This is a genomic window from Puia sp., from assembly GCF_036500295.1.
Lineage (GTDB): Bacteria > Bacteroidota > Bacteroidia > Chitinophagales > Chitinophagaceae > Puia.
Window position 1 is genome coordinate 1 of sequence record NZ_DASYCH010000103.1, and the last position, 57,671, is coordinate 57,671.

Genomic DNA, 57,671 nt, shown 5'->3' on the forward strand with positions numbered 1-57,671 from the left:
GATAAAATCGTTCCCCAGTCGCAAAGCTTCCTCCCTGCTGAACGATATAATCTCCTTTACCTGGGCTGAAAAATTATTATCCATTTTTAAGTTATTGAGCTTTATACAATAATAACGAATATTTTTGACTTCTGTTTCCGCCACTTTATTAACGGCCGTTAATAAACATTAGTGTTTATGCAAGTCAAAATTGATACCAGAGAAAAATTTCATGCCATTACCATCCAGGATCCCGTTCTTGCTGCTAATATGACAGAAGAGCTCGAGCGGTGTTTATTGCCCATTCTGCAAAAAGAAGTTAAAAACGTGGTTCTCATATTAAAAGACACCAGCGAGCTGGATGATGCTGCTGCTGAAAGCCTGGTTCGCATCCAGCAGAGTTTCTACGATGACAGCGCTTCCTTTGTCATTTGTGAGCTTACACCGGAAGTCGAGAAAGGCCTGGAAGACAACGGCCTTTTGGAACTCATGAACGTCACGCCTACGGAGAGCGAAGCCTGGGATATTGTCCATCTGGAAGAGGTCGAGAGAGAACTGCTAAACGGGCCCGATTGATGCCCGGTCCGGGCCACTACATGGACCCTGCAGGCTTGACGCAAACGAATAAGGACAACGGACAGAAAGTCAGCAATACCTCTGGAAATCAAACAGTTTCTTCATGATCACCTCCTCGGAGCCACCGGTCTCCCAGCCGCTGCGGAACTCATCCTGCGGCAGGTAGGTCGAGGCTCCATCAACGCTGCATATCAACTATCTACGAACCATAACAGCAGATGGTTTGCGAAGTTCAACGAAACCCGCAGTTTTCCGCAGTTATTCGTACGGGAGGCTACGGGTCTTGCCTTACTGCAGTGTAAGCGCATCATCCGCATCCCCGAAACCATCGCCTGCCTTTAGGCCGCCTCGAACCCCAGATCCGGTTGGCCGCCGGTCACCCCGTCCTCATCGATCCCGCGGTCTACTACGGTCACCGCTCCATGGACCTCGCCATGACCACCTCTTCGGCGGCTTCGAAAAGCCCTTCCACGAAGCATACCATCACCATTACCCATTTCCCCCGGATTATCGCAGGCAATGGGATATCTGCAATCTCTACCCGCTCCTCAGAACTTCGCCCTTGCCGCCGGCAAGGCCTCGTTCGGGTCCTTCGCTTTAGCTCGGACCCCTCAACCTTTTCGGCCAAACCTACAAGCCACAAATTTTGAACACAATCCGCAACTATTAACCGCGTTTACACCTATATTCGCTACTATGTTGGCCGTAACCATCTTAGGTAATAACTCCGCTCTGCCCGCTTTTGACCGTCACCCCACGGCCCAGGTCGTCACCATGGAAGACCAGATATTCCTCGTGGACTGCGGCGAAGGAACGCAGATGCAGATGGCCAAATACAAGATCCGCCGCAGCAAGATCAACTATGTCTTCATCTCCCATCTCCATGGCGACCACTACTTCGGACTCGTCGGCATGCTGACCAGCATGGGCTTGCTGGGCCGCACCCAGGAACTCCACATCTTCGCACCGTCCCCCCTCGAAGACATCATCGGCCTGCAGTTGAAGGTCGCCGATATCCAGCTCTCCTACCCCTTGCACTTCCATCCCCTGACGGCAGAAGGAGTCATCGTCCATGAATCGAAATTCGAGGTCAGCTGCTTCCCCGTCTACCACCGCATCGAATGCTGGGGGTTCCGTTTCCGGGAGATCCGCCCCTTCCGCCGGGTCAACCCCGAAAAAGCCCGGCAGATGGAAGTCCCCTCCTCCTTCTTCGACCGCCTCAAATGGGGCGAAAGTTACCTCCGCAAGGATGGCTTCCTGGTCGAAAATCTGACCGTGACCGAACCCGCGGCAAAAGCCCGGTCCTATGCCTATGCCGCTGATACGCTGTTCGACGAACGGATCGCGGAGTACGTAAAAGGCGTGGACCTCCTCTATCACGAGACCACCTACCTCAAAGACCTGAACGAACAGGCCGGCAAACGTTTTCACAGTACGACCACCCAGGCCGCCTTGATCGCCCGAATCGCCGGGGTAGGCCGGTTGATCATCGGTCATTTCAGCTCCAAATACGAGAAGCTGCAGGTCTTCGAACAGGAGGCCCGCGAGATCTTCCCCAATACCGACCTGGCTATGGAAGGCGTCACCTATAGGATATAGCCCGGCTAAATCATGGAATGCACCGGCTTCCCCCGGAGCCACCCCCGCTAACCTGGCAGCAGGAACCCGAGCGAAAAACTCGATTTCACCCCCACCAGCAGCGAATGCAATAGATAGTAGGAGAAATAGCGCTCCGGATCCCGCTTATAATTCACCTTGCCTGTCGCCTTTTCTTTATTCTTCGGAATGATAAAATGCTTCAGCGCAAACGACTTGAACTTATCCTCCTTTCCATTCTTCCTCAATTTCTGGACCACGAGCTCGTGGTATCGTCCGTCTACCTGTCCCGTCGCCCACTCCCGGCTCATCTCAAAATGGAAATCCAGCAGGTTCAGCATGCCCGATTCAAGATGCAGCTTCCCGAGGTTCTCCGCCGGGTTGTTCAGCCGTGTTACATCCAGATCGTGAAAAGCCCCGTCCACCCGGTAGGGCTCGTCCTTATGCAGGGGTATCCTCGTGGTCGCCCGGACGGTACCCGAATTCATCAGCGAACCGTCGGTGGTGAGGGTAAGATAGGCGGGGTCTTCCGCCGCGGGGTGATTGATCAGCGGCTGCAGCGTCGCCGTCATCCGGTAGATCTTCAGCGTCCCCTGTTCTCCGCCGTCCTTTGGCAATTCCTCATAGGTAAAATTCGTCGGGCCGATCCGCACGGTGTGTATCCGCAGCGCCACAGGGAGGGCCCTCAAAGACTCCATCGGCAATGGCTTCACGCCGGGCTCCAGCGGCAGCCGCCGGTCACGAAAGACCCGGATGACATTCTTGTGAACCGCTATAGTCTCCGCCGTGACCCGTTGCTCCCGAAGACCCATGATATCCAGTCCATCCACCGCGATCCCCTCGCTGGTCGCTTCCCAGACGTCCATTTGGTGGCCGTTCTTCTTGCCCATCTGTTCCCGGTCCAGAAGAGGGATCAACCTTAGCGTGTCGAGGCGTAAGGTCCGGTTCTTGCTGTCCAGCTCCATATTGACCAGGTGAACGGCTTCATCCGCTTCGGGTATCCGGCATCGTAACCGGCTTATCCGTAGACGCAGTTCACCGAAACCGACCTTCCCCGCGTCCAACGAGGAATCCGCCTTCCCTGCCTCCATGGAATAAACGGAATCCAGTTCCACGCTCCCTTCCAGCGACAGATGCATCTTTTCTTCGGTAGCCTTGATTCCCTCCACCCGTAGTCGTCGCAAGAGCAGCCGGTGTGTTCTCATCAGTTCGAAAAAATGTATACCTTCAAAAGAGACCCGATCCACCACGGCCTCATAGGCATGGCCGTCCCGCATAAGCCTTACGCTTACTCCATCGAGGCTCATGCTGCCGGTAAGGAGACTGGACTGAAGTGCGGTATAGCTGACGCGCAGGGATGGGGGCAGGGCCTGTAAGGCCGCATCCACTTTTTTCCGGATCATTGCGCCCGCTATGAAATAAGCGGCCAGCAGCAAAATCCCGGCCAGCCCCACAATCCATATTACCCGCTTCCTCATTTTTGCAACGGGATGGGTTAGGCCGAAAATAACCCATCCCTTCTGCAAGGTCTATTAAATGGGTGATCTTCAGCGAAGCTGCTTCGTCGCGCTTCCCCTCGGTCGCAACCTTCGCCATTAGGCTCGGTTGTGGCCAGCGGCCCCGTGGTCCGCTTTTGATGAAGAACGGCGGGCTCAAGCGTGCAGTTGCCTTTCCCTAACCTTTAACGTAATGGTGGATCTTTGCCTGCAGCGCATCGCTCACTGGCACAACCGGCAGGCGCAAATGATTCCCCAGCAGCCCCAATTCATACATGGCCGCCTTGACCCCGGCAGGGTTGTTCTCGGCGAAAAGGAGCTCATACCCTCCGATCAGCCGGTCGTTGAGGGCCTTGGCCTCTTTGAAATGATGATTCAGCGAAAGCCGTACCATCTCTGAAAAGGCCTTGGGGAAGCTGTTGGCGGCAACGCTGATGACCCCGTCCATCCCACAGGCGATCTGCGGCAATGCGAGTGCGTCATCGCCGCTTACGACGAGGAAATGTGCGGGCCGGTCGCGCAGGATCTCCATGCATTGTGCCATGTCCCCGCTCGCTTCCTTGATCCCGGCGATATTTTTCACCTCATGGGCGAGACGGAGCGTAGTCGCGGCGCTTAGATTCCGGCCCGTGCGGCCTGGGACATTATACAGGAGGATGGGCTTCGGCGAAGCTGCCGCAAGCGCCTTATAGTGTTGGAAGAGTCCTTCCTGGGAGGGTTTGCTGTAGTAGGGGCTGGCGCTGAGCACGGCCGTTGCTTTGTCAAGCGGGAACCAGCCCAGTTCTTTTTCCAGTTCGGCCGTATTGTTGCCGCCCACGCCGACGACGACCGGCACCCGGCCGGCTACTTTCTCATACGTGAACAGGATGATATCCCTCTTTTCTTCTTTGGAAAGTGTCGGGGTTTCCCCTGTGGTGCCCATGGTGACGATATACTCTACGCCTCCGTCGATGACGTAGTCGATAACCTTTTCCAGAGCGGGATAGTCGATATTAAAATTAGCTGCAAACGGTGTTACAATTGCCACCCCGGTTCCCCGGAGTTGTTGTACGAGAGACATTGCTATGTAGTATTAAGCGGTAATGAATTTGAAAAAGATCATGTCTGCTGGGGTTCGGTCCGGGATCTCCCGTTCCTGCTCCTTCGCATCCATGCTGCTCTTTCAGCCGGTCGGCATCAACCTCATCGGCTCCGGTCGCAGCGATCCGGGTTCGGCCCTTGTCGCTTCGGGAATGGTTTTGTTGGTGTTTGTTTTGCTGAACTTCGCCCTTGCCATCGGCAGCGCCTCGTTCGCAAATTTCGCTACGTTTGTTCGTAGCTTAGGCCGGCACCTCATTCCAGAAGCCCATCTTGCCGAACTTCACGATCCGCTTCTCGATCCTTTCCTCGGGGCTGTATTGCCGCAGCTCTTCGATGGTTTCGATCAGCTTCGGCTTCAGCAGATTTGCCGCCTCCGCATAGTCCCAGTGGGCTCCCCCCAATGGCTCGGGAACGATCGTGTCGATAAGCCCGAACTGGAACATATTGTCGGGCGTCAGCCGCAGTTCTTCGGCCGCTTTCTCTTTCTGATCCCAGCTCCGCCACAGGATCGAGCTGCAATTCTCGGGCGAGATGACCGTATACCAGGAATTCTCCAGCATAAAGACCCGGTCTCCGACCCCGATCCCCAGGGCGCCGCCCGATGCGCCCTCCCCGATGACCACGCAGATCACCGGCACTCTCAGCCGCATCATCTCGTAGATATTGCGGGCAATCGCCTCACCCTGTCCTCTTTCTTCTGCTTCCATGCCGGGATACGCGCCCGGTGTATCGATGAGAGTGATGATCGGCTTGTCGAACTTCTCGGCCATCTTCATCAGCCGCAGTGCCTTCCGGTATCCTTCCGGGTTAGCCATCCCAAAATTCCGCAGCTGCCGCATCTTGGTGTTGGCCCCCTTCTGCTGCCCGATCATCATCACCGTCTGTCCATCCAGCTGCGCAAATCCGCCCACCATCGCTTTGTCGTCCCGCACATTCCGGTCCCCGAAAAGCTCGATGAAGTTGGTGCACATCTTATCGACATACTTCAAGGTATAAGGCCGGTCGGGATGCCGGCTCAGCTGCACCTTTTGCCAGGGCGTCAGATGCTGGGTGATCTCCTTTCGCTTCTCGATAACCTGGTCCTCCAGTTTCCGGATCGAATCGCTCAGATCCACCTTCGTCTTCTCGGCGGTCTGTTTCAACTTTTCGATTTCTTCAAAAAGCTCTTTGATAGGTCTTTCAAAGTCCAGGAACTGGCGGTTTTTTGCTTGAGGCATGTTCTTCACGATGTATTACAATTGCGCCAAAATTAAGGGAACCAAATTTTCCATAAAAGTTTTGTTGGAGAAAATCAAAATTCTCCTATCTTTGCCATCCCGAAAAACGACTGGGTTCCCGGCCTCAACCCCCGGAAAAACCCTCAGAAGTTCGGCGGTTGGATCGGTAGTTCAGTTGGTTAGAATGCCGCCCTGTCACGGCGGAGGTCGCGGGTTCGAGTCCCGTCCGGTCCGCGAAGAAAGGTTCACAGCAATGTGAGCCTTTCTTATTTGCATCCTCCACACACTCACACCTTTGATTTTCAAGTAACTATAACAAAGGGTCACTTTTCCCCATTCTAGATATCTCCACTAAATTGGCGACTAAAAATCGATGCACCATGCGCAAGCTTTGAGAAAAAATCCGGGTAACAAAAAACCGCCCGAAGGCGGTCGATTATCAATAAGATAAATCAATTTTACTTGCTGCGCGGCGGCTTACCCTTACCGGCATCACGAATTTTCGCTACAAATACCACAGAAACTCCCAATAATGAAGCGATCTTTTCGTCGGAAAACTCCGAATTGGCAATCAATTTTTTGACAGACTTTTCACGTTCCGTCTTGACGCCTTTTTTACGCCCATTCTCCTCCGCCCGGCGCTCATTGATTACCCTCACTGCTTGAAGCATATTCATAGTATACCGTTTATTTTTTTGTCTGTCTACGTGATCTCCAAAGATACGATTAGTCGCCGGATTTTTAAACACGATGTAGTTGTTCAAAAACCTCAATAAAGCCCACACTTTCCGCCGCGGCAGATCCTTCATTTCCAGTAGCGCCGTCGCCATTTCTTTTTTCAGTTCCAGCATGTTTCGTTCAGATAGCTTTCCTACAAGCATGGCGCGCCTGGCGATCAACACGACCCGGGCAAACGGATTACTACTGACCGTCAATTCCTCATCTTTATACCCGTCGATCCGCAGCACGTTGTATTTAAAGGACAACTCAGTTCCAAGAAAACTATGTTCATAACTATCCGGCACCCGATGCCCGTCCTTCCCCGTCAGGATTGCCACTGCCGTTATAGGACATTGCCAGCGATCCAGGATCCGATAATAATATTGGAACATGCGCGACGAAAATCCCGGCTCAGCCTTTCCCTGTACTTCCAGGTGAACAAGTAGCCATTCCGAGCCGCCGTCGCGACGAAAGACCCTAACTAATTTATCGACCAGCCGGGTAGTCGAAGGCTTTTGCGGTTCCGGATACAATTGTGCCAGCTCCTTATCCAAAAAAACACATCTTCGGCGAAGATCAAATACCTCGTCGGCAGCCGGGAACACAAATCGTAACAGGTCGTCGAAGACTTCCTCAATAACTCCCTTCCAGAGAATATCTCTATCCGTTCTCATCACTATTCATTTTTCGAATACTCATTATCCGATTCATGACCTGTGAACTACATCGGCTTCAATGCCGGAAAAGAAGACATGAGGGGGAAACATGAAGGAGATCACAAAGATACGACAGCGGTAATAATAGCCAAATTATTTAGTATAAATTCTTAAAACTTTATAGACTATCCATTGCAGAAAGTTTCCTTCTACTTCCAATTATTGTGCGCTACTTTAATGTCGTGCAACATTGACCGGGCCCGTCCGATCCGCGAAGCAAGGTTCACAGCAATGTGAGCCTTTCTTATTTTTACAGCTTCGGCCATTTATTGTATACTGTATCGTAATTATAAATCCTCCGTATGGCAGAACCTGCACAATTTGAAGAAAAGGAATACGAAGAGCCTTTGAATCTCGAATTGCTCGTAGATCCCCGGAATGCCTTTTGGCCTCCGGGCCAGGTCTTGGAAAAACACTTCGGATTTGACGCGACGCTTTTCTCAAGCCATCCCATCCTTTGGCCCTTGTTAGGAAATGCCGCGCCGCTGCCCGGAGTTCCGTTAAACCGGGTAAACTGGGATGCGGTTTGGAAATCCCTCGGTCGCCCCCCCCATGCCTTCTTTTAAAACAAATCTTTTTATCCAGGTCAAGCGCCCGGAACACCGAAAGGGTCCCCATAACGGCTACAGGAAATTAGGAATACCCGGGCATATTGGCAATTTCCCCTCACCCTCCATCAGCAGGCAGCTCTCGAATCCGTCGCCCGTTGCCTTGGAAATCGCGCAGCAGTCTGCTACGCCAGCCCTGCCTTTCGTACTCTTGAGCGATTATTTGAGCATCAGGAAAAGCGCCAGTTAGTCGCAAATTCTAATTTTGTGCAGGTACAGCGCTTGACCGGTCACGAGTGGTGGATTTATGACAAGCCGGGCAGCACCGGCATTGCACACTCCACTCCTCAAAAGATCGAAGATATTCCCTTCGGCCGGCTGCTGGCCGATTTGCGCGAAAACAGCTCCAGGGAAGATGACCCCTTCCGGAACCTGTTATCTCTTCAATATACGCTGGAAGAAGGGATGACCGAATTACCTGGCGACCACCCGATCGCGTTGGAATTCAAACGAAGGAGGGAAACGATCCTCATCAGCAGTGGACTTGGCGATACCGAGAGAAATGCCTTAGCCGCTTCAGCCTGGTTGATTGTTAATACCTTTTGCACCCTTACTAAAACAAATTGGCATATTCTTTCCTGACAGGAGTTCTATCTGCGCTAACCCTTCATCCACCGCTTCCCCACCCGGGAAGCCGAAAACTCAACCACCTCAAACTTCGCCAACCTCCTTTTCAAAAAAGGCTCCTGTTTCATTATCCCCTCTATCGCCGCCCGGTCTTTCCCGGCAGCGATGATCACCCCTCCCTTCCTCGGCACCTGGCGGCCGCTAACCAGAAACACACCCTTTTTATAATGCTTGTCTAAAAAGGCCAGATGTGCCGGCATAGCGGCATCGATCTTTTCCAGCGGCGCCACATACCGAAGCAGGATCACAAAAAGCGAAGGCGCCGACCCTTCATGTCCGTCAGCAACCTTTTCCCGGGCAGCCGCTTTTTCCTGTTCCTTCTCTGCCCTCCGCGCGGCAGCCGCCTGCCGGTGATCCTCAGCAGCCTTTTTCCGGGCAGCCGCCTTTTCCTCTCTGTGTCTCAAGGCAACCGCTTTTTTTGCAATCTCTTCCCGCCTTCTCTGTGCATCAACCACCGTCTTCCGATGTCCAGCCGTCTGTCGGCTGCGTCCACCCCCCACCCTCCGCCGCACCAACTCTCTTCTTTTTACCAGTCTCGCCACAGCAGGATCCACGCCAAACGCAGAAGCCGTTGTCCCACCCAATTTTCGCAGCATCGCCCTGCCGGCGCCGGCAGCCTTCGGATGTTCCTTTAGCCAGCCCGCCTGCGCAACCTTATCCCGCGCCGTATATTCTTCCAGCGCCCCATCGATCACCTGCAGCTCCTTCCGATATTCTTTCATCTTCCGGTAGATGACGAGCAGCCGCGCAACCGCATCAGGGTCGGCCGGGTCCTGCTCAACTATTCTCTGGTAGGTCAAAGCGGCCTCTTCCGGCTGCCCCGCCTGCTCCTGCTGCTTTCCAGTCGCCAGAAGTTGTCCTCGGCCCTTTATTGCTTTCATAATATCCTTTCCACCTAAAACCCCATGCCAAGCTGCTTCATCCCGCCCCAGCCCGTTTGCCGGTATATTCTCTCCCCCGACACAGCTGTATCTCCCTCACCATCTCAAAATATTCGTAGTATGCCAATTTACTGCATTGTAAATGGCTGACGGCCGCGGACACCTATCGAAGGGATTGTTTGGTTCAGCAGAGAAGGACGAGCCGGCTTATAACATCAAGATATACTGAGAATACGGGCGTAATATTCAAATATGACCCGCCCATCCCGATGCCCGGTATGATAACACAAATTTTACTTGCTCCGTGCAATCTTTACCTTTCCGGCATTGCGCAGCCTCTTCACAAAAGCAACCGAAACTCTCATTAGCGAGGCGATCTTTTCATCGGAGAGCCTGGTTTCGGCAATCAGCTTTTTGACAAGCGTCTCCCGCTCTTCTTTACGCCCTTCCTCTCTCGCCCGGCGTTTCTGTACCTCCCTCACCGCTTCAAGCATATTCATAGAATTCCATTTATTTTTTAGTCTCTCAACACGCTCTCCAAAGATACGATTTGTCTCCGGGTTCTTAAACACAAGGTAGTTGTTGAGAAAATTCAATATCGCCCAAACCTTCCTCCTCGGCAGATCTTTCATCGCCAATAGTGCCGTCGCCATCTCTTTTTTTAGTTCCAGCATCCGCCCCTCAGTCATCTTCCCCATCAGCAATGCACGCCTCGCGATCAGCATCACCCGCGCAAACGGATTGGCACTCTTAGCCAGTTCTTCCTCTTTATAAGCCCCAACCCTCAAAACATTGTATTTGAAAGTCAGCTCAGTACCCAGAAACCGATGCTCGTACCGATCCGGCACCCGATGACCGTCAGCCCCGGTCAGGATCGCCACAGCCGTTATTGGACATCGCCAGCGATCCAGGATGCGGTAATAATATTGGAACATCCGCGCAGGAAATCCCGATTCGGCCCTTCCCTGTACTTCCAAATGAACAAGCAACCACTCCGCGCTGCCATCCCGCCGGTAGACCTTAACCAGTTTATCGGCCAGCCGCGTGGCTGATGGCTTTTGTGGCTCCGGGTATAATTGCGCCAACTCCTTATCCAAAAAGATGAACTTCCGCCTCAGATCAAACACCTCATCAGCAGCCGGGAATACAAATCGCAACAGGTCGTCGAAGACTTCCTCAATAATTCCCTTCCACAGAATATCTCTATCTGCTCTCATCACAAAGCCATTTTTCGAATACTCATTATCCGATCCGTGAACTGGGAAATACCTCGACCGTAACGGCCGGCAAAGAAAACTTACGTAGGAAACACGCAAAGGAGAATACAAAAATACAACAACGCAGCAATTAGCCAAATTATTTAGTACGCAGTACCGAAAACAGGTGTTTTTACTCTTCCCTGCTCTTCCCGAATAACCTAACTTCCTGTTCGTAAAACACCCCCGACATGCGCATAGTTCCATCGTCAGCCCTCCTCGGAGCCACGCTATCTCTCATCTCGCTGCTGCCGCTCAAAACAAAAGCCCAGCACGCCATCACCATCAAACACACCTACTATACCAATCTCTTCGACACCCTTCAATGTTCCGAGATCCAGGGTTTCTATGTCCAAACGAAAGAACGCGCTGCCATCTCCCTCGACAAAACAAAAAAGATTAAGCGCCCCTCCTCCTTTACAATCGATCCCGCCACACCTTCCGCTTGTCAATTCAGCTACCCTTCCAACTATACCACCTACAACAAAAAGTTTGAGGCCACCGACCTGAACAACCGCCTCGACAAAGGACATATCAACCCCTACCAGGCCTTCAATTTCGATGACACCGCTTCAAAAGAAAGCATGTACTACACAAATGTCTGCCCCCAGATATCCTGGTTTAACGAACACCAATGGCAAGGCGTCGAGATGTATATCATAAAAACGGTCGCCCCGGAATTCGGCGATGTCAAGGTCTGGACCGGCGTACTCGTCAGTACCGCCCATCCCCGCAAAGCAGGCAAACTATTCATCCCCGATTATTACTGGAAAATTATCGGCTACCAGAAGAACGGTCAGCCCATCCAGGAAGCATGGCTGGGAAAGAACCGGCCCGCCAACACCAGCACCGACCCCGACGCCATCCGCATCGACACCGCCAACCTGAAACGCATCATCCGCCAGTACTATCCCAATTTTTCATTTGACTTCTAGGCCCGCGGCATGATCATTTCAAAACGGTGAAATAATAATATATTCCCGCCATCCCGATCTTGAAGTTCTGGCTTTCTTCCGCGCTGGCATGCGCGGGGAAATAGTATAAAGCCTCCAATTTGTGCCTGCCGCTTTCTATCCCAGCGCCCATGTTGAAGTTGGGCAGGCCGCCTACCAGAGAGGCTAACTTTTCACTTCCTTGTCCATTTTCTGAGATCGGCACCCCGCTATTAAAGCCTACAGTATGAGACGTCCAGTCATTCACGAGGTATACATTTTTTTTGCCTACTCCCATGGAAAGTCCGGCCTTAAGATAAAACTGTACACGACTGCTGGGATTCAGCGTATAGGCTGCATAAAAATTACCCACGATCATGGTATTCGTCACCGACAAATTTTCCGCAACCGTCTCTATATACCAGGCATTGAGATCACGCACGTCTGCTACCGAGTCAGTTTGGTGGCCGGTGCCGGCATAGTGGTCATACGCAATGGAAAGACCAAGCTTAAGACCCCCAAAGCGGCCGCCCGTCACATACTGAAAATTTACCCCACCTGAAAAGGAAGTCGAAGAGCCGATCTTCCCATAGGTAGGGAACTGCCCCTCCGGCTCACCAGAAAAAAAGTGCGCCACGCCACCCCCGAAAAGGTCCATCTGAAAATGACCGGCATCTCTTTTCGTGACTTTCACCACACCGTGCTTTTCATTGAGGATATTCACCAGCGAAGAGATATCCGAACCATAGACTGCAGCATATATTTTTCTCTTGTACCTGTCTAACATCTCTTCCTCCAGAAAGATCCCGGCCAGGAAATTGACATATTGCCGGTCCTCCTTTATTTCACCCTCCTTATTCGAGACCCGGTACACCAGTTCATTCACCACGCCTTTATCCTTTTGGAGAAAATAGTTCTTTCTTTGAGCCAGGTCCAGTTCGTAAAGCCGGTAAGGCCCGTTTACGACCACTTTCAGAAAGACCGTCCTGGTTACCGTACTGTCCATAAATTTTTCCGGCAGTTCGGTACCTTCAGTAGGGTTAATATGGTAGGAAACTGTGGAAGAGGTATAATCGGCATAACCCGGGACTCCAAACCCCTGGATATCGCCCGCGACAAATGTCTTTTTTTCATTCTTGATCTCGACCTCGATGGTTTCGGGATTTTTGTACCAATCTCCATAGTCGATCGAACAAAGAACAGTGTCGCCAGTTTTAGTAATAATATAGCCGGGGAAAAGTTTCGAAGCAGCGTGGATCGTCGAACAAAAAAGGGTTAATAAGGATACGAAGAGGATCCTGTTGACAAAGAACATGATGTGAGTTTAGAGGTTACTAGTTAGGTTGGGTTAAAAATCGCCCCAATATAGAAGAATAAGTTGAGGTTCGCAACAATTCCCCTCTCACTGCAATGCGCTCATCATCTGCATAGCCCCGCAACGCCTCATCTTCAGCATGAACTGGTTCAACTTTTTTGTCCGGGCAGGCGGATAACTTTGCCAGTCTTCCTTTACGTCTTCAAAATCAATATTGCTCATGCAAAACTCCACAAAACAATTGTTCGCCCCCCTTCCCCTCCGCCTCATCATCGGCGCGGGATTCATGGCTCACGGCTGGGCTAAGATAAGCCGCGGTACATCGGGTTTCGAAAAACTCCTGGCGCTCCAGGGCGTCCCCCTCCCGCATATAAATGGTATGGTCGGCCCCTATGTGGAATTGCTCGGAGGCCTGGCGATCCTCCTCGGCGCCTATGTATCGATCACCGCTATCCCACTCATATTTACCATGCTCGTCGCCACGTTCTTCGTTCAGGGCCACTATGGCTTTAGTTCGGTAAAGACCATCGGCCTCACACCTACCGGCCCCCTCTTCGGACCGCCGGGATACGAGATCAATCTGCTGTACATAGCCGGTCTGATCACCCTGATGCTCACCGGTGCCGGCATCTTCTCCATCGACGCGTCGCGGCAGAAAAAGCACCGTGCTACGTAACGGAAAAGCAGCGTGCTACTTATCAAAAAGCCCCGTAAAATTTAAAGGTATTTCAGCCATCTATTCCCGGGATGCATTCTTTTATACTGCTCATACCGGCGGCAGATCAGGTAAAGAATTACTTCCAACCCGATAAACACCCCATAAAGCAACGGTAAATGCCAGCGTAACGCCTCCGGCAGGCCGCAGAAGGGCGCGGTCAGGTAATGACCTTGCAGGCTCTCCCCCGTCCTCACCCAATTCACCAGCAACGCCGTAGAATGGATCAGCAGAATATGCAGGATATAGTAAAACAGCGGCACCCGCCCAAACGTCGTTAGCACATCGGCCAGCCAACCCCTGGCCCTCTCCGCATAAGGCATCAGCGCGATCAGCGGCCCCAGGGTCATCAAAAGAAATAGCAGGGAAGGCGGATATTTTTGCTGGCCCAGCAGCCGGTAAAGAAAGGAAAGAAAAGCCGGTGGGCCCGAGGAAAACTGTCCCGAAACGGGCTGCCCCGAAGAGATCTGTCCCGAAGCCCCTCCCGCCCCATGTCGCGCCGCCACGACACTACCCGCAACCAAAAACGCCCCGATCGCCAGCAGACCGATCCATCGGCACAACCGGTCGCGCCGCGAAGCCTCCATCTTTAGAAAGGCCCCAAACCCATATCCGGCCATCATCACGCCAATCCATGGAACAACAACATACAGCACATTGATCCCACCCGGAGCTTCCTCACTGACCGGATAGATGAAATTCCACCACGTCCAGGTCATCGGCGCCAGCCCAAACACCCACTGGAAGAGGATTATCGCCAGCCCCGCCACCCCGATAACCCGCAACGGCAGCCAGATAACGGCCGCCATCAGCACCATACACCAACCCAGCATCCAAATTACGCCCGCCATCATAAAGCCGGTAAGATGGATATTAAATGCCCAAAACAATCGGATCACCGTCATCTCCAACACCACCAGCCAAAGCCCCCGCGTAAGTAAGTATCGGGCAAGCGTCGCTTTATCTCCAACCCCTAACCCCATTGTGTCTCCATTCTCAACCGTCTTTCTATTTCCAGTGTCTAACCCCGCTCCGTCTCCCTTCACTAACCCCCTTCTGTCCCTCGTCCTCTGCCCATATAAAAACACCGAAACCCCCGCAAAAAAGACAAACCCCGAAACGCAGAAATGCGTCACCCACCGGGTAAAAAAAAACGCCGGATCAGGCCCCCCGGCCGGAATCCCCGCATATACCCGGATATGATCTATCGCCATCAATACCATCACCACCCCGCGAAGCAGGTCGATGGAACGAATACGCGTTGAAAGGCTCATATCCTGAATATAACCCACCCCTTCCCACCAAAAAAAGTTTTTTGACGGACGACCGAACTACCAGGCCATCCGGCGGATATTTCATGATATCGGACTGGATCCCACCCCACCCCCGGGCGCGGAGCCACACCCCGGCCAATAGCCATTCCGACTTGCAGCCGAATTGCTTAGCTTTGGTAATATGGTCAACGGAAAGCAGGCGATATCCTACATCTTCCGCCGACGCTATCTCTTCCACGCGATGGTCTGGCTGATGTATGCCCTCTTCATGCTCATCGATATGCAGAGCTATGTGATCAAACGCGGCTGGCCGTTCATGCTAAGCCCATTCCTGATCTCACTGCTGCTGATGACGGTGCTGGTTTACGGCAATACCCTGCTGCTCATCCCGCGGTTCCTCGAACGGAAGCGCTATCTTCCATACGCCCTCGGCGCCCTTTTCCTCATCGCTTTCAACACGCTGCTGCGCAGCAAAAGCCAGCAGTACTTCGACGCCATCGTCTGGCCCACCGATCTCATGACGATCGACAACTACTTTAAATGGAATCTCTTCTATGCGCTGTGGTTCATCATCATTTCAACCCTGCTGTTCTACTCCCAACGCTGGGCCGAACAACGTGCCCAGGTCAGAAATATCCAGATCAACCAGCTGCAGACCGAACTCAAATACCTGCGGTCCCAGATCAATCCGCATTTTCTGTTCAACGGACTCAACACCATTTATGGCACCATCGATCTCCAGAACAGCCAGGCCCGGAACATGGTCGTCCAATTCTCCGATCTGCTGCGATATAATTTGTACGAAGCGGAAACCGACCAGGTCCATCTCCATCAGGAAGTGGCCTACCTTCAAAACTATGTCGCTTTGCAACGGGCGCGAAGCGACGCCAGCCTCTCCATCGCGCTGGACATCGCCATCAGCAACGGCAACCGCCTCATCGCCCCGCTGCTCTTCGTCGCCTTCGTGGAAAACGCTTTTAAATATACCACCCGCGACGACCACCAGGCCAATAATATCTCCATCAGTTTGAATGAGACGGGTGACCAGCTGATCTTCGTCTGCCGCAATTCGGCCGACACCGAGCCCGGCAGACCAGGCATCGGACTGACCAATGTCCGACGCCGGCTCCAACTGCTCTACCCCGCTCGCCATAGCCTGGATATCGGAACAGACGCAGGCATCTATTCGGTCACCTTAACATTACATCTGTGAAAAAGCTCAACTGCATCATCATAGACGACGAGCCGGTGGCCCGCAAGGTGCTTGGCGAGTTTGCCGCCCAGCTGCCCTATCTCGCCGTCTGCGGCCAGTTCGAGAACACCGGACGGGCGGAGACCCATCTCCACGACCATCCCGTCGACCTCATCCTGCTCGATATCGAGATGCCAAAAGTCTCCGGCCTCGACTGGCTCAAGACCCTTCCCGTAAAGCCGATGGTCATCCTCTGCACCGCCTTCCCGAAATATGCCCTGGAAGGATACGAACTGGATATCATCGACTACCTGCTCAAACCCGTCGCCTTCCACCGTTTCGAAAAAGCCGTTCAGAAAGCCCGCGACTTCGCCCAGCTCAAACCGCACCGCCATACCGACTTTCTTTTCGTACGCTGTGAAAAGCGCATAGAAAAACTGGAATTAGCCGACATCCACTTCATCGAAAGCCTGGGTAACTATGTCCGCATCCATCTGTCAGGTCGCCAGTTGCTCGCCTACCTGACGCTAAAAGGCATCGAAAGTCAGTTACCCGCCACCAGCTTCGTCAAGGTACACCAGTCCTATCTCATCAACTTCTCCAAAATAACGGCCATGGAAGGCAACCGCGTCGTCGTTCAGGATCAGCACCTCCCGGTAGGCCGCAACTTCCGCGAAGACCTCATGCGGCTGATCGACCAGCGAATGCTCAAACGCTAACGCAAAAACACGCCACCGCCGCCTACCACTTCGGATACAACTCCGGCGCCGTATTCAGCATCGGGAACTGCCGCTGATGCCAGTAAGGATACGCAGGCAACACCTCGCTCACCTTGTCAAGCCGCTTCACCTGGTCGATCGTCAAATTCCAACCGACAGCCCCGAGGTTTTGTTTCAGCTGCTCTTCATTCCTTGCTCCAATGATAAGGTTGGCAACCGTTGGCCGCTGCAGGAGCCAGTTCAGGGCAACCTGTGCAATCGTCTTCCCCGTTTCCTGGCTCAATTCATCAAGCACATCCACGATCCTGTGCAATCGCTCATCGTCCGAATCCGCTCCCATCACCGGGCTCCCGCCTTGCGCTACCCGTGCATCGGCCGGCATCGGCTTCCCCCGCCGGTATTTACCCGACAGCTTACCGCTAGACAAAGGACTCCAGACGATGGTGGCTACATCCTGATCGATTCCCAGCGGCATCAGTTCCCATTCGAGATCCCGGTGCAGCAGGGAATAATAGGCCTGGTGCGCCACATACCGCGACCACCCATACCGTTCTGCTATCGAAAGCGACTTCATCAGATGCCATCCCGAAAAATTCGAGCAGGCGATATAGCGCACCTTCCCGCTTTGCACAAGCGTTTCCAGCGCCCGCAACGTCTCCTCCATAGGTGTATTCGCATCGATGCCATGCATATGATAGATATCGATATGGTCGACGCCCAGTCGCTTCAGACTGTCCTCACAGGCCCGTATCAGAAAAAGACGGGAAGAGCCGTATTCATTTATTCCGTCTCCCATCGGAAAGGTCGCCTTCGTCGAGATCATCACCTTATCCCGGCGCCCCTTGATGGCGTGGCCCAGGATCTCTTCCGCCACGCCCCCGCTATAAACATTCGCGGTGTCAAAAAGATTGACCCCCGCCTCCAGGCAGACGTCGATCAGCCGCGTGGCCTCCTTCACATCCGTGCTGCCCCACGCCTTAAAAAATTCATTACTCCCGCCAAATGTTCCTGTTCCAAAGCTTAACACCGGCACCCGGATCCCGGAATGCCCCAGTCTTCTGTATTCCATAAAATTAAATTTTCACAAAGTTACGGATCCTTCATATCTTCCTATCCAAACCTTATCGCTGATGGACCCGCGCCTCTTTCGCACCGATGAAAATCCCAACCACAACTACAACCGGTTCGACCGCTTCGCCTCCCGCACCAGCCTCTTCGCCTGCCGCTGGCTGGAATTTATCGGCTGGTACACCAGCTCCGTCCGGCTTCGCCTGCTCGGCCACTACCGGCTCTTCCAACTCTATAAAAAACGCCGCGGCAACTCCCCCGACGCGCTTCCTTCTATCCAGGGTTACATCCTGCAATACCGCTCCTCCCACTGGATAAAACACTATAGCTATATGCTCCTCTCCCGTATCCCGAACTTCATCAGCCCGGATACCCAGATGGAACTGCATACCATCAATCATATCCTCGTCCATCAACGCTCCTCCGTTCTTTACGAATTCCTTGCAGCCGCCGACGACGACTTCGAAAATGCTTTTATTACGGCCCTTCAAAAGATCCTCGACCCCGAATTCATCAACACAGCCGCCATCACCAAAACACCGCCCCCCGCCAAAGAACTCACGGGAAAAGAAAAAGGCGTCTTCTCAAAAAAACAGGTGCTCATCTTGCTCGACCTGGCCAACGACTCCAGGATCGACCGACTGCCCTTCGATAAGGAAGCAAAACAACCAGCCATCGCCCGCTTCCTCCAGGCCCTCACCGGCAAAAGCACCGATACCTGGCTCGACATCCTGAAGGACTATCAAGACAATGATCTCTACTCCTTTCACACCGATGCCGAACGCAGTAAACTTATCGCCGCCCTATCCAATATCTCGGAGTTCACCTACCAGGCCGGCCTGGGAGCTATTACCTCGGCAGCGGAAAGAAAGATCCGCGACCTGCGAGCCCCAAAATAACCGGCGCAACTCACCGGCCGGGCGTCTTCTTCTCCTGCTGCAACGCATGGATCTTCCCCATTTGCTCATTCACCTGTATCCACTTCGCAAACAACTCCGCCCGCCGTTCCTCCTCCGTAGCCACGTCTTTTCCAAACTGCTCCGGTCCGGCATCATAATCCCGCTTCACCTTGTCCAGCGCCCGCGTCACCGTCGAATCATCCGATAACTTCGCCGCCCGCCACAACACATCGTTTTCTGCGCGCAGGTCCGACTTGCCCCAGGCATTCATCAACAACATCCACTCCAGTCCCATGACAACCAACATTCCCAGGAACACGGCGATCGGCCAACCTAAAAAATGCCGGTGATGCACTTCCTTGGTCGTCGGTCCCCGGAAGAATTCAACATACCGCTCGATGCTGCCCTGCAACCCGGCCATCACATTCAGCGACTTCCCAACCCGTTCTTCAAATACCCCCATCCGTTGATCCAATCCCGCCGCCATTTTTTCCGGACTCAGTTGTCTTATCTGTTTCTGAATTTCCGCGATCGCCGTCCCATTGTCCACCGTCTTGTCTACCAACACCTTCAACACCTCACCATCCAGGGACGTACCCGTTACCTCCCGTTGATTTAAATTTTCATTCATAAAATAGAGTTTAAATGGTTTACAATCCATGCCGCATCCCGCGGCGCAATCCCTGTTCCTGCCTTAGTTCCCGTTCCTGCTGTTGCTGCTGCTCCTGGTCCAATCCCTGCCCCGCCCGCAACGTCTCCCGCAATGTCTGCTCCTCGCGTAACGTCTCCCGCAGCGCCTGCTCCTCCCGCAACGTCTGCTGCAACGCCAGGGTCCGCTCCAATCCCCCAAGAGAAAAGGCCGGGTCGACCCTGCTGCCCTTAAAACTGCCCCCATCCCACCGGAAGCTGATCCCCTGCCGCTCACCCGTCTCGGCATCACACCGATACCGAACGCCTATACCCACCTCCAGTAACCCCTTTTCCAGATCATCCAGCCCGCCACACCGGGGTAACACCTCCCGAATCGCCTCATAGATATGATAGCGCTTCGCGTCAGGCTCATGCAACGCCTCCCGATGCGTCCGATCAAGTCGCTTGCCCGCCTCCCGCCGGAGTCCATATTCCTCCGTCAATTCCCTCGCCGCCTTGATCCCCCGCTCGATGATCAACCCCTTGCCGATCGGCTCACCATCATTATTGACCCTGTTGGCAAGGATATGAACATGCAGATGTTCTTTATCCGTATGCTTGACAAGAACATACTGCGTATCGGCCATCCCCACCTTCTCCAGATACCGCTCCCCCAACTCCGCCAACCGCTCATCCTCCACCCGCTCCCCAGGCGAAAAACTCAGCACACAGTGATACACCGGCTTCTCCTTCTCCGGCATCAGCCCATGCTGCCACTCGAAATCGGCCGCCATCAACTTCACGTCATGCACCCGGACCCCTTCCGCTGTCAAAATAACAGCCCTCGATTGGGTTTGGCAGACATACGCGCAACTCTCTCCAAAACCCTGGGCAGTAAGAAAGGTCTTAGCGATCATGACATAAAGTTTTGATGATGGAATCCATGATGTCCCGATACCTGACAAACAACAGCGCCGCATGCGTCACGCCCTCCTTTCCCGCCGCCTCCACCAACCGGTGAAGGTCCACGGATATCCCGATCAGTTGTCGAACCATCACCCGCTCCTCAGGGGTCCATTTCGCTTTTACCTGCGCATTCACCGCAGCCTGACGCATATAGTCGGAGATATTCACCCCGGCCTTCGCCGCCTTCTGCTGAATAACGAAGTACTGCATCTTAGTCATAAAGAAGCCGATCATCTTCTCCTGCTTCCTGGCCTTCGGTGGCCTGCCAATTTTCTTTGTCATAATTTTTTATTGGCATAGCACAAAAAGGACGCCGGGCCAACGGCCAGACGTCCTGAAAAATTAATCGGCTATAAATCAACGTGAAAAAATCTGCCACTCCGGCAGTCGCCACTCAAAACAGGCTAGTCATCCAGGTCCTCCGCCTCGCGGCTGTCATAAAACTCTTTTTTATTCCCTGCCGTCCGGCTATATTCATTGTACAGCCAATACGGCTCTTCCTTAAATCGCTTCCAATCCTCCACCAGCCGCTTGCGCAGCTCCAGCCATTCGGGATCGGCATTCCCAAACCGGAAGCTCACCCGCAGCAGATTGAAGCAGATCGTCGCCTGACCGGCCGCCAGCAAACTCGGCAAACTCTTCCTTTCCTGGTCCTCCATATCGAACCATAATGTCGTCCCCATCTCCGTGGCAATGTCCACCACCGCGCGCAGTTTGTCGGAAGGTGGGATAAATTCATCCAACAGCTGGCCGGGCCATGCCTCCGTATCATCACCCCACGGCTCACGCCCAAGATCTTTTTTCAGCTGCGCCGCATTCTTTGTCGACAACTGATAGACGGCGGTCATCGCGATATGATCGTTCCACAATCTTCCCGCCTCGATCTTCCCCGGTTTCTCCAACGCATTGTTGGCGTTCACGAGCGACCGGTATACATCCAGCCCCTTTTCCTTGAACAGCATCGTATAGCTAACCCGCCTGATCTTCTTCAGAAAGATCGTCGTCGCCAGCAACACGACGGAGGATCCCCGCGCTGCAAGTATCGCCACCAGGTTTCGCAGCGGCATTTTCAGAAACGCCCCCAGATGTTTCTTGAATACAAGCTCGAACATCCCCTTCGGTTCTCCCCCCGTCGCCGGCGGGAAAACGCTATGCAATACTCCCCTCAGTTTCTTTCGCAGGACCAGGAACAACCCCGCCGGCAACGCCATCGCCGCCAGGCTGAACCCCAGCAACAGCCATCCCAATCCCGGAACCACCCCAAACGCCAGCAAGGCCACCGCAAGCGTAAGCCCTATAAGACAACCCACCCCATACCAAACCCTCCACCGCTTCAGCTGCGCTCCGTAGTCCGTAAGACTTCGCTTCAGCAGCGGCACGTCTTTGATCTTTGGATATCGGAACGGCTTGCTGAGATAGTTACTGCTTACATCACAGGGAATATAAAGATCATAGTCATAGCCTTTTTTCCGGTCATCGGCCAGCGAAAAAGCATAGATGCCCTGGTTGTCATCGATGCCCCCATCCATAAAGCCGATCTCCTGGATCCCATCCTCCACATCCGCCGAACTCTCGTTATATGTATTGTCCGCGACAATCGCAGCCGATAGTTCCTGCTCCGTCAGACTGCCCGCCGCGTTCGTCCAGGTAAAATCACAAGGGAACATCACCGGCTCAAAACCCGCGGTAAAACACGACGAACAGGCGAGGATATCCGCCAGCCGGATCTTTTTGGCCGCCGCCATCCCACTCGCCCTGAAATGCAGAAAGTCGTTCCCAAGCTCACCCTTCGTTCCAAACCGGAAGTTCAGCCCGTTGTTGAATTCCGTCGCATTGACACAGCACTCCTCCACCACAAACCCGCCGTTCGCCGGCTTTTCCCAAAGCACTCCGAAGGTCTGCCCCTTGAACAACTCCCGGTCATAAACCAGGGAAAAGGCATTGATAAAATTTCGGGTCTTATCCGGCCGCTCCACCCAGGCCCGTTCGTCATTCCAGACGGCAAAAACGGCATCCACCAGTTGGCATCCCTGCATCTGCCCGACCAGGTGCTTATACACATCCTCAAAACGCTTCCCCTCCCGCAACATACTGCACAAGACAAGATTGGTAATCGATCCACCCGATGCCGAAGAAATGAATTTTACCCGGTGAAACAGCGGCAGACCCGCATAATGCGTCCGGTTCAGATAGGAAACGCAACCCAGGGTAAACGAAGCAGCCCGGTAGCCGCCGCCGGAAAAACTCAGGGCGATATGCTGAATTCCGTTGGGCAGAACAGGAAGAGATGAAGACATAGAATGGTTTATGTCCGGCAAATTCGGGAATTTGTCGCAATCACCCCCATTAAATGTCGGTCCCGGGTATTTTCCGGCTGCAGCAGTTAGGATAACTTTGATAAAAAAAACGACGACTATGAGCAAGACATTCTTCGACATCGGCCTCTCCCTCGACGGATTCATTGCCGGTGCGAACGGAAGCCCCAAAAATCCCCTCGGCGACCATGGCACCACCATCCACAACTGGATGTTCATCCAAAAAGCATTCTGGGAACACCTGAACACCACCGGCGGCGAAAAAGACGATGCCGACGGAACCCTCATCCGCAACGCCATAGCAAGGACCGGCGCCTATATCATGGGAAAAAGGATGTTCGACGAAGGCGAGGCCAGCTGGCCGGAAAATCTGTTCAAGGCTCCCGTCTATGTGCTGACCCATGAAAAACGTCAACCCTGGGTCCAAAAAGGCAGCACCACTTTTTATTTTGTAAATGACGGCATCGAAAGCGCCTATGAAAAAGCAAAAGCAAGCGCCGGAAACAAAGACATCCGCATCCAGGGCGGCGCCGAATGTATCCGCCAATATCTTAACGCCGGTTATGTCGGTGAATTCACCCTCCATATCGCCCCCGTCCTCATCGGCAGCGGCATCCGGTTCTTCGACGGCGTGGATAAAACAAAATACCTGTTCAACATCACAAACACCATCGCATCCCCAATGGTCACCCATATCAGCTATTCCGCAACCCACCCCTAACTCAGCACGAGCCCCTCCTTCAACGCATTCTCATAGGATGGTTTATCAAAGCTATAAAGATGCGGCGACCGGTGCGCCCCGATACTCCGCTTCTCGGTCGTCTTTCTCAACAACCCAAGCGCGATCAGCTTCTTCGGAAAATTGCTGATGTCCAGCTTCTTCCCAAGCAGCGTCTCGTATAAGGAATGGATCTCCGCCAACGTGAACTTCTCCGGCAATAAGCTATAGCCGATCGGGTAATGATACAACTGCACCCGCATCGTATGCAGCGCCTCCTTCACCATCTCATCATGGTCGAACTCCAGCGGCGGGATCTCATGGATATCAAACCAGGCGCAATCATCCGCCAGAATATCCGGCTGAGGAACGCTTGAAACGAAGTCGGTAATCGCATAAAACCCCACCGAAATGGTCTGATCGACCAGCCAGTTGTCCCGCGTTATCCTGATCCCCGTAACCGCAAACCATTTCTCCACATCAAACCCATCCAGCTTGACCCGGTTCGGATCGCCAAACGTCTTAAACTGCTGCAGAAACAACCCGTCGATGCCCGTCCGCTCTTTCACATTCCGGTTGGCCGCCTCCACCAGGTTCTCCGTTCGCTTGATGTATCCCCCGGGCAAACACCACCCGTTTAAAAATTTATGCTTGATCAGCAACACCTTCATCTGCCGCTCATGATATCCGAAAATGGCACAGTCTATCGAGACATGCGGGATATATTGGATATACCCATGCAGGATAAATTCCTTAAGCTCCTCTTCTCTGCTCATATCCTAAAATTAATTTTATTTGGTTGAATTTACTGTATAATACTTCGGCGACATCGTATCTTGGGGCATGAACCGCCGGCTCAAATCCATCCTCCAAAAAACAGATCTCTACCACCCGCTGCAAACCTCCTATCGCGCTGGCCGCACCTGGCTCACCAACCAACTCTACAAGCTCACATACCGCCCGCACAAAGGCCCGGGCTTGACCTGCAACTTCTGCGGCGCCGAATACAAAAAATTCGTCCCTGAAGTTCCCGGCCCCGACATCGCCCCCGCGATCCAGGGCAACAACGTCATCGCCGGCTATGGCCAGAACGTATACTGCCCCCGATGTCTAAGCAAAAACCGCGAACGCCTGATAAAAGCCGTCATCGAAAAATATCTGCCGCTGGCCCCCGCCGCCCGCATCCTCCACTTCTCCCCCGAAAAAAATCTCTATCGCTGGCTAAAGCACCACGCTTCCATCACCACAGTCGATACCGCTCCCCGTTTCTACACCCGTATCGATCCCACGATCCGGTACGCCGATGCCACCCGCCTGCCATTCAACAACCATAGCTTCGATCTTGTCATCGCCAACCATATCCTCGAACATATCCCCGAAGATCAAATGGCAATGCACGAGATCCATCGCGTCCTCGCCCCCGAAGGCATCGCCATCCTCCAGGTGCCCTATTCCCCAACCCTTCCCGCCACACTCGAAGACCCGGAGATCGACGACCCCGGACGACAGGCCGCCCTCTATGGCCAGCAAGACCATGTCCGCATCTATGCCTTCGCCGATTACCTGCGCCGCCTCGCAAAAGCCGGCTTCAACGTCCACGTCCTCAACCCCGAAGACCTCGCTGAATTCCGCATCTACGCAACCCAGCCAACCGAATCGGTGTTCCTTTGTTACCAGCATTAGCCCTCTTCCTGTCATCCGCGAACTTCGTCGGAGCTGCTTCGCCACGCTCCTACTCGTCCCTATCCTTCGCTTTGCTCGGATACCCTCCGTTCGTCTTTCGAATCCTGGTCTACCCTCTTTCTCCTGTCTGGCCCCTGAAAAATCCCGCCAATCAACCATCTTTGCACCAAATAAATGTACATGCTTCCATCCCTGGCCAAACTCTATCTCCGCCTCTCTCTCGGCATCGCCTATACCTACTTCGGCCTCGACCGCCTCGGCGCCTGGGGCCCCTATGGCAAACCCTGGGTCAGCTGGGGTGACTGGAGCCATTTTTCGCCCCACGCCCACCATCTGATGTATTTCCTTCCCTCCGGACTCGCCGAAGCGTTCGCCGTCATTGCCACGATCGTCGAAATAACCTCCGGCATCCTGCTGACCATCGGCCTCCTCACCCGCTGGGCCGCCTTCGCCAGCTTCGGGCTCGCTTTCTGTTTTGCCCTCTTCATGTCCATCGCCGACGGGTTCACCTCGCCACTCGGCTACTCCGTGTTCACCGTCAGCGCCGCCAGCCTCCTGCTCGCGACCCAACCCGGCTACCGCTGGAGCATCGACCACCTCCGGACGAAAAACCCCGCTTCCAGAGCATGAATGGAACCTCCGGGACCAAAAAATCCTACCTTCAGGCAATGAAAAATATCACCATCGCCACGGCCCAATTCGAAATGGCCAGCGGCGATAAACAACATAACCTTTCGATCATCCGCGATCTCTCCGCCAAAGCCGCCGCAGCCGGCGCCGACGCCATCGCCTTCCACGAATGCAGTATCAGCGGCTATACCTTTGCGCGTACTCTAAACAAGCCCCAGATGCTCGACCTCGCCGAGCACATCCCCGACGGCCCCAGCATCCGGGCCCTCACCACGATCGCCCGCGAGAACAACATCGTCGTCCTGGCCGGACTCTTCGAAAAAGACAGGGAGAATAATTTGTACAAGCCCTATGTAGCCGTAGGCCCGGATGGACTCATCGCCAAATTCCGCAAGCTTCATCCCTTTATCAACCCCCACCTCACCCCCGGAAATGAATATGTCGTCTTCGACCTCAAGGGCTGGAAATGCGGGGTGCTCATCTGTTATGATAACAATATCATTGAAAATGTAAGAGCCACTGCTCTGCTGGGCGCCGATATCATCTTCATGCCGCATGTCACCATGTGCACGCCTTCACCACGTCCCGGCGCCGGCTTCGTCGACCCAAAGCTCTGGGCCAGCCGCGACACCGACCCGACCTCGCTCCGCATCGAATTCGACGGACTCAAAGGCCGCGAATGGCTAATGAAATGGCTCCCCGCCCGCGCTTACGACAACGCCATCTACGCAGTATTCTCAAACGCCATCGGGATGGACGATGACCAGTTGAAGAATGGCTGCTCCATGATCCTCGATCCCTTCGGCGACATCATCGCCGAATGCCGCAACCTCGGGAATGACATCGCCATCGCGGTGCTCACCCCGGAAAAACTCCGGCTCGCCGGCGGCTATCGCTATCGCCTGGCTCGCCGCCCTCAGCTATACCGGGATATCATTGGCGAGGCCCATACCCCCGAGCAAAAAGTTGTGTGGCTAACTGCTCCCAATCCCGAACCGGCTCCTCAAGGCCCGATAAACGTGCAATAAGCGAGAAGACATCCCCGGCTGCAAAACCCTGCGTCCGCAGATACCGGATCGACGTCGCACCCGCCGACTTGGACAGTTTTTCCCCATCCGCCCCCAGCAGCAGCGGATGATGAACAAAGCGCACCCCGCGAAAGGCCGCGGCCTCCCGCATTCCCGCCCCCGACAACACATCCGCCAGGTACAATTGTGCCAGGGTAGAAGCCCGCAGGTCCTCACCCCGCACCACCAGGTCCATGGCATAATGGATATCATCCACCACCGAACTCAGCTGATACGCCGGCAACCCATCCTTCTTCCGAACGATAAAATCGTCCATCTCCGCCGGCAATTCCCCGGTTGTCTCCACCCGCCAACTCACCTCCGGCGCATCCAAAGTGATCCCCCGCTCCCTGCAGGTCCCCGGATATCGCCCTCCCGCCTGCGTCAGCTGACTCCTGCTGCAGGAACACGCAAACATCGCCCCGCTCTCCCTCAATAATCCTAACGCACGTTCATACAATTCCATCCGGTGCACCTGTGACCAGTTCCGCTCAAAATCGCCCGCATCCATGGGTCCCTCATCCCAGGGTATCCCCAGAAAACGCAACGTCTCGAAAATATCTTCCAGGTACTCCACCAAGAACCGGCTCCTGTCGAGATCATCGATCCTGAGCAGGATCGACGCCCCGCTCCTCCTCGCCAGCGCCGCGGTAAGCGAAAAAGAAAGGATATTCCCCACGTGCAGAAACCCACTGGGCGTAGGCGCGATCCTCGTTCTCCGATAATCCATTTCTGAGTTTTATAATTCAATATCTGTCAATGCATTACAAAATATAAATCTCTCCTAATTCCTAAATATTTAGGAGACAATCCAATAATTACTCCTAATTTGCTAAAAATTAGGAGTAAATGAGAAAAATTGAGAACCCTCCATTTATTGCCGAGAACTGGGAATTTAAGGAATTATTGGACGATCTGATCGTCCACAATAGGTATTCGGAAGTTACCGGGATCAATGACTCCGCATATCCCTATTGGGAAAAATGGAAATACCTGGCAAAAGACTGGACCCTCGACGCTAAAAGACTATGGAAAACAGTCAAAATAAAACGCAGTATCACTCAAAAGAAGATCAATTTCAATTGTCATGGCAAATTCGATCTGTACATCAATACCCCATCCATCGTACAACAAAAATTGCATGAACTTGATCTAAGCCTTGGGGGTAGTCTGAATGCAAGTGACATTATTCCATCTGAAGAAAAGCAACGCTATCTTATCAGTTCCTTAATGGAGGAGGCAATAGCATCCAGCCAGCTGGAGGGAGCGGCAACCACAAGAAAAGTCGCCAAAGAAATGCTGGAAAGCAATAGAAAACCAAGGAATGTCTCAGAACAAATGATCGTGAATAATTACGAGGCGATGCAATGGATCCTAAAGAACAAAGATGAAAGTGTCACCTCCGAAGCAATCCTTCAGATCCACCGGATCATTACCAACAATACGTTAGCCGAAAAGAACGAAGAAGGCGCCTTTCGTACAACAGACGATGTTCGCATAATTGACGTACAGACCGGAGCGATCTTACATACACCGCCGCCAAATGAGGATCTCGGGCATCTAATGACCGAACTATGCCAATTCGCCAACGATGTACGCAAAGAAGATTTTTTTCTACATCCTATATCAAAAGCGATCATTGTCCATTTCCTGATCGGGTATATTCATCCATTTGCCGATGGTAATGGCCGGACTGCCAGGGCATTGTTTTATTGGTATCTGATCAGAAAGGGATATTGGCTGATCGAATACATGTCTGTCTCAAGGATAATCCTGGGCTCAACGGCCCAATATGCCCGGGCATATCAGCATACTGAAAAAGATGCGAACGACCTCACCTATTTCATACTGTATAATCTTAAATGCATCGAAAACTCCTTGAATGAGTTAAAAAAATATATAGAAAGAAAGAATCGCGAAAAAAGGGATATTCTCACTCTTCTGAGAAATACCGACTACAATGACAGACAAATGGCACTGATCCAGGAAATACTCAATAACAGAAAAACGGTTTTCTCGGTAGCGGAAGTACAAAATAAATATGGCGTAAGTAACCAGACCGCACGCACCGATCTCAATTACCTGGTATCAAAAGGCATCCTCGAACCCCGGAAAAGCGGTAACAAAATTCAATTTTTATTAACTGAAGGCGGAGAAAAGAGGATCATCACCCCAAACCAAACCACTCCCTAACGCACAGGCGCGATCCGGATATGATATTCCTGGATCTTCGGCGAATGTTCCGGCGTCAGCGTAACCCTTACTTCCAGGTTCCCCTTCTCCCCCTCCAATAAGAACCACCCGCGCAATCCATTCTCCGCATGCATTTCCCCGACCCGCATGATCTTCCCGACCCGCGCATACAAGCCCTCCGCCTCCTTTCGCAGCGAATCCACAAAATAGTCCTGCCAGAAATTCACCGCAAAGATGCCGCTCTGCTTGGCACGGTCCCAATCCGGCAACAACGCCGCCAGCTCCGTCCGCCGCTCGACAAGGATGGCCGATGCCGGCACCTCCCGGGGCTTGAGATGCGCCAGCGTGATCAGCGTATCCAGCACCTGCATATTGATCGTCGATGTCCCCGCATACGTCAGGTTGGCAAAACAAACGACGCCGACCCCATAATCCGGCAGGATCATCCAGTTACTCCCAAAACCCGGCAGCCCGCCCGTATGCCCCACCATCGTCCGGCCCTTGCAGTCCTTCGACCAGCGGATCCCATAGGCATACGCCGACGTGACCGGACAGGCCTCCACCCCATTATAACTGAATTTCGAATTCAGGCTGTTAAACATCCATGGTTGTTGCATCTCCCGCCGGGAGCTGCGCCTGAGCACACTCTCATCTCCGCCATCACGGGAAGGCCAGGCCGATAACTGCCAGGCCGTATACCGCGCGAAGTCTTCCATCGACGTGATCAGACCGCCCATCGCGCCAAACGCCCCATCATGCAGCATCGGCTGCTCCACCCATTCGCCGTTCAACCACCGATACCCATGGGCCAGTTTATCCGCGGGCACATTCGTATAGTCCCAATAGGTATGCGTCATCCCAAGCGGATTCAACACATGCTCCGTGATATAGTGCTCATACGACATCCCGCTCACCTTCCCGACGATATGCCCCAGCAGCGTGAAACCAAGATTGCTGTATTCATAATACATCCCCGGGCTGTTGGAAAAAGAAATTCCCTCCCGGACCAGGGCCATCAGTTGTTCATCCGTCGCCTCCAGTTGCCGGTCTCCCCAGGGGTTGTCCTCGGGAAATCCGGCGGAATGCGTCAGCAGGTTGCGGATGCTGATCTCCGGCGCATCCGAAGCCGGTCCATGCTGCCCTTTCAGCTCTGGGATATACAACGACGCCGGGTCGTCCAGCTTCAACTTGCCCGCATCCCGCAGTTGCAGTATCGCCACCGTCGTAAAGCTCTTGGTCATCGATGCGATCCGGAAATCGGCGGTCGCGCCGGCAGCGATCTTCTTTTGCACATCGGTCCAGCCCACCGCATTGCTGTAGACAAGGTCGCCACCCGCAACGATGCCATAGACCATCCCGGGATAATGGTTCTTTTCCGCATAAGCCCGGTATAACTTGTTCACCACCGGGATCGCTGCGGAAAGATCAGGCCCCCGGCCGGGTCCCGCTACATGATCATAAATGATGCGGCTCACGGTCGCCAGCAGGTCATGCGCGACACCCTCGTCGGTGATCCCCTTCGACAGAAGAACGACGACATATTTCCGCCCGTCCGGCAGAAACACGATCCCCGAATCATGACAGACAGCAGTGATCGAGCCGCTCTTGCTGGCCACCAGCACATCGGCAGGTAGTCGGCCCCCAATGGATTCCTTGAAATGCTGGTCCTTCAGAATGGCGATCATCGCCTCACACGAGGCCGCATCTACGGCCTTACCCGTGGCTATCTCATTAAATAACACCATCAGATCATAAGCCGTCGTCGTATTGTTCATCCCCCTTTCAAAGGCCTTGGTATCCTCCACTCCCCGCAACACCTGGATCTCCCTCGCCCCCATCTCCCTCATCGTCGCCATCACCCGCTGGGCCCCGACCCGCTCGATCACGAGGTTCGTGGCCAGATTGCTGCTCTCCGTGATCATCTTGTACAACAACTCCCGCAACGGGAGTCGCTGACCCGCAAGCCCATAAAGCTCCCGCTCGCTGTCGCTGGTCGAGTCGAGGATAAACCGGCTGCTGTCGGCGATGCTCATAAAGTCAAGATGGATAAGAATCGGCTCGGACAACGAAAGCTGATGCCCGGCGATCAGCTTGAACGCCTCGATCAGCACGGGCGTCTTCATCGTGCTGGCCGCATGAAAACGCTCGTGTTCATTGATAAAAAAGGAAACTCCGCTGGAAAGATCCCGGAAAGCCACGGCAAAGCTCGCCTGTGGCTGCTGCGCGAATACGGTCATGATCTCCCGGCGCATCCCGGCTGTATCGGCGGCAAAGATCGATCGCGGAAAAAAAACACAAATAAAGAACAGGTAGATGAAAAGGCTTCTCATGCTGTGGGTTATGAGCCAAAAGATACCCCTTTTTCGCCATTTTAAGCCGCGCAACGCGTCCCGGCTATCTCACAAGCACCATCACCCCCTTGTGGAAAATGGTCCGTTTGGTATAGCTGATACCCTGCACCATCCAAACATAGGAACCCGACGGCAAAGGCTGGCCATTCAACCGGCCATCCCATCCCTGCCCGATCTGCGTCGTACTGTAGACAAGCTGACCCCATCGGTTAAATATCCGGAAATATTGCAGGGTCGATATCCCCACGGGGATCGGCCGGAAGATATTGTTCGTCGGGCCTCCCGGCGTAAAGGCATTGGGCACGAAGATATTTGGCCCCGTCTTGAAGATGACCACCAGCACCTCCGCCGACCCGGTACACCCATACTGTGAGGTGGCCGTCACAAGATATCTGACCGAATCCGTCTCCGGCGTATAGATGCCGATCGGATTGGCAATATTCGGATTGTCCAGCCCGATTGACGGCGTCCACTGCCAGCCATCGCCGCCGGGCGTCGTCGTATCGTTGGAAGAAGCATACAGTTGGACAGGTTGGTTGATGACCACCGACGTATCATGCCCGGCGTCGACAATGATCGGCGGTAGCACCCGGACATGGAACGTATCCTTCAACAGATTCGGACAGCCGGCATTCTCGATACTCAACACATAGTTCGTCGTCGACAGCGGGCTCGCGGTCGCCTGTAGGATAAAGGGCAGGGAGGGCACATTCCCGTTGCCCTGATTGGTCAGCGTACTGGCATTCGTCCAGCTATAGTTCGTGCCGATCGAGATCGTGGCGTTCAAAGTCGCCTTGGTATTATAACAGATAAGCGTATCCGCCGGCTCGGCGGTCGCCTGCGGAAATGGCGTACTCACGACATTGATCACCGCCGGATCGCTGTTCTGCGCCGGACACACCCCGCTCTTTACGACAACCCGGTACTGGATATCGCTCGTCAGATTCAAAAGCTCGTAGATGCTGTCCACGACAGGCGGCGCAAGGTCCGTCCAGCTGGTCCCGTCGGGCGAAGACTGCCAGTTCACCGGTGTTCCCACCTCCCCCGTCAGCGTCAGCAGGGCATCCTTGTTCTGCCCGATACAAAATTGCATACTCGCCGGGCTGAGCGAGCCGCCCACGGTCTGCGGGTCCACCAGCACTTTCGCAGCCGTCGCCGTGTCGATAGAACAGGACTCTCCGTTCTGCACCACCGCCACATAAGTGGTGGTGGCCGTAAGATTGAGGGCATCCAGGTTCGGCGTCGTATTCGGTATCGACGTATAATTGACCCCATCGGTGGTGGAAAGCCAGTTCAACACGCTTCCCCGGTTGCCGGCAAGCGTCAGCTTCGTATCGTTGTTCCCCGAACAGACCTCGTTATCGCTGCCGACCGCCCCCGCGATCGTCGGCGGCACCGGCACGACGTCCAGAGACGCGTTCAGCGTAGCACAGCTATTGGCCTCCTGCGCCGTGACCGTCCCCCCATTGTCGGTCACCAGCACCTTCAGGATATTGCTGTCCGCACCGGAAACGACCGACCAGCCCGGCGGGACCTGCCATTGATAACTCGCACCCGCCAGTGCCGGCACCGAATAGATCAATGTACTGCCGATACAGGCCGACTGCGGACCGCTGATCTGCAAGCCCCCGCAGGTATTCCGCAACGCGAGATACGAATAGGCGAAATGTCCGCCGGGAACACAGTTGTCCGTCTCGAACGTGAGCGTCACCAGCTGCCCCCGGTAAGGCCCAAGGTCAAAGGTCACCTCCGTCCAGTCCTTCGCCCATACATCATAGAGATGCTCGCTCGCTCCCGCGCCCTGGCCGTTCGGATTGGCATTGGGCGAAGCATGCGAACTCAGGTAAAAGCCCTGGCTCTTGGCAAGCGCGGAATCCAGCGTGGCATTCGCATTCCGGGGATTCGCATTGTTGAAGGTCGGCAGAAAATATCTGGGCGACGCACATTCGACCACATTGCCCCCGATGGCCAGCGTAGCCGAGAAAAGAGGCTGATCATTCGAGTTGTGTGTCCCGTTCTCAAGGACCATCGCATAAGCATAGGTCATCGTATAGGGCTCTCCCGGCGCGCCCGGCGGCACGTTGATCTGCATGGAAACGCCGCGGACATATCCCCCACCCGAACCCGCACTGCTGCTCCTCGTGATCGAGGTGCTGCCAAGAAGAATGGAATTGGTGTATTTATACCCGTTGATGGTCGGTATCGTGGCAAAGCCGCCGTACAGGTCCTTGGTGGAATTGGAAAGTATCTGGATACCCGCAACGGAAGGCAGGTTGTATTCATAAATGGTCGATGTCCCGACAGTGCCCGTTGGCGCGCCAACCGTCGAGTCATATCGCTGTTTGATCGCCGAAGGACCGTTGCCGCCGGCGTTGTTCCCCGTGTAAGCCGCCCAGTGGGTAAGATTGCCAAAGGAGTAATTACTGTTCAACGGACATACCTGCGCCTGCGACAAACCGGAAATAGAGATAATAAGCAGCCAACAAACAGGTAAAAAAGTCTTCATGATGATAACACTGGTTATAGCTTCCCCTCGTACCTAAAAATACTTCGTCCAGTTATGATTACGAAGGATTTCTCGTTAGAGTTTACTCGATCCGAAGTTATTTTTTCGATAGGAAAAGCCGCCCCAGCCAAAACGAAGCATAAGGGGCTGATTACCATCCTCCCTGCAAACCCAGCTTAAGAGCCTTCTGGTACTTTCGCAGGTCGAAGCTATAAAGATAGGGGGCCTTATGGGCCACCCCCGTCCTTTTCTCATCCAGGCTGCGGAGGATGCCATAGGAAAAGATCTTCCGCTGGAAATTCCGCCGGTCCAGCTTTTTTCCAAGAATGGCCTCATATAATTTTTGCAGCTCCGGCAGAGTGAACTTGCGCGGAAGAAGACTATACCCCACCGGCTGGTAGTTCAGCTGCGATTGCAAGGTATCCAACGCTTCTTCCAGTATCCCGTCATGATCCAGGATCAACGGACCCCGCTCGTCCAGGTTATACCAATCACAGGTGTCCGATAAAAGATCCGGCCTCGGCACCACGCACGAGAATTCCACCAACGCATAGAACCCGACACTGATAAACCGCTGTGCAAACCACTGCGCTTTCCCGGGGTCGATCCCGATCCGCTTCAGATCCTCCGCCCGGTTGTCGGGATCACTCCGCCGCGGATCGCTGAATACCCGGAACTGCTGCAGAAACACATTCTCAAGCCCCGTCCGCTCCTTCAAAGTGCGGATCGCCGCATCCTCCAACGTCTCTTCATTCATGACAAAACCGCCCGGTAACGCCCGCCGGTCCTCATGCTTCATCTTCAATAAAAGGATCTTCAGCTGACCCGCATGAAATCCAAAAACCACGCAGTCAAGCGAGATATGAGCCAGGTAATCCTGGTCAACTCTATCCAGCCATTCTTCCAAACTTTCGTCTCTCTTCATCGATCTCAAAATAACCTAAAAAACCGATCCCGCGCATACCCCCCCGATTTCTTCTTTCATCTTCCCCAGTCCCCGCGTATCTCTTCCTCCATCTTCCGCGCAAAAAGCCGGAGCCACTCCGCATTCTTCTCCGCCAGCCGCCGGCCTGCCGCCGTATTCATCATCGCCGGCAGCTTCAGCAGCTTCACCTGGAAATGATCGAGGGCATAACGCCGGTCATCCGGCGCGCGATGCGCCGCCAGCGGATCACTCCCCTCAAAAAGCTGCTGGTTCAACTGCCCAGCAATATAAAAGGTCCTCGCCGCCCCGATAGCGCCAAGCGCCTCCAGCCGGTCCGCATCCTGCAGGATCTTCGCCTCCGGCGTCACCGCCTCGACACCCGCCGAAAAGCTATGCGCATGGATCGCATGCCGCACCCCCTCTACCTTGTCGGCCGGAAATTCCGTGAACACCGCCCCCAGCAACTCCACCACCCGCTCCGCACTAAGCCGCGACGACTCCCGCCGCTGCGGATGATTCTTGGGCAACGATACCCAATCATGAAAATAAGCCGCCGCCAGCAACACCAACTCATCCGCCCCGCCCCCCTCCTCCCGGTTGATAAACCGCGCCGCCTTCCATACCCGCTGAAAATGCCCCAGGTCATGCGAACCGTCCGTAAGATCGCCGTGCTCCCGGATATACGCCGCAAACCGCATCTCCCAGCCAGCTAAAAAATTGTCCATATTCATTCGATTCGTAATTTTATTCCTTCACCGATAAGCGGCAAAGATCATGGGGCTGCAAGAAACTTCCATCTTTTTTCAAAAAAATCACTACCGGCATTATTATCTCTGCCCCTACCTCCCCATTGGCTCCGGCATCGATCCGGTCTCACGCAGCCTGCTGAAATTTAAACGCGGCGCCCAGCCCGATCTCGACAACTGGCTCCGGCAAACCCTTGTCGCTTTTCAGGAAACCCCACCCGCCCTGCCGCCGCCGACGGTCCTCATCCGCGCCCTCCACCACAACGAGACCCAACCCCACCCCGGCCAGCCCGGATCCCTCGACCTCCTCGCCCAAACCCTCGCCACCCAGCTCCAGCTGCCCTACCTTCCCGGCCTCCTCCTCAAAACCCGTCAAACCATCGCCAACCAAAACCTCACCCGCCCCCAGCGCGAAGCCGAACTCCAGAATGTCTACCAAATAAACCCCACCGCCCTCGCAAGTCTCCCCGCCACAAACTTTCCCGCCGATGGCAACCCCACCGCCGTCGCAATTCCCACCTCCCTCCTCCTCATAGACGACATCCTCACCACCGGCGCCACCATCCTCGCCATCCTCAAAACCCTCAACGTGGCCTTTAAAAACCCCACCATCACCATTTTCACCCTCGCAAAAGTCGCCTGAGCGCACCCGGAATGTCCGGCAAAGGCCATCTGACCGCCCACCCGCATGCTCCCCCACGTCATTTACTCCACCCCTCCAAACTCACCAAACGCCTTAGGAAACCGCGAACTGCTAAGTCCTTTTAGCAAAAAAAGCCTTATATTAAGGCAGCAAAAGCCTGTATCATACTGTCCATGCTCATAAGCGCCAATAATTTAGATCGTAAAAATAAATTTGTTAAGTAAAATTTAATTTTTTTACCTTCGATCAATAATTGCTAAACTTTTGCTTTATGACCATTCAACGATTGCTTATCAGATTGGTGAGCTTCACACTACTTTGTGTACTTTTCACACAAACTGCTTTCTCCCAAACAAAGACAATTTCAGGAACTATCACGGATGACAAAGGCGCCCCCGTTCAGGGAGCCACGGTAACGGCAAAAGGGTCGAAGATCGGCACCTCGACAAAAGCCGACGGTACCTTTACTATTAATGTACCGCCCAATGCAACCGTCCTCGTCGTTTCCTCCGTCGGTTTCACCGCCCAGGATGTCGCCATCACGGGTCAAACCACCGTCGCCGTTTCACTGGTTCCCTCTCAGACCGGCCTCAACGAGGTAGTGGTCATCGGTTATGGTACCGCCCGCAAAAAAGAACTTTCCGGTTCTTATTCAGTCATTTCCGCAAAGGATTTTAACTCGGTTCCCTCCGCTACCCCGGACCAGCTGCTCCAGGGCCGCATCCCGGGTCTCGAAGTCGTCGTATCCAGCGGCCAACCCGGTAGCGCCACCCAGGTAAAGATCCGCGGGAACAACTCCGTCCGTTCAGGCACCGATCCCCTCTACGTAGTGGACGGTATCCCCCTCGATGGCCGGTCAGCCCGCCCTTCCTTCTCGGTAAACGGTCTGGGCCAAACCCCTGACGCAAACGCGCTCACCTGGATCAACCCCGCCGATATCGAGAGCATTTCAGTATTAAAGGATGCTGCGGCTTCCGCTATCTACGGTTCCCGTGGCGCCAACGGCGTTATCATCGTCACCACGCGCACCGGCACCAGCGGCCCGACCAAGATCGATGCCGCCTTAAGCATCGGTACGAACGGTTTGATGCGCCAACCCGACGTACTCGACCCCGCCCAATACCGGACCGAACTCGCCAAATACGGCGCGAAGTCCGATTCCGGCGCTTCGTATAAACCCTTCAAAGAGATCCTCCAGCACGACCTGACCCAGAACTATTCTGTGGCAATGAGCGGCGGTAGCGAAAATGCCAAGTTCCGGGCCTCTTTTCTCGCTTCCCGGACACCCGGCTTGGTCCGCAAGTCCGAACTGGACCGCTACATCGGTAACATCAACGGCAGCTTCAAGATCTTTGACAAAAGGGTAACACTCACCTTCGGGGTTACGACAGGTACCACCAACGAGGAGATCGCGCCCATCTCTAACAACCCGGGTAGCACAGGCAGCATGATCTCCAACGCCCTGCAATGGAACCCCACCCTGCTCCTGAAACATGGGCCGCTGCAATATACCACCAACCCCAATGGCCAGATCAATCCCCTGGTCTTCTCCGACTCGTATAACGACCACGCTTATGTAACCACCTTACTGGCCTATGCCTCCGCAAGCTGGAAGATATTCGACGACCTTGAATACAAGCTCCTCTACGGTGCCAACTACGGTACCGGCAACCGTGGCGCCGAGATCCAGGGTTGGATAACTGGAACCGGTAACACTTCAGTGGATGGCAAGGGTACCGCGATCCAGCAAAACGACCAGCTCTTCACTCAGAGTCTCACCCACACCCTTACCTATAACCACAAGTTCAACGACCTCGCGGTCACCGCGCTCGGTGGTTATGAGTACTATACCACCCATTTCAAATGGCAGGGCATGACAGGGTATGGCTTTGACTACAATACTAAACTGAGCAACCTGGTTCCCGTCCATTATTACGACAATATGCAGGATGTCACCGCGGCCAATCTGACCGCCTTCGCCGGTAATGACCCCGCAGTGGACCTCCAGTCTTATTTTGCCCGCGTACAGTTGAATTACCAGGATAAGTATAGCATCAGCGGCTCCTTCCGCGCCGATGGTTCCAATAAATTCGGCTCCAATAACAAATATGGCTACTTCCCTGCTATATCGGCCCGATGGGGGATCAGCGATGAAGAATTCATGAAGGATAACCGCGTCTTCACAAACCTGGCCCTCCGCGCTTCCTGGGGACAATCCGGTAACCAGTCCTTCCCGGCCGGTGCCGCTCTCGACCGCTTTAGGTACAACTCCAACGGTGCCCTCGGCGTAGTCAACTACGGCAACAAGGACCTGAAATGGGAAACAGTGACCACCACCGACGTCGGTATCGACTTCGGCTTCTTTAACGGTCGCCTTACCGGTACCATCGATGGATTTATCAAAAAGACCACCAACCCGCTCTACACCGCAACCTATGCGACACCCGCTCCCGCAGGTACCGTTTTCAAAAACCTTGACGGCTATGTCAGCAACAAAGGCTTCGAGTTTAGCCTCGTCGGTCAGATCATCAAGAGCGGTGATTGGTCCTGGTCAGTTGGTGGCAACGCTACTTATGTAAAGAACAAGTTCGTATATCCCCCGGCCGGTACCGCACCCCTCGTGCTCACAGGCCAGCTCAACGGGAAAGGAACCAGCGCCACCTACGTACAGGCCATTGCCAACAATCAGCCCATCGATGTCTTCTACCTTCGCAAGTTCCATGGTTATGATCAGAACGGCTTCGCCATCACGGACGGAGGCGCCTCCTACGCAGGCGACCCCAACCCGAAATGGACGGTCGGTCTCTATACAAACCTGGACTACAAGAAATGGTCCATGGTCGCCAACTTCCACGGCAACTACGATTTCTTCATCTATAATAACACCCTCCAGTCTGTTACCGGCCTGAGCTTCATCAACAACGGCAGCAACATCTCCAAAACGCTTCTCGGAACAAAAGAGAACCCAGCCAACCCTGTATCGGCTTCCACTCGTTATATGTCCAGTGGCAACTATATGAAGTTGGGGAACCTGGCGTTCCGCTACCGGCTTGGCGATGTAACGAGCCACCTGAAGAACGCTACCATTTCGCTCAGCGGGAACAACCTGTTCGTGATCTCTAAATACCCCGGCTTCGATCCGGAAGTGAACGTTGTTACGGCTGACGCGAACGGCACTGGCATCCCGTCGACAGGGATCGACTACGTTGGCTACCCAACCGTACGGTCCTTCACCCTCGGAATTAATTTCAGCCTTAATTAATCAACACCAAAAAGCCATTCATTCCGAATCGAACAATTAAGCATATATGAAAGCAAATAAAATTCTCATACTCGCATCGGCCTCCCTCCTGACACTGGCGGCCTGTACGAAATTGGATCCCGTCCAACGAGACTCCATCGTCTCCCAGGGAAGCAATATCACGGATGTCACAGGTCTCCTTAACAACACCTACAATGACCTCAACGGCCTGCTCCACAACCAGGACCAGCTCTTCTCCCTCGAGGAAACAGTATCCGATGAGGCCCTCATCCCTACCCGCGGCGGTGACTGGGACGACAACGGCGTTTGGCGTGTACTCCACGCTCATACCTGGGACGTAACACACACCCAGTCCCAAACGGTATTCACTGCGCTGGGTAAACTGGAATCCGACGCAACCACGGTACTCGCCTTCAATCCCACCGCGGAGCAGGCAGCCCAAGCCGTCTTCCTGCGTTGCCTCGCTCAATTCTATTTCGTTGATCTCTACGGTCAGGTACCTTATCGTACGGTCGCCAATTACAACACGATCGACGCTCCTCCCGTAATGTCCGCAGAACAGGCCATCGATAGCCTCGTTCAGAACCTCACAGCCATCATCCCGGTGCTCAATGCGGCCAACTCGCCATATAAAGCAAGCCCCGATGCCGCCCGCTTCCTCCTGATGAAGGTCCTGCTCAACAAACAGGCCTTCCTGAACAAGCAAAATCCCGCGGCTGCCGACGCTGGCGACATGGCCACCGTAATCACCCTCGGTAACCTGATCCTCAACAACAGCAAATACAAGCTCACCCCCCACTACTTCGATAACTTCGGTCCCAACAATGGTGGCTCGGATCCCGTAGCAGGCTTCGACAAGTCCTACGAAATGATCCTTGCCTATCCTAACCTCCCGGGTATCGCGACAAACGCTGGTATCGGTGCCGCCGGCATCGACGCCCGTTGGATGATGACCCTCCACTACAACTCCTGGGGACATAAAGGCGACCCCGTCTATGGCGGTGCAGGTTGGAACGGCTTCAGCACGGTAGCCGACTTCTACAATGCCTTCGACCCCTCCGACAGTATGCGCAGAGGGAATGTATTCTACCCCGGCGTTACCGATTCCTCCGGCCTGAAAGTAGGTTTCCTCCTTGGTCCCCAGCTGGACGAGAAAGGCGCGCCCCGCCTCGATAGGAACCAGAACCCGCTCACCTTCAACGCTACGGTGAACCTGATCGAACCCGATCCCCTGACCCTCGAAGGCAACGGTATCCGGGTCATCAAGTATCCCCCCGATTACCAACACTACAGCGGCGGCCAACAAGGCAACCAGCTCCAGATCTTCCGTTACGCCGATGCCCTGCTGATGGTAGCCGAAGCACACCTCCGCAGCGATGACGCCGCCGGAACAGGCGCTTCCCTCACCCTCGTCAACCAATTGCGGACGGCCCGTAAAGCCGCTCCCCTCGCCGGCCCCCTCAAGCTCGTCAATTCCGGCAACCTCTACGATGCCAATACCATGCTCGCCGAACGCGGAAAAGAAATGTACTGGGAAAGCTGGAGAAGACAGGACCTGATCCGCTTCGGGGTATTCTTACAGCCCTGGGCGCTCAAAACAGCCGACGATCCCAAATATCTGCTGTTCCCGATCCCGGCAACCCAGCTCGTGGCTAACCCCCACCTGAAGCAGAACCCCGGCTACTAAGCAATATTTAAATATTTATTTTACAAAGGTCATTATGAAAATAATGACCTTTGTACTTTTACCCAGCTATGCCAAGAACCTCCGGATTGTCACGCCTCGCCTGTCTCCTGATCCTGGTCATCCAACTCGCCTGCCATTCCGCCACGCCCGATGCCACCCCCCTCTTCCAACTGATGGACAACACCGGCATCAACTTCGACAACCAGATCGCCGACGGCCAGAAAGAGAACAGCTTTCTCTTCCGGAACTTCTACAACGGCGGCGGCGTAGCCATCGGTGACATCAACAACGACGGCCTCCCCGACGTGTTCCTCACCTCCAACATGGGCGACAATAAACTCTATCTCAATAAAGGGAGCTTCCATTTCGACGACATCACCGCAAAAGCCGGCTTCCACCAGGACAGCATGTGGAGCACCGGCGCCGTAATGGTGGATATCAACAACGACGGCTGGCTCGACATCTATGTCTGCAACTCTGGCCATATGGAAAATGGCCACAGAAAGAACAAGCTCTACATCAACAACCACGACAACAGCTTCACCGAATCCGCCGCCCGCTACGGCCTCGATATCTCCGCCTATACCACCCAGGTCTCCTTCTTCGACTACGACAACGACGGCGACCTCGACTGCTTCATGATCAATAACAGCCCCATCCCCGTCAATACCCTCAACAACTCCAACCGCCGCGACCTCCCCGACGCCCAATGGCCCGTAGCCAACTTCCTCAAAGGCGGCGGTGACCACCTCTTCCGCAACGACAACGGCCATTTCACCGAGGTCACAAAAGAAGCCGGGATCCACGGCAGCCTCATCAGCTTCGGCCTCGGCGTATCCGTCGCCGACGTAAACAATGACGGCTACCCCGATATCTTTGTCTCCAACGACTCCTACGAGCGCGATTATCTCTACATCAACCAAAAGAACGGCACCTTCAAAGACGAAATGGAAGACTGCCTCGGCCATACCAGCTTCTCCTCCATGGGCGCCGACATCGCCGATATCAACAACGACGGCGCCCCCGAGATCTTTACCACCGACATGCTCCCGGAGGACGACTATCGCCTGAAGACCCTCGGCGCGTTTGACAATATTGACCTGTACAACGCGAAACTGAAATCAGGATTCTACCATCAGTACATGAAAAACTGCCTCCAGCTCAACGATGGCCACGGCAAATTCATCGACATCGCCAACTACAGCGGGGTCTCCGCCACCGACTGGAGCTGGGGCGCCCTGCTGTTCGACATGGACAACGACGGCCGCAACGACATCTACGTCTGCAACGGCGTCAACAAAGACGTCACCAACCTGGATTTCATGGATTTCTTCGCCGACGACGTCATGCAGAAAATGGTCCTCACCGGTAAGAAAGATCGCATCGAGCAGATCCTCGAAAAGATCCCCGTCAACCCGATGATCCACAAAGCCTATCGCAACGAAGACGGCATGCGCTTCTCCGACCAGGGCATCGCCTGGGGCTTTACCCAAAAGTCTTTCGCCAACGGCGCAGCCTATGCCGACCTGGACAACGACGGCGACCTCGACCTCGTCATCAACAACATCAACGGCCCGGCCTTCATCTACCGCAACAACGCCCGCCAGACCAATAAGAATCACTATCTCGGCATCTCCCTCCGCGGACACAGCTCCAACACCTTCGCCATCGGCAGCAAGATCAAAGCCTATCGGGATCACGAGATCCTCTATCGTGAGCTCGTCCCCAGTCGGGGCTTCCAGTCTTCCGTAGACTATAAACAGATCATCGGCCTCGGCAACAACCCCGTCATCGATTCCCTGATCATCATCTGGCCCGATCGCTCCATCGAAAAGATAAACAAGCCGGCCATCGATACCGTTTATTCCCTGCAACAACCCGCCAACGCGGCCCAACCACCGACCACCCCCACAGCCGCCAACAACGCAAAGCCCCTCGTTAAAACGATCCTCACCCCGCTCGCCGCCTCCTTCGACAAACATGAAGAAGACGATAACGAAGACTTCCACTACGAACACAACCTGCCAAAAATGCTCTCCCGCGAAGGCCCGAAGGCCGCCCGCGGCGACGTCAACGGCGATGGCCTCACCGATGTCTACATCGGCGGCACATCCAAACATCCCGGTCAGCTCTATCTCCAAACCGCAGACGGGCACTTCATCCGCTCCCCGCAACCCGACTTCAACCAGTTCCCCGAATTTGAAGACGAAGCCACGATCTTTTTCGATGCCGACCACGATGGCGACCTCGATCTCTTTATAGGCCCCGGCGGCAACAACAACCGGCCCTTCAGCCGTGAGATGCAGTTCCGCCTCTTCCTCAACGATGGAAAAGGCCATTTCACCCTCGCCCCCGGCGCCTTTCCCCCGACCAGCAACGGCGGAAATACCGGCGTGGCCGTCGCCGCCGACTTCAACAACGACGGCGCCCTCGACCTGTTCATCGGCGGAAGAAGCGTCCCCCGCGAATATGGCGCCAACCCCTCCAGCTTCATCTATCTCAACGACGGCCATGCCCACTTCACCGATATCGCCCCAACAAAGAACCCCGATATCGCCCATATCGGCATGGTCACCTCCGCCTGCTGGGCCGATCTCACCGGCGAAGGACATCCGCAACTGCTGATCACCGGCGAATGGATGGCCCCACGGCTCTTCCACTTCCAGAACGACCACTTCATCGAGATCAACACCAATCTCAACCACCTCTTTGGCTGGTGGCAGTCCGCCCTCGCCACCGATCTCGACGGCGACGGCCGCCCCGATCTCGTCCTGGGCAACATCGGCGAGAACTTCTACCTCCGCCCCGATTCCGCCCATCCCGTCAAACTCTGGGTCAACGACTTCGACCACAACGGCATCCGCGACAAGATCATGACCCGCACCGTCGACAAAAAAGACATGCCCGTGTTCCTCAAACGGGATATGGAAATGCAACTGCCCGCCGTCAAAAAACAGAACCTCCGCCACGCCGAATATGCTAAGCGCACCATTCAGCAACTCCTTCCCGGCGAAGATCTCGACAGCGCAATGGTCAAACTCTTTAACTACCCGGCATCGGTCATCGCCTTCAACCTCGGCAACGGCCGCTTCCGCATCCAGCCCCTGCCCGCCAGAGTTCAACTGTCTTCCGTTTGCGCCATCGCCACCCCCGATCTCAACGGCGACGGCCATCCCGATCTCGTCCTCGGCGGGAATGAATTCGGCTTCCTGCCGCAGTTCGGCCGCCTCGACGGAAGCATGGGAGATATCCTGCTCAACAATGGAAAAGGCCGGTTCTCCTGGATCTTCCCCGACTCCTCCGGCCTCGAATTACCCGGCCAGGTCCGCGATATCGCCCCGCTGAAAGCAAAGGCCCATCAATATTTACTATTTCTTAGAAACGATGATTACCCCGTACTGTACAGCTATGAATAAGATTCTCCGATGGCTCCTTCCTGGCTTATGTTTGCTCTGCGGCTGTCACGGGAAGCCTCATGTCGACGCAGCTTTCAATGTCCTCGACCATAACCAGACCGGGCTGGACTTCAGCAATACCCTGCACCCTACCCGGGACTTCAACGTCTTCGACTACATGTATTTCTACAACGGCGGCGGCATCGGCGCGGGAGATTTCAACAACGACGGCCAGATCGACCTGTTCTTTGCCTCCAACCAGGAACACAACCGGCTTTATCTCAACACCGGCAAACTGCATTTTAAAGACGTAACCGCCCCCTCCGGCATCCCCGTGGACAGCAGCTGGTCAACCGGCGTCTCCGTCGTCGATATCAACAACGACGGCCTGCTGGATATCTATGTCTGCAAAGTAGGTAGCTTGAACGGCCTCCCAAAAAGCCACAACCAGTTACTCATCTGCACCGGTATCGACAAGGACGGCATCCCCCACTACCGGGATTCCGCAAAAGAATATGGCCTCGATTTCTCCGGCTTCAGCACCCAGGCAGCCTTCTTCGACTACGACGGCGATGGTGACCTCGATATGTACCTGCTCAATCACACGATCCGGCAAAACGGCACCTATGGCCCACGCAAGGAAAAGCTCGCCACTTATAATCCCTACTCCGGCGACCGACTCTACCGCAATGACGGCAACGGCCACTTCACCGAGGTCACCAAAGAAGCCGGCATCCACAGCTCGGTCATCGGCTATGGTCTCGGCATCACCGTCGCCGATATCGACCTCGACGGCTCCCCGGATATCTATATCGGCAACGACTTCCACGAGAACGACTATCTCTATATCAATCAGCATGACGGGACCTTCGCAGACAAAGCGACGGACTTTCTCATGCATACAAGCCAGTACTCCATGGGCGTGGACATCGCCGACGTGGACAATGACGCCTTTCCCGAGATCATCACCATGGACATGCTGCCCGATGACCCCTATATCCTGAAACGCTCCGAAGGCGAAGACACCTGGGATATCTTCAATATGAAGATCGGCTATGGATACTTTTACCAGTACACCCGCAACAACCTTCAATGGAACCGGCGCAACGGCCACTTCAGCGAGATCGGCCTCTATTCCAACACCGCCGCCACCGACTGGTCCTGGTCCCCCCTCTGGATGGATTTCGACAACGACGGCTGGAAAGACCTGTTCGTATCCAACGGCATTCCCAAACGACTCAACGATATCGACTATATCAACTTCATCTTCGACCAGGAACTGCAGCGCAAGATGTCCGGAAAAGAACTGGATGAAAAGGATCTCCGGATGATCAACAAATTCCCGGAGATAAAACTACCCAGCAAATTCTTTCACAATTCCGGCAAGATGGTCTTCACCGAGATCAATGACAGGATCGACGGCTCCCGCCCCACCTTTTCCAATGGCGCAGTCTATGCCGATCTCGACAACGACGGCGACCTCGACCTCGTCGTCAATAATATCGACGACCCGGTCCTCGTGTATGAGAACACCTGCAACGACCGGCAGAAAAAGGCCGCCGCAGATCTCATCCTGAAAGGATCGCCGGCCAACATAAATGCCCTCGGCGCCAGAGTGGTGCTCTTCACCGGCAACGAGGTCCGCACCTACGAAAAATATCCCGTCAGAGGTTTCCTGTCCAGCATGGAGATCCCTCTCCATATCGGCCTCGACCACTCGAAGATCGACTCGGCAGTGTTGATATGGCCGGATAACAGCTTCCAGCACATTCAGCTGGCGGCAACCGGTCACCCCCTCCGCTTCGCCTGGCAAAAAGGTCTTCCCCCCTTCGACTTTTCCATCCTCAAAAACCGCTATCAGAACGCAGGCCCTCCGGCGAAGGACATCACGGCCGATACCCGCCTGCTCTATAAACACGAAGAAAACGATTTTCATGAATTCGACCGCGAACCCCTGATCCCGCACATGATCTCCACCGAAGGGCCCGCATTGGCCATCGGCGATCCAAACAGAGACAGACTGGAAGATGTGTTCATCGGGTCCTCGAAATGGAAGAAAAGCGCCGTCTTCCTGCAGGACAGAACCGGCAAGTTCACCCGGAGCGAACAGGCTTCACTCGAAAGCGACAGCTCATACGAAGACGTCGGCGCCTGCTGGACAGACGTCGACAACGACGGCAACCCCGATCTCGTCGTCGCAAGCGGAGGAAATGAGTTCTTCGGCGACGACACCCTGCTTTCACCACGGGTCTACCTCGGCGACGGCAAAGGCCATCTGACAAAACGGCCCCACGGATTCGAGAATATCTATGTCAACGCCTCCTGCGTGGCAGCCGAAGATTTCAACGGCGATGGCCATGTCGATCTCTTCGTCGGCGGCCGCTCCATACCCCGGGAATATGGAAAGATCCCCCAATCCTATCTCCTGCAGAATGATGGTACCGGTAAATTCACCGACGTCACGGCAAAATATGCCAAAGACCTTTCGAATATCGGCTTCGTCACCAACGCCCTTTGGGTCGACATCGACAAAGACGGGAAAAAAGACCTGATCCTTTCGATGGAATGGGGCGGGATCATCGCCTTCCTGAATCACAAGAACGGCTTCGTCAAGACCCTCATCACCGATAAAAAAGGCTGGTGGAATTTTGTCCTGCCCGTCGATATCGACGGTGACGGCGATATCGACTTCGTTGCCGGCAATCTGGGTCTCAACAGCCGCCTGCGGGCTTCTGATGAACAGCCGGTAAGGCTCTACTACTACGACTTCGACGACAATGGGAAAAAAGAGACCATCCTCACCTACTATCTGCACGGACGGGAACTCCCCTTCGCTAACAAATCCGAACTGGAAAAACAAATGCCCGGCCTGAAGAAGAGTTTCCTCTATGCCGCGGATTTTGCAAAAGCCAGCCTCCAGGACCTGTTCTCCACCGAAAAACTCCAAAAAGCCGATACCCTCACGGCCAATTATTTTTCCAATGCCATCCTGATAAACGATGGCAAAGGGCATTTCAATATCCAGCCAATGCCCTGGCAGGCACAACTCACTCCATACAAAGACGCCGCCATCGTCAACGCCGATGGCGACAGCCTTCCCGACATCCTGCTGGTTGGCAACTACTACGAGAACAATATTGAAATGGGCCGCTACGACGCGGACTACGGTACCCTCCTACTCAACAAAGGCCACGGGAATTTCGTCGCCGCCCCCCTCAACGGACTGGCCGTTAAAGGACAGGTACGACACGTGCAAAGGATCGATATCAATGGGAAAGCCTCGTATATCCTCGCAAAGAACAACGATAGCACACAGGTCATCCGGTTCGGCATAACACCTTAACGAAACGGGAAGACAGGAATATAGATCCGCGTCACCCAACGGGAAGTGTCCGCCTCCTTGCTCCTGTCCGTAACGAGCGACTGAAAGGGAATGGCCATCGCAGTCCGCTGATGATCCATCATATAATTCTGTAATTGCCCGAAGGCCTCCCGCACCCTGCCGGGCCCACCCCTCACCTCCGCCATCAGAAACTGTATCCGGACCATCTGCTTGAACGTAATGCCTTTCCCCGAAGGAACGATCCGGTCGACGGGCAACGCCGTCTCCACGGAATACCCGCCTCCCGCCAGAGGCGTCACGTTCAGCATCGGCGACCCGGTTCGGACAACACCCGCCCGCTCGCCATAAGCCCTCAACTCTCCGAATAACCCATACATCTGACCGACAGAAGGGTCCGTCGGCAGCTCGGTCTTTTTGATAAGCAGAAAACTGTCGCTGATATTAACCTGCCGGATCGGGAACCCATAGGTCCGGTCATCCCGAACAGAATCCCGAAGCCGCAACAGGGTCGTTTCCATTTGCTTTCCGATCCGCTCAGCGGCCCGATACCGCCCCACCCGCACAAAAGGGTTTCCCCCCGTCTGTAGGCTAAGATGCCATTGCACCTCCACCGTATCGGCGGCATTGGTCGGAATAGCGCTGACCCAACTGCTCAGCGCCCCATCCGGTGCGGGGATCACCACTTCCACCACCTGAGACAACCGCCTTCCAAGCCGGTATCCCGTCCAGTTCCGGTCCACACTGAGATAACGCGCAGTGGCATTCGCATTCCCACGGATGCGGACACTTTTGAGAACTTGGATATTGGATGGAATAAAACCATACACCACCACCGTCGCAATAACCATCAATAATAAAATACCGGCAAGCCATCGAATCATATAAATAGCTGTTATGCAGCGCCTAAAATAAACAATAATGTGTAAATTGTACTCAAACGATCGTTAAATTACCCATACGCGCTAAAATGAAATACCCGCTCCTGCTCGCCATTTGCTGCTTTGCCCTCCTCCCTCACGCCCCCGGACAAACAGCAAACCCCGACACCTGGACCATCCATGCCGACACCATCAACCCCGCCAACTACTACGGCGTAACCGTCGCCAACGGCATGGTCGGTCTCGTCTCCTCCACCGAACCCTTCCGCGCAAAAGATGTGGTGCTCAACGGCGCCTTCGATCTCTATGGCCGCGGCCGCGTCAGCAACATCCTCAAGACCTTCAACTTCGTCAATCTCTACCTCGATATCGACGGTCGCCGCATCGACAATTTCCGGCAGGTGAGCCATCTCCGCCAGGATCTCGATATGCGTCACGCCTGTCTCACCACCCGTTTCGACTACACCGACAAAGCAACCGTCACCTATACCTGGTATTCCTTGCGCCAATTGCCCTACACCGCTCTCGTTGACGTCACCATCACGGCGCACAAAGACATCGACATCATCCCCGCCAGCGTAATGGAAGCCCCCGATATGCTAAAAGACGTGGAAAACTACTACAACGAGATCGATCGCCCCCATGTCACCATCTCATTGCTCACCAGCACCGCCAAAAGCCCCACCGGCAAGCTCCTCATGGCCGCCTCCAACAGCATCCTCTTCGACGAACCTCATGGTTCGGAGCCTCCCATCATCCATGAGATGTGGGACAATAACATGCATCTGGTCAAGTTCAAAAAACACCTCTCCGCCGGCACGACCTATCACTTCGCCGTCGTCGGCTCCACCCTCACCTCCGCACATAACGAAGATCCTCTCAACGAAGCCGAACGCCTTACCCTCTTCGCTACACTCCAGGGTAGCAAACAGCTGATAAAAGCCCACGAACAGGCCTGGGAAAAACTCTGGCAAAGCGATATCCTCATCGACGGCGATGACGCGATGCAACGCGACATCCGCCTGATGCTCTATCATCTCTATTCCTTCGCCCGCGAAGGCACCGCCTACAGCCTCTCCCCCATGGGCCTCAGCGGCCTCGGCTACAACGGTCACACCTTCTGGGACACCGAGATATGGATGTACCCTGCCCTCCTCCTCCTTCAGCCGAAGATCGCCGCCTCACTGATGGAATACCGCTATCGCCGCCTCCCGGCCGCCATGCAAAACGCCGCCAGCCACGGCTATAAAGGCGCAATGTTTCCCTGGGAAAGCGCAGCCAGCGGCAACGAAGAAACACCCGTCTGGGCCCTCAGCGGCCCGTTCGAACACCATATCACGGCCGACGTAGGCATCGCCGCCTGGAACTATTATCTCGTCACCCGCGACAAGACCTGGTTAAAAGAAAAAGGATACCCCATCCTCCAGGCAACGGCCGACTTCTGGACCAGCCGCGTGGAAAGGAACGGCCCCGGTCACTACGATATCCGCAACGTCGTCGCCGCCGATGAATGGGCCGAGAACATCGACAACAACGCCTATACCAACGCCGCCGCCCGCGCCAACCTCCAATACGCCACGGAAGCCGCACGCACCCTCGGCCTCACACCCGACCCCGACTGGATCAACGTCCGCGACAATATCCCCATTCTCCATTTCCCCGATGGTGTCACCCGCGAACACGCCACCTATAACGGCGAGCCCATCAAACAAGCCGACGTCAACCTCCTCGCCTATCCCCTAAAAGAGGTCACCACAGCCGCCGCCATCCGGCGCGATCTGGACTACTACGAACCCCGTGTAGGCGAAGGCCCCGCCATGACCCACGCCATCTTCTCCATCCTGTACGAACGGCTCGGCCTGCCCGACAAAGCACTCACGGCCTTGAAACAGGGTTATATCCCCAATCTGCGGCCCCCTTTCGGCGTAATAGCAGAGACGGCAACAGGTAATAACCCCTATTTCGCCACCGGCGCCGGGGGCGTCCTCCAGGCCCTGCTCAACGGCTTTGGCGGCCTGGACATTACCCCCAACGGTATCGTACAACTGCCCACCCGCCTGCCCGCCGGATGGAAGTCCCTCAGACTCACCGGCATCGGCCTAAATAAAACCACTTATACCGTGAAGCCCAATTGATTAAAGAGGGATTAAATTGAGAACTTTTCGCCGCCGGAAACAATAAATGGTTCTTTTAGCGTTTCTAAGTAGATCACATCCGAGAGACCCATAAAATAACCACCCAATATCCTTGTATGAAGTTTTCGGTTACCCTTATAAGGGCCGTCACAAGAAACCTCTATGTCCTGACATTTCTGAATGGTTTCCTGCTAGCTGCCCTACTTTGCTTTAAGATCCAGGCTGCTTACGAAAACGGTCTCTTTGCATCTATTAAATCCAGCATCAACTTACGTACCGACGCAAACGATAACGCCGACTCCATCGTCGTAAAATCCATGGACGTCTGCTACTATCTCATGCAACCCCGCGCCGCCACGTTCAATGACAACACGGTCAGATCAATGGGCCTCGAAGCCAGCCTCTTCCGCTCCACCGCGGTCGATCTTATGACCGCCAGCGGCGCCTGCGGCAGCTATTCCCAGGTACTGGCCCGCATCATCGATACCTATCACTATCCCGTGCGCATCGCCCAGATGAAGGCCAATGGCTATTTTGGGGCGCACAATATCGTCGAGGTCTATACCGGCAGTCGCTGGGTGGTCCTCGATCCGACATTCAATCTCTATTTCACCCGCCCCGACGGCCGGCTGGCCAGCTTCGAGGACGTTCACGGCAACTGGAATTATTATTCCCAACAGCTGCCGGACAATTACGACCGGGCCTACAAATACGAAGATGTCCGCTATACCAACTGGACAAAAGTGCCCGTGATCATGCCCGCCATAAAAAACCTGCTGTCTCTTTGTTTCGGCAAAGAACGGGTCAACGGTTTCTCCCTCCGGACACATTTCATGAACACCTACATGGTCTGCTTTAACATCTTCCTGTTCCTCGAGATCGGTCTTTTGCTCGCCACCATCAAACGCATGTTCAAGACCCACTCCTGGTCGTTTTCTCGCTATTTTGATGTAGGTTTGGGGCAGAATAAAATCTAGCAAATGCTCAAAGTCGGTGTTTTTGGCGTTGGTCACCTGGGGAAATTTCATCTGAACAACTGGAAAGAGATAAAAAAGGCCGAACTGATCGGATTCTATGACCCAAACGACGCCATGGCCGCACAGGTCGAAGAAAAATACCAGATCACCCGGTTCACCGACCCCGACCGGCTGATCGACGCCTGCGATCTCATCGACGTCGTCGCCCCGACACCCATCCATTTTCAACTGTGCGAAAAAGCGATCCGCAAGGGTAAACACGTATTCGTCGAAAAACCCCTCGCCGGCACAATGGAAGAAGCCCGTATACTCGTTCAGCTCGTCCGGGAGTCCAACGTGAAATTGCAGGTAGGCCATGTCGAACGCTTCAATCCCGCCTACCTCGCACTCGAATCCGTTTCCCTCAATCCCCTGTTCATAGAAGTACACCGCCTGGCACAGTTCGATCCCCGCGGCACCGAGGTCAGCGTCATCCTCGACCTCATGATCCATGACATCGATATCATCCTGAGCCTGATGAAAAGCGAGGTAAACAGCATCTCTGCCAGCGGCGTCGCCGTCCTCACCGACACCCCCGACATCGCCTCCGTCCGCATCGAATTCAACAACGGCTGCGTCGCCAACCTCACCTCCAGCCGCATCTCGATGAAGAAGATGCGGAAAATGAGATTATTCCAGAAAGATGCCTATATTGGTATCGATTTTCTCAATAAGAAGACCGAGATCATCAAGCTCAAGACACCACAGGATCAGGACGTGTTTGCTTTCGATATAGAAACGCCGAACGGAAAAAAGACCATCGCCCTTTCCAACCCATCTGTCCCCGAAGTGAATGCCATCCGGATGGAATTGGAAACATTCTGCGACGCCATCCTGACAAACACGCCAACCCGGGTATCCGAAGTCGACGGCTTACGGGCGATGGACATTGCTCACCAAATCCTGCAAAAGATAAAACACAATACGATCAACACCTGATAGGGGCATGCCGGCAGCCAAAAGAACACATACCATCTCTATTCTTTGGTATATCTGCAGCGATTATCTTGCCGCTATGCTGGCAGCGAATATCTTTCACTTCAGCCGCCGCTACCTCCTCTCCGAACCCATCTTCATCGATCATCACCTCCTCCTTACCCAACGGTTCTGGATCGGCGCCGCCACAATCCCACCCTGCTGGCTCATCCTTTTCACGATCGTCGGCTCCTATCACAACCTCTACCAGAAGTCCCGGCTCAACGAACTGACCAATACATTCATCTACTGCCTCCTCGGATGCACCGCCATCTTCTTTGGCATCGTCTTTAACGACCCGGTCAAAGACTATCACTATTTCTACCAGACCTATTTCATCTACCTCTTTTCACAGTTCATCCTCACCGGCATCGGCCGCATCGCGATCCTAAATATCGTTCGCGGCCAGGTCAACCGCGGAAAGATCACTTTCAATACCCTGCTCGTCGGCTGCGACGCCGTCGCGACCCGCATCTACAAGAACACCCGCGAAGGCCTCTCCCTGTCGGGCTATCGCTACAAAGGGTATGTCAGCCACCGCAGCCAGCACGAGAACGGGATCGCCTCCTTCCTCCCCGACCTCGGCGACTCGGAGAACATCGAAGCCACCATCGATCAGCACGACATCCGCATGGTTGTCGTCGCCCTCCAGGCCACCGACCGCGAAGAACTCGAGCTGATCGTCGAGAAACTAAGCAATAAAGACGTTCGGATAAAGATCATCCCCAGCACCCTCGATATTCTCGCCGGATCGGTCCGTACAAGCAACGTACTCGGCGCCATCCTCTCCGATATCTATACCAGCCCCATGCCCGAATGGCAGCAGAATATCAAACGCATCATGGATATCGCCTGCTCCATCATCGGTTTTATCTTCTTCTCCCCCCTGATGCTCTACGCCGCCATCCGCGTTCGCTTCTCATCCCCCGGCCCCATCCTCTACAAACAGGAAAGGATCGGCTTCAAAGGAAAGAAATTCCAGATCTATAAATTCCGGTCCATGACCTGGGACGCCGAAAAAGACGGCCCCGCACTCTCATCGGCCAACGACCCCCGCATCACCCCCTGGGGAAAGACCATGCGCGTATGGCGGATCGACGAACTGCCGCAACTGTGGAATATCCTCAACGGAGAGATGAGTCTCGTCGGCCCCCGGCCCGAACGGGAATACTACGTCGAACAATTGTATCACCGCACCCCCTATTTCCGCTACCTGCTGAAAGTAAAACCCGGTCTCACGTCCTGGGGGATGGTCCAGTTCGGCTACGCCGAAAACCTCGAAGAAATGCTCGAACGCATGAAGTACGATCTCATGTACCTCGAGAACATTTCTCTCGCTCTCGACCTGAAGATCATGCTGCATACCCTCCGGATCATTTTCACCGGCCAGGGCAAGTGAACCCTCAATGAAAAAACTAACCATCTTCCTCTCCCTCCTTCTCTCCGGCGCCATCGCGCAGGCCCAATCCTATTGGCAACAACAGGTAGACTACAATATCGACGTCACCCTTAACGATCCGGAAAAAACGCTCGACGGCGTCATCCGCATGCGCTATACCAATAATTCCCCCGATACCCTTTCCTTCATCTGGATCCACTGCTGGCCAAACGCCTATAAAAACGATCGCACCGCCTTCAGCGAACAACTCCTCGGCAACGGCCGCACCGATTTCTACTTCTCGGATAAACAAAAACGCGGCTATATCAACCGGCTCGACTTCCGCGTCGACGGCGAAGTAGCCAGGATGGAAGATCATCCCCTCTATATCGATATCATAAAGGTCATCCTGCCAAAACCCCTCCCACCCGGCGGCCGGATAACCCTCACCACCCCCTTTCACGAAAAATTACCCTATAACTTCTCCCGCGGCGGCTGGATGCTTACCTCCGTCAAACCCGCCCACCATCCCTTTGGCAAACCGCCAACCACCCCTCAGCCGTCACCGGTCACCTCCTACCAGGTAACCCAATGGTATCCGAAACCCGCGGTCTACGATCGCGAGGGCTGGCACCCCATCCCCTATCTCGACCAGGGCGAGTTCTTCAGCGAATTCGGCAGCTTCGACGTCCGCATCACCGTCCCCAACAAGTTCATCGTCGCCGCCACCGGCGAGTCCCAGGATACCACCTACCCATCCACCGCAACAAAAACCCTGCATTTTAAACAAGACCGCATCCACGACTTCGCCTGGTTCGCCGACCGCAGCTTCCATGTCGATCACGATACCCTCCGCCTGCCCTCCGGCCGGATCATCGACGTCTATTCCTACTACACCCCCGCGGCGCCGGATGGATGGACCACCAGCACCTCTTTCATAAAAGACGCCATCCGCTTCCGCTCCGCCCTCATCGGCGAATATCCCTACAACGTCGTCACGGCCGTCCAGACAAAGATGGGGTCCTCCGGCGGCATGGAATATCCTACCATCACGGCCATCAATAGCCCCGGCCCCGCCCGCGACGTCGATCTCACCATCGAACACGAAGTGGGCCATAACTGGTTCTACGGCATCCTCGCCACAAACGAACGCCGCTATCCCTGGATGGACGAAGGCATCAATACCTACTACGATAACCGCTACGACGCCGCAAAATATCCGCCCGCGGAGGACAACAATCTCCCCTCCGTCTACACCGGCGCGGTGGAAAGAACGGACCAGCCCATCTCTACGCCATCCGGGAATTTCACCGAAGTCAACTATTTCAACATCGCCTATACCAAGACCGGCAACTGGATGAAGGCGCTCGAAGACTCGCTCGGCACTCCCCTCTTCGACAGCTGTATGCACGAGTACTACCGCCTCTGGCAATTCAAACATCCCTACCCCGGCGACTTCAGGGCCGTCATCACCAACACCGCCAACCGCCCGCTCGACGGCCAATTCGCCCTCCTCGACAAAAAAGGCGCACTCCCTCCCCTGCCCGCACATCGCAAACTAAAACCGGCCCTGCTCTTCAGCACCAGCCAAAGCGATCGGTACAACTATATCGGACTCTCCCCGGCCTTCGGCTACAACGAATACGATCATTTCATGATCGGCCTGCTGGTCCATAATTTCAACCTCCCCCCAAACCCCATCCAGTTCTACTTCGCTCCCGTCTACGCTACCGGCAGCAAACAGCTCAACGGCAGCGGCGGTGCCATCGCCACCCGCTACCCCACTCACGGCCTGCAAAAGATGCAGGCAATGCTCGGCATCCAACGCTTCTCGTCCATGAGCAGCACCGACAGCAGCGGCAACCGGATCACCGGCGGCTACTATAAGGTAACCCCCGGCCTGCGCATCGTCTTCCCAAAGGCCTTCCCCCGCAGCACAGTGGAAAAAGCCATCGAATGGAAGACCTATCTCATCGGGGAAAAGAACCTCGATCAGTTCGTACAAAAGTCCAGCGATTCCGTTTACTATCCCATCCCGGGTAAATACGACTTCCGCTATCTCAACCAGCTGAGTTTCGATATCCGCGACACGCGGGCACTCTATCCCTACAACGTCCGGCTTCAGCTACAGCAGGCCGCCTCCTGGTATCGGGCAAACTTCGTCGCCAATTATTTTTTCAACTATGAGAAAGGCGGCGGTCTCGATCTCCGCGTCTTCGGCGCCAAATTCGGCTATCTCGGTACCCGCTCCCAAACCGAAGATCTCAGCCGCTTCATGCCAAAGCTCACCGCCGTCCGCGGTAACGAAGACTACACCTACAACGGTGTCTTCATCGGCCGCAACGAATACACCGGCGGCGCAAGCCAGCAGGTCATGATGCGCGACGGCGATCTCAAGTTGCGTACCGACCTCTTCCAGGGACTCCAGGGCCGGTCCGACAACTGGGTTGCCTCCATCAACCTCCGTTCCACCCTGCCCCGCGCCATCGTCCCCGAATGGCTCCCGCTCCGGGTCTTCTTCGACGCCGGCACCTACGCAGAAGCCTGGGAGAACAACCCGCCCACCAGCCATTTCCTCTACGTCGGCGGTCTCGAACTGTCCGCGATTCACGACGTGGTCCGCATCTATGTTCCCCTTCTATATAGCCACGATTTCTCCACCCAACTGAAAACGGTTCCCGACCAGAACACCTTCCTGAAAAAGATCTCTTTTAGTATCGACCTCCAAAATATCGACCTGCGAAAGCTGTTCGGCATCGCGCCATTCTAATGAGCACCGGACCCCATATCCGCTATCTGAAAAGGCAGGAGATCGACATCAACCGCTGGGACGACTGTGTCCAACGATCTGCCAACCGCCTCGTATACGGTTTTCACTTCTATCTCGACGCCATCACAGCCGGCCAGTGGGATGCCCTGGTCCTGGAAGACTACCAGGCCGTCATGCCGCTTACCTGGCGACGCAAGTGGGGGATCGGCTATTGCTGCCAGCCCGCCTTCACCCAGCAGACCGGCATCTTCTCTCCGGCCACGATCATACCCGAAACCGTCGATGCCTTCCTGGTGGCCCTCACCCGCCACTATCGCTTCGCGGAGATCTATCTCAACTACGGCAACGCTCATCCGGCTCTCCGGGTCCATGAGAACCTGGTCCTCCCCCTCGACGATCCCTACCCGCAACTGGAAGCCCGCTATAAAAAAGACCTGTTGCGCAATCTCCGCCTCGCGGCAAACACAGGTCTCGGCTATACGCAGGACTTGGATACTGACACCGCCATCGAGATCTATCGCTCGCACTATGCCCGCCGCCATCCCGCTATCCGCCCCGAAGATTATACCCGCTTCCGCCGGCTCTGCCTCCAC

The 57,671-nt window shown here is 54.6% G+C and carries 47 protein-coding genes and 1 tRNA gene (1 of these 48 running past the window's edge); 27 read left to right on the forward strand and 21 right to left on the reverse strand.

The genetic code is table 11. From position 1 onward, the window contains the following. Positions 1–177: 177 nt before the first annotated feature. The 4 genes from VGM48_RS19875 to VGM48_RS19885 all read left to right on the forward strand — a co-directional run bounded on the left by VGM48_RS19875 (position 178) and on the right by VGM48_RS19885 (position 2,154). On the forward strand, positions 178–555 hold the full coding sequence (locus VGM48_RS19875; protein ID WP_331582179.1) for an STAS domain-containing protein: 378 nt from the start codon (positions 178–180) through the stop codon (positions 553–555). Between the two features lie 153 nt (positions 556–708). Next, positions 709–897, forward strand: a complete 189-nt coding sequence (locus tag VGM48_RS25635; protein WP_414711258.1) for a fructosamine kinase family protein — start codon at positions 709–711, stop codon at positions 895–897. A 23-nt stretch (positions 898–920) separates the two neighbouring features. Next, positions 921–1,205 (forward strand): fructosamine kinase family protein, encoded by a 285-nt coding sequence (locus VGM48_RS25640; protein ID WP_414711257.1) that lies wholly within the window; start codon positions 921–923, stop codon positions 1,203–1,205. A gap of 46 nt (positions 1,206–1,251) precedes the next feature. After that, positions 1,252–2,154, forward strand: coding sequence for a ribonuclease Z (locus tag VGM48_RS19885; protein WP_331582181.1), 903 nt, complete (start codon positions 1,252–1,254; stop codon positions 2,152–2,154). Positions 2,155–2,201: 47 nt separating this feature from the next. Here the strand turns inward: VGM48_RS19885 and VGM48_RS19890 are convergent, their stop codons facing one another. The 3 genes from VGM48_RS19890 to VGM48_RS19900 all read right to left on the reverse strand — a co-directional run bounded on the left by VGM48_RS19890 (position 2,202) and on the right by VGM48_RS19900 (position 5,944). Beyond that, on the reverse strand, positions 2,202–3,554 hold the full coding sequence (locus VGM48_RS19890; protein ID WP_331582182.1) for a hypothetical protein: 1,353 nt from the start codon (positions 3,552–3,554) through the stop codon (positions 2,202–2,204). 271 nt (positions 3,555–3,825) lie between these two features. Further along, positions 3,826–4,707, reverse strand: coding sequence for a 4-hydroxy-tetrahydrodipicolinate synthase (dapA, locus tag VGM48_RS19895; RefSeq protein ID WP_331582183.1), 882 nt, complete (start codon positions 4,705–4,707; stop codon positions 3,826–3,828). A 259-nt stretch (positions 4,708–4,966) separates the two neighbouring features. Continuing rightward, the gene (locus VGM48_RS19900) at positions 4,967–5,944 is read right to left on the reverse strand and encodes an acetyl-CoA carboxylase carboxyltransferase subunit alpha (RefSeq protein ID WP_331582184.1); all 978 of its coding nucleotides are present in this window, start codon (positions 5,942–5,944) and stop codon (positions 4,967–4,969) included. Positions 5,945–6,104: 160 nt separating this feature from the next. On the opposite strand from VGM48_RS19900, the gene VGM48_RS19905 reads away from it, so the two are divergent. Beyond that, positions 6,105–6,178 (forward strand) — tRNA-Asp (locus VGM48_RS19905). Positions 6,179–6,402: 224 nt separating this feature from the next. Here the strand turns inward: VGM48_RS19905 and VGM48_RS19910 are convergent. After that, a complete protein-coding gene (locus VGM48_RS19910) occupies positions 6,403–7,338 on the reverse strand; it encodes a hypothetical protein (RefSeq protein WP_331582185.1) in 936 nt (311 codons plus the stop codon). Between the two features lie 857 nt (positions 7,339–8,195). Between VGM48_RS19910 and VGM48_RS19915 the strand changes: the two genes are divergently transcribed. Further along, positions 8,196–8,570: a hypothetical protein gene (locus tag VGM48_RS19915; protein WP_331582186.1), complete on the forward strand. Its 375-nt coding sequence runs from the start codon at positions 8,196–8,198 to the stop codon at positions 8,568–8,570. Between the two features lie 17 nt (positions 8,571–8,587). Here VGM48_RS19915 and VGM48_RS19920 read toward each other — a convergent pair whose 3' ends face one another. Both VGM48_RS19920 and VGM48_RS19925 read right to left on the reverse strand, forming a co-directional pair. Beyond that, the gene (locus VGM48_RS19920) at positions 8,588–9,496 is read right to left on the reverse strand and encodes a YciI family protein (RefSeq protein WP_331582187.1); all 909 of its coding nucleotides are present in this window, start codon (positions 9,494–9,496) and stop codon (positions 8,588–8,590) included. Between the two features lie 293 nt (positions 9,497–9,789). After that, complete coding sequence (locus VGM48_RS19925; RefSeq protein ID WP_331582188.1) at positions 9,790–10,716, reverse strand: hypothetical protein; 927 nt, start codon at positions 10,714–10,716, stop codon at positions 9,790–9,792. A 227-nt stretch (positions 10,717–10,943) separates the two neighbouring features. On the opposite strand from VGM48_RS19925, the gene VGM48_RS19930 reads away from it, so the two are divergent. Next, the gene (locus tag VGM48_RS19930; RefSeq protein WP_331582189.1) at positions 10,944–11,687 is read left to right on the forward strand and encodes a DNA/RNA non-specific endonuclease; all 744 of its coding nucleotides are present in this window, start codon (positions 10,944–10,946) and stop codon (positions 11,685–11,687) included. A gap of 13 nt (positions 11,688–11,700) precedes the next feature. On the opposite strand, the gene VGM48_RS19935 is transcribed toward VGM48_RS19930, so the two are convergent. Beyond that, positions 11,701–12,999, reverse strand: coding sequence for a hypothetical protein (locus tag VGM48_RS19935; RefSeq protein ID WP_331582190.1), 1,299 nt, complete (start codon positions 12,997–12,999; stop codon positions 11,701–11,703). Positions 13,000–13,086: 87 nt separating this feature from the next. Further along, positions 13,087–13,221: a hypothetical protein gene (locus VGM48_RS19940; RefSeq protein WP_331582191.1), complete on the reverse strand. Its 135-nt coding sequence runs from the start codon at positions 13,219–13,221 to the stop codon at positions 13,087–13,089. On the opposite strand from VGM48_RS19940, the gene VGM48_RS19945 reads away from it, so the two are divergent. Continuing rightward, a complete protein-coding gene (locus VGM48_RS19945) occupies positions 13,220–13,675 on the forward strand; it encodes a DoxX family protein (protein WP_331582192.1) in 456 nt (151 codons plus the stop codon). The genes VGM48_RS19940 and VGM48_RS19945 overlap by 2 nt on opposite strands. 41 nt (positions 13,676–13,716) lie before the next feature. Here VGM48_RS19945 and VGM48_RS19950 read toward each other — a convergent pair whose 3' ends face one another. After that, complete coding sequence (locus VGM48_RS19950; protein ID WP_331582193.1) at positions 13,717–14,988, reverse strand: DUF1624 domain-containing protein; 1,272 nt, start codon at positions 14,986–14,988, stop codon at positions 13,717–13,719. A gap of 181 nt (positions 14,989–15,169) precedes the next feature. On the opposite strand from VGM48_RS19950, the gene VGM48_RS19955 reads away from it, so the two are divergent. Then, positions 15,170–16,201 carry a sensor histidine kinase gene (locus VGM48_RS19955; protein WP_331582194.1) on the forward strand — a complete coding sequence of 344 codons (1,032 nt, stop codon included), beginning with the start codon at positions 15,170–15,172 and terminating at the stop codon, positions 16,199–16,201. Beyond that, positions 16,198–16,899, forward strand: coding sequence for a LytTR family DNA-binding domain-containing protein (locus tag VGM48_RS19960; RefSeq protein ID WP_331582195.1), 702 nt, complete (start codon positions 16,198–16,200; stop codon positions 16,897–16,899). The genes VGM48_RS19955 and VGM48_RS19960 overlap by 4 nt, the downstream gene beginning before the upstream one ends. Before the next feature lie 22 nt (positions 16,900–16,921). Here the strand turns inward: VGM48_RS19960 and VGM48_RS19965 are convergent, their stop codons facing one another. Then, positions 16,922–17,968 carry an aldo/keto reductase gene (locus VGM48_RS19965; protein WP_331582196.1) on the reverse strand — a complete coding sequence of 349 codons (1,047 nt, stop codon included), beginning with the start codon at positions 17,966–17,968 and terminating at the stop codon, positions 16,922–16,924. Between the two features lie 61 nt (positions 17,969–18,029). Between VGM48_RS19965 and VGM48_RS19970 the strand changes: the two genes are divergently transcribed. Continuing rightward, the gene (locus tag VGM48_RS19970; RefSeq protein ID WP_331582197.1) at positions 18,030–18,866 is read left to right on the forward strand and encodes a hypothetical protein; all 837 of its coding nucleotides are present in this window, start codon (positions 18,030–18,032) and stop codon (positions 18,864–18,866) included. 10 nt (positions 18,867–18,876) lie between these two features. On the opposite strand, the gene VGM48_RS19975 is transcribed toward VGM48_RS19970, so the two are convergent. From VGM48_RS19975 to VGM48_RS19990, 4 genes are all read right to left on the reverse strand, one after another. Further along, the gene (locus VGM48_RS19975) at positions 18,877–19,497 is read right to left on the reverse strand and encodes a hypothetical protein (protein WP_331582198.1); all 621 of its coding nucleotides are present in this window, start codon (positions 19,495–19,497) and stop codon (positions 18,877–18,879) included. Between the two features lie 19 nt (positions 19,498–19,516). After that, the gene (locus tag VGM48_RS19980) at positions 19,517–20,413 is read right to left on the reverse strand and encodes a relaxase/mobilization nuclease domain-containing protein (RefSeq protein ID WP_331582199.1); all 897 of its coding nucleotides are present in this window, start codon (positions 20,411–20,413) and stop codon (positions 19,517–19,519) included. Continuing rightward, the gene (locus tag VGM48_RS19985; protein WP_331582200.1) at positions 20,403–20,744 is read right to left on the reverse strand and encodes a plasmid mobilization protein; all 342 of its coding nucleotides are present in this window, start codon (positions 20,742–20,744) and stop codon (positions 20,403–20,405) included. The genes VGM48_RS19980 and VGM48_RS19985 overlap by 11 nt, the downstream gene beginning before the upstream one ends. A gap of 122 nt (positions 20,745–20,866) precedes the next feature. After that, positions 20,867–22,759, reverse strand: a complete 1,893-nt coding sequence (locus VGM48_RS19990; RefSeq protein WP_331582201.1) for a hypothetical protein — start codon at positions 22,757–22,759, stop codon at positions 20,867–20,869. 118 nt (positions 22,760–22,877) lie between these two features. On the opposite strand from VGM48_RS19990, the gene VGM48_RS19995 reads away from it, so the two are divergent. Then, a complete protein-coding gene (locus tag VGM48_RS19995; RefSeq protein WP_331582202.1) occupies positions 22,878–23,498 on the forward strand; it encodes a dihydrofolate reductase family protein in 621 nt (206 codons plus the stop codon). Here the strand turns inward: VGM48_RS19995 and VGM48_RS20000 are convergent. Further along, a complete protein-coding gene (locus VGM48_RS20000) occupies positions 23,495–24,271 on the reverse strand; it encodes an NUDIX hydrolase (RefSeq protein ID WP_331582203.1) in 777 nt (258 codons plus the stop codon). The genes VGM48_RS19995 and VGM48_RS20000 overlap by 4 nt on opposite strands. Before the next feature lie 67 nt (positions 24,272–24,338). Between VGM48_RS20000 and VGM48_RS20005 the strand changes: the two genes are divergently transcribed. The 3 genes from VGM48_RS20005 to VGM48_RS20015 all read left to right on the forward strand — a co-directional run bounded on the left by VGM48_RS20005 (position 24,339) and on the right by VGM48_RS20015 (position 26,836). Then, positions 24,339–25,178, forward strand: coding sequence for a methyltransferase domain-containing protein (locus VGM48_RS20005; RefSeq protein ID WP_331582204.1), 840 nt, complete (start codon positions 24,339–24,341; stop codon positions 25,176–25,178). A 180-nt stretch (positions 25,179–25,358) separates the two neighbouring features. Further along, complete coding sequence (locus tag VGM48_RS20010) at positions 25,359–25,808, forward strand: DoxX family protein (protein ID WP_331582205.1); 450 nt, start codon at positions 25,359–25,361, stop codon at positions 25,806–25,808. Positions 25,809–25,846: 38 nt separating this feature from the next. Next, the gene (locus VGM48_RS20015; protein WP_331582206.1) at positions 25,847–26,836 is read left to right on the forward strand and encodes a nitrilase-related carbon-nitrogen hydrolase; all 990 of its coding nucleotides are present in this window, start codon (positions 25,847–25,849) and stop codon (positions 26,834–26,836) included. On the opposite strand, the gene VGM48_RS20020 is transcribed toward VGM48_RS20015, so the two are convergent. Further along, the gene (locus VGM48_RS20020; protein ID WP_331582207.1) at positions 26,742–27,605 is read right to left on the reverse strand and encodes a glutamate--tRNA ligase family protein; all 864 of its coding nucleotides are present in this window, start codon (positions 27,603–27,605) and stop codon (positions 26,742–26,744) included. The two genes, VGM48_RS20015 and VGM48_RS20020, sit on opposite strands and share 95 nt — an antisense overlap. 119 nt (positions 27,606–27,724) lie before the next feature. Between VGM48_RS20020 and VGM48_RS20025 the strand changes: the two genes are divergently transcribed. Next, positions 27,725–29,068, forward strand: coding sequence for a Fic family protein (locus tag VGM48_RS20025; protein WP_331582208.1), 1,344 nt, complete (start codon positions 27,725–27,727; stop codon positions 29,066–29,068). On the opposite strand, the gene VGM48_RS20030 is transcribed toward VGM48_RS20025, so the two are convergent. The 4 genes from VGM48_RS20030 to VGM48_RS20045 all read right to left on the reverse strand — a co-directional run bounded on the left by VGM48_RS20030 (position 29,065) and on the right by VGM48_RS20045 (position 35,575). Further along, entirely contained in the window at positions 29,065–31,398 is a 2,334-nt protein-coding gene (locus VGM48_RS20030) for a serine hydrolase (RefSeq protein WP_331582209.1), read from the reverse strand. The genes VGM48_RS20025 and VGM48_RS20030 overlap by 4 nt on opposite strands. Before the next feature lie 64 nt (positions 31,399–31,462). Then, on the reverse strand, positions 31,463–33,925 hold the full coding sequence (locus VGM48_RS20035) for a gliding motility-associated C-terminal domain-containing protein (RefSeq protein ID WP_331582210.1): 2,463 nt from the start codon (positions 33,923–33,925) through the stop codon (positions 31,463–31,465). Positions 33,926–34,076: 151 nt separating this feature from the next. Then, positions 34,077–34,850 carry an NUDIX hydrolase gene (locus tag VGM48_RS20040; protein WP_331582211.1) on the reverse strand — a complete coding sequence of 258 codons (774 nt, stop codon included), beginning with the start codon at positions 34,848–34,850 and terminating at the stop codon, positions 34,077–34,079. 56 nt (positions 34,851–34,906) lie between these two features. Continuing rightward, entirely contained in the window at positions 34,907–35,575 is a 669-nt protein-coding gene (locus VGM48_RS20045) for an HD domain-containing protein (RefSeq protein ID WP_331582212.1), read from the reverse strand. A 49-nt stretch (positions 35,576–35,624) separates the two neighbouring features. Between VGM48_RS20045 and VGM48_RS20050 the strand changes: the two genes are divergently transcribed. The 5 genes from VGM48_RS20050 (at position 35,625) to VGM48_RS20070 (ending at position 47,926) form a co-directional block, all read left to right on the forward strand. After that, on the forward strand, positions 35,625–36,239 hold the full coding sequence (locus VGM48_RS20050) for a hypothetical protein (RefSeq protein ID WP_331582213.1): 615 nt from the start codon (positions 35,625–35,627) through the stop codon (positions 36,237–36,239). Between the two features lie 271 nt (positions 36,240–36,510). Beyond that, positions 36,511–39,501, forward strand: coding sequence for a SusC/RagA family TonB-linked outer membrane protein (locus tag VGM48_RS20055; RefSeq protein ID WP_331582214.1), 2,991 nt, complete (start codon positions 36,511–36,513; stop codon positions 39,499–39,501). A 46-nt stretch (positions 39,502–39,547) separates the two neighbouring features. Then, on the forward strand, positions 39,548–41,188 hold the full coding sequence (locus VGM48_RS20060) for a RagB/SusD family nutrient uptake outer membrane protein (RefSeq protein ID WP_331582215.1): 1,641 nt from the start codon (positions 39,548–39,550) through the stop codon (positions 41,186–41,188). A gap of 68 nt (positions 41,189–41,256) precedes the next feature. Continuing rightward, entirely contained in the window at positions 41,257–44,604 is a 3,348-nt protein-coding gene (locus tag VGM48_RS20065; RefSeq protein ID WP_331582216.1) for a VCBS repeat-containing protein, read from the forward strand. Next, positions 44,597–47,926, forward strand: coding sequence for a VCBS repeat-containing protein (locus tag VGM48_RS20070; protein ID WP_331582217.1), 3,330 nt, complete (start codon positions 44,597–44,599; stop codon positions 47,924–47,926). The genes VGM48_RS20065 and VGM48_RS20070 overlap by 8 nt, the downstream gene beginning before the upstream one ends. On the opposite strand, the gene VGM48_RS20075 is transcribed toward VGM48_RS20070, so the two are convergent. Then, complete coding sequence (locus VGM48_RS20075) at positions 47,923–48,807, reverse strand: GyrI-like domain-containing protein (protein WP_331582218.1); 885 nt, start codon at positions 48,805–48,807, stop codon at positions 47,923–47,925. The two genes, VGM48_RS20070 and VGM48_RS20075, sit on opposite strands and share 4 nt — an antisense overlap. Positions 48,808–48,893: 86 nt before the next feature. Here VGM48_RS20075 and VGM48_RS20080 point away from each other — a divergent pair, with 86 nt between their 5' ends. The 6 genes from VGM48_RS20080 to VGM48_RS20105 all read left to right on the forward strand — a co-directional run. Next, positions 48,894–50,939 carry a glycoside hydrolase family 65 protein gene (locus VGM48_RS20080; RefSeq protein ID WP_331582219.1) on the forward strand — a complete coding sequence of 682 codons (2,046 nt, stop codon included), beginning with the start codon at positions 48,894–48,896 and terminating at the stop codon, positions 50,937–50,939. 116 nt (positions 50,940–51,055) lie between these two features. Next, positions 51,056–51,916, forward strand: coding sequence for a hypothetical protein (locus VGM48_RS20085; RefSeq protein ID WP_331582220.1), 861 nt, complete (start codon positions 51,056–51,058; stop codon positions 51,914–51,916). A 3-nt stretch (positions 51,917–51,919) separates the two neighbouring features. Next, positions 51,920–52,894 carry a Gfo/Idh/MocA family oxidoreductase gene (locus tag VGM48_RS20090; RefSeq protein WP_331582221.1) on the forward strand — a complete coding sequence of 325 codons (975 nt, stop codon included), beginning with the start codon at positions 51,920–51,922 and terminating at the stop codon, positions 52,892–52,894. A 7-nt stretch (positions 52,895–52,901) separates the two neighbouring features. Further along, on the forward strand, positions 52,902–54,329 hold the full coding sequence (locus tag VGM48_RS20095; RefSeq protein ID WP_331582222.1) for a sugar transferase: 1,428 nt from the start codon (positions 52,902–52,904) through the stop codon (positions 54,327–54,329). 7 nt (positions 54,330–54,336) lie between these two features. Beyond that, a complete protein-coding gene (locus VGM48_RS20100; RefSeq protein WP_331582223.1) occupies positions 54,337–57,078 on the forward strand; it encodes a M1 family metallopeptidase in 2,742 nt (913 codons plus the stop codon). Further along, on the forward strand, positions 57,078–57,671 hold the 5' portion of the coding sequence (locus VGM48_RS20105) for a GNAT family N-acetyltransferase (protein WP_331582224.1). The gene runs 324 nt beyond the window's last position; the window shows 594 of its 918 coding nt (coding positions 1–594); it begins with the start codon at positions 57,078–57,080; the stop codon falls past the right edge of the window. Before VGM48_RS20100 ends, VGM48_RS20105 begins: the two co-directional genes overlap by 1 nt.

Bases quoted from the DNA above. Each gene is read 5' to 3' on its own strand.
- VGM48_RS19940 (WP_331582191.1), bottom strand. From the start codon at position 13,221: ATGAGCAATATTGATTTTGAAGACGTAAAGGAAGACTGGCAAAGTTAT.
- VGM48_RS20050 (WP_331582213.1), top strand. From the start codon at position 35,625: ATGGGGCTGCAAGAAACTTCCATCTTTTTTCAAAAAAATCACTACCGG.
- VGM48_RS19920 (WP_331582187.1), bottom strand. From the start codon at position 9,496: ATGAAAGCAATAAAGGGCCGAGGACAACTTCTGGCGACTGGAAAGCAG.
- VGM48_RS19950 (WP_331582193.1), bottom strand. From the start codon at position 14,988: ATGAGCCTTTCAACGCGTATTCGTTCCATCGACCTGCTTCGCGGGGTG.
- VGM48_RS20000 (WP_331582203.1), bottom strand. From the start codon at position 24,271: ATGAGCAGAGAAGAGGAGCTTAAGGAATTTATCCTGCATGGGTATATC.
- VGM48_RS20045 (WP_331582212.1), bottom strand. From the start codon at position 35,575: ATGGACAATTTTTTAGCTGGCTGGGAGATGCGGTTTGCGGCGTATATC.
- VGM48_RS20025 (WP_331582208.1), top strand. From the start codon at position 27,725: ATGAGAAAAATTGAGAACCCTCCATTTATTGCCGAGAACTGGGAATTT.
- VGM48_RS19955 (WP_331582194.1), top strand. From the start codon at position 15,170: ATGGTCAACGGAAAGCAGGCGATATCCTACATCTTCCGCCGACGCTAT.
- VGM48_RS19945 (WP_331582192.1), top strand. From the start codon at position 13,220: ATGCAAAACTCCACAAAACAATTGTTCGCCCCCCTTCCCCTCCGCCTC.
- VGM48_RS20090 (WP_331582221.1), top strand. From the start codon at position 51,920: ATGCTCAAAGTCGGTGTTTTTGGCGTTGGTCACCTGGGGAAATTTCAT.
- VGM48_RS20040 (WP_331582211.1), bottom strand. From the start codon at position 34,850: ATGAAGAGAGACGAAAGTTTGGAAGAATGGCTGGATAGAGTTGACCAG.
- VGM48_RS20055 (WP_331582214.1), top strand. From the start codon at position 36,511: ATGACCATTCAACGATTGCTTATCAGATTGGTGAGCTTCACACTACTT.
- VGM48_RS19995 (WP_331582202.1), top strand. From the start codon at position 22,878: ATGAGCAAGACATTCTTCGACATCGGCCTCTCCCTCGACGGATTCATT.
- VGM48_RS20010 (WP_331582205.1), top strand. From the start codon at position 25,359: ATGCTTCCATCCCTGGCCAAACTCTATCTCCGCCTCTCTCTCGGCATC.
- VGM48_RS19990 (WP_331582201.1), bottom strand. From the start codon at position 22,759: ATGTCTTCATCTCTTCCTGTTCTGCCCAACGGAATTCAGCATATCGCC.
- VGM48_RS20015 (WP_331582206.1), top strand. From the start codon at position 25,847: ATGAAAAATATCACCATCGCCACGGCCCAATTCGAAATGGCCAGCGGC.
- VGM48_RS20030 (WP_331582209.1), bottom strand. From the start codon at position 31,398: ATGAGAAGCCTTTTCATCTACCTGTTCTTTATTTGTGTTTTTTTTCCG.
- VGM48_RS20060 (WP_331582215.1), top strand. From the start codon at position 39,548: ATGAAAGCAAATAAAATTCTCATACTCGCATCGGCCTCCCTCCTGACA.
- VGM48_RS20075 (WP_331582218.1), bottom strand. From the start codon at position 48,807: ATGATTCGATGGCTTGCCGGTATTTTATTATTGATGGTTATTGCGACG.
- VGM48_RS19985 (WP_331582200.1), bottom strand. From the start codon at position 20,744: ATGACAAAGAAAATTGGCAGGCCACCGAAGGCCAGGAAGCAGGAGAAG.
- dapA (WP_331582183.1), bottom strand. From the start codon at position 4,707: ATGTCTCTCGTACAACAACTCCGGGGAACCGGGGTGGCAATTGTAACA.
- VGM48_RS20035 (WP_331582210.1), bottom strand. From the start codon at position 33,925: ATGAAGACTTTTTTACCTGTTTGTTGGCTGCTTATTATCTCTATTTCC.
- VGM48_RS20070 (WP_331582217.1), top strand. From the start codon at position 44,597: ATGAATAAGATTCTCCGATGGCTCCTTCCTGGCTTATGTTTGCTCTGC.
- VGM48_RS20065 (WP_331582216.1), top strand. From the start codon at position 41,257: ATGCCAAGAACCTCCGGATTGTCACGCCTCGCCTGTCTCCTGATCCTG.
- VGM48_RS19900 (WP_331582184.1), bottom strand. From the start codon at position 5,944: ATGCCTCAAGCAAAAAACCGCCAGTTCCTGGACTTTGAAAGACCTATC.
- VGM48_RS19885 (WP_331582181.1), top strand. From the start codon at position 1,252: ATGTTGGCCGTAACCATCTTAGGTAATAACTCCGCTCTGCCCGCTTTT.
- VGM48_RS19980 (WP_331582199.1), bottom strand. From the start codon at position 20,413: ATGATCGCTAAGACCTTTCTTACTGCCCAGGGTTTTGGAGAGAGTTGC.
- VGM48_RS19910 (WP_331582185.1), bottom strand. From the start codon at position 7,338: ATGAGAACGGATAGAGATATTCTCTGGAAGGGAGTTATTGAGGAAGTC.
- VGM48_RS19930 (WP_331582189.1), top strand. From the start codon at position 10,944: ATGCGCATAGTTCCATCGTCAGCCCTCCTCGGAGCCACGCTATCTCTC.
- VGM48_RS20080 (WP_331582219.1), top strand. From the start codon at position 48,894: ATGAAATACCCGCTCCTGCTCGCCATTTGCTGCTTTGCCCTCCTCCCT.
- VGM48_RS20005 (WP_331582204.1), top strand. From the start codon at position 24,339: ATGAACCGCCGGCTCAAATCCATCCTCCAAAAAACAGATCTCTACCAC.
- VGM48_RS20085 (WP_331582220.1), top strand. From the start codon at position 51,056: ATGAAGTTTTCGGTTACCCTTATAAGGGCCGTCACAAGAAACCTCTAT.
- VGM48_RS19965 (WP_331582196.1), bottom strand. From the start codon at position 17,968: ATGGAATACAGAAGACTGGGGCATTCCGGGATCCGGGTGCCGGTGTTA.
- VGM48_RS20100 (WP_331582223.1), top strand. From the start codon at position 54,337: ATGAAAAAACTAACCATCTTCCTCTCCCTCCTTCTCTCCGGCGCCATC.
- VGM48_RS19935 (WP_331582190.1), bottom strand. From the start codon at position 12,999: ATGTTCTTTGTCAACAGGATCCTCTTCGTATCCTTATTAACCCTTTTT.
- VGM48_RS19970 (WP_331582197.1), top strand. From the start codon at position 18,030: ATGGACCCGCGCCTCTTTCGCACCGATGAAAATCCCAACCACAACTAC.
- VGM48_RS19875 (WP_331582179.1), top strand. From the start codon at position 178: ATGCAAGTCAAAATTGATACCAGAGAAAAATTTCATGCCATTACCATC.
- VGM48_RS19975 (WP_331582198.1), bottom strand. From the start codon at position 19,497: ATGAATGAAAATTTAAATCAACGGGAGGTAACGGGTACGTCCCTGGAT.
- VGM48_RS20095 (WP_331582222.1), top strand. From the start codon at position 52,902: ATGCCGGCAGCCAAAAGAACACATACCATCTCTATTCTTTGGTATATC.
- VGM48_RS20020 (WP_331582207.1), bottom strand. From the start codon at position 27,605: ATGGATTATCGGAGAACGAGGATCGCGCCTACGCCCAGTGGGTTTCTG.
- VGM48_RS19890 (WP_331582182.1), bottom strand. From the start codon at position 3,554: ATGATCCGGAAAAAAGTGGATGCGGCCTTACAGGCCCTGCCCCCATCC.